A 56,334-nucleotide genomic window follows, 5' to 3' on the forward strand; every position below is an offset into this window, starting at 1 on the left:
CATCACCCAGATCCCGGCCGACGCCGTTTACGAGGCCATCTCCGGGCTGTTGTCGGCAGAGGACGGCCGGGGCGCGTTCTTCGATCAGCCTCCGGAGGGTGTCCAGGGGGCCAGCTCCTCACCGGCCTATCTGCGCAAGCTGTACGAGTCGGACGGCGGTGCGGAGGTGGCCAGTGCGATCCGGGCGACGCGCCACCTCGACGACCGGACGCTGGCTGCCGTGGCCGTCTACCGGGGCGTCTCGACCGCGGATCTGAGGACGAAGGATTACCGGCGGCGTGCGGGCGCGATGATCAAGGGCCTCCGCAAGGCCGTACGATCCCGGCTGCCGTGACCGCGCCAGTGCCGGTCGGCACCCGGTTGTTGCACATCGGGCTGCCCAAGACCGGCACCACCACGCTGCAACGCGGCGCGGCGGTCAATCGCGCGCAGTTGCTCGGGCAGGGTGTCTGCTATCCGGGTACGGCCTTCAATCATCGCGATCCCGTAGCCGCACTGATGCGGCGACCGCTTGGCTGGCGGGACCGCGGAGCGGTGGTCCACCACCGGTCGTTGTGGGACGGGCTGCTGGCCGAACTGCGTGAGAGTCGGGCCGACCGTGCCTTCATCAGCCACGAGTTCATCTGCGAATCCGATGATCGGCAGGCCGAGCGGTTCCGGGGCGAACTCGGTGACCGGCTGCACGTGGCGGTCACCCTGCGGGGTTTCGCGGATCTGCTGGCCTCGAACTGGCAACAGGCGGTCAAAGCAGGACACACCGGCGGATTCGAGCAGTGGCTGCAGTCAGTGCTGAAGCGCCGCAAGGGCCCGACCGTCGGCACCTTCTACCGCCGCAACGACCAGGCGGCGATCATCAAGCGCTGGACCGAACTGGTGGGGCCTGAGAACGTCACTGTCGTGATCGTCGACAAGACGAACCCGGACCTGCTGACCGAATCCTTCGAGGACCTGCTCGGGCTGCGGCGTGGCACGATGGCGACCCGGCCCGTCGGTGGATACGCCGCCAACCGCGGCCTGTCGGCCCCCGAGGTCGAATTGGTCCGCCAGGTCAACATGATCATGCACACCCAGCGCTATGACTGGCACCGCTACACGTCGTTGGTCCGGCACGGGCTGATCGCGCGGATCCAGGAGAACCGCCGACCACTGCCGGGCGAGCCGAGTCCGCAACTGCCTGCATGGGCGGCCCGAGTGGCTTTGCGGCGCGCCCGCGAGTATGCCGAGCAGCTGCAGGCCTCCGGCTGCCGGGTGATCGGCGATCCGGCGGCACTGACCGCGCCCGTGCGCACCGTCGACGCGGTGGTGCAGCCGACCGAGCTACCGCTGGACGCTGTCGTGGAGGGAATCGCCGGCGTGCTGTCGGCGGCCGACGGGCTCGGCCCGTTCTTCGATCACGCGGCCGATGGATTGGAGCGCCGTCAGGCGAGGGACGCGCTTCTGGAAAGGGTGCTCGACCCCGGTACCACCCGGCGGGTGCTGAACGCGTACCGCGCAACCCGGCATCTCCCGCTGCGGGCTCTCGGCGTCGCTGCCGGCGCCAGATTCATCGATCGGGCGGTCCGCACGATCACCCGGAAGTAGACCCGAGGCCGATGGTGCCGCGTCAGCGGCCGCGCATCGCCTGCTTGGCGCCACGGACCTGACGTGAACTGGTCGGCATCGGGCCCTTCGGCACCGGCACCTGCGGCCGGATCTTGTCCAGGGCGGTGAGCCGGGACTTGATCTCGGTGACCTGATTGGGCTCCAGCACCTTGGGCAGTTTGCGGATGTGGTCGGCGAGCTTCTCCAGCGGCACCTGACCCTCCTTGCTGCCCATCATGATCGTGGTGACCTTGACGCCGTAGGCAACCTTCTCGTGCTTGCGGACCTCGCTGGACAAGAGCGCCTTCAGCCGTCCCGGCTCGCCCTCGCCGATCAGCACCAGGCCTCCCGGTCCGAGGGTCCGGTGCACCGCGTCCATCTGCCGGTTGGCCGCGATCGCGGGCGAGGAGATCCACTTCTTCGGCAGCATCGCCAGCGCGACCTCGGCCGAGCCGGCCTGGCCGGCGTATCGCTTGTAGGTGGCGGCCTTGGTCCGCCGGACCAGCAGCAGCATCGCCAGCAGCAGGCCGACCATCACCCCGAGGATGATCAGCGAGACCTGCATGCCGACCAGCAGGCCGGCGACGACGCCGACCACGATCGGCAGCACGAAAGCGCCGGCCAGTAGGAAGGGCAGCGGCTTGTCGTACTCGTGGGTGCGCTGGTAGGCGACGATGATCTGCCGGAACCGGCCCATCTGGGACGGGCCGGTCAGGTCCTTGTCGGACCCGGACTTCTCCGGTTTGGGTGCATTAGCCATGGCTCGGGACTGCTTTCATTCTCTTGCTGACCGCCTCACGATAGAGCCTTCCGGCCCGGTACGACGAACGCACGAGCGGACCGCTCATCACACCGGTGAACCCGATCTCGGTGGCCTCGGCGCCCAGCTCGGTGAATTCCTCCGGCGTCACCCAGCGGTCGATCGGGTGGTGCAGCGCGGAGGGGCGCAGGTACTGGGTGATGGTCAGGATCTCGGTGCCGGCGGCGTACAGGTCGCGCATCGCCTCGGTGATCTCGTCGCGGGTCTCGCCCATGCCGAGGATCAGGTTGGACTTGGTGACCAGACCGGCCTCCCGCGACCATCGCAGCACGTCCAGCGACCGCTCGTAGCGGAAGCCCGGGCGGATCCGCTTGAAGATCCGCGGCACGGTCTCGACGTTGTGGGCGAAGACCTCCGGACGGGTCGCGAAGATCTCTTCGAGGTAGTCGCGGTTGCCGGTGAAGTCGGGGGCCAGCATCTCGACGCCGACGCCCGGGTTGAGCTCGTGGATCTTGCGGATCGTCTCGGCGTAGAGCCAGCTGCCCTCGTCGGGCAGGTCGTCGCGGCAGACGCCGGTGACGGTCGCGTACCGCAGGCCCATGGTCTGCACCGACTCGGCCACGCGGAGCGGCTCGCCGGCGTCGAAGTCGGCGGGCTTCCCGGTGGCGATCTGGCAGAAGTCGCAACGCCGGGTGCACTGCTCGCCGCCGATCAGGAAGGTCGCCTCGCGATCCTCCCAGCACTCGAAGATGTTGGGACAGCCGGCTTCCTGGCAGACGGTGTGCAACTGCTCGTCCTTGACCAGCCGCTTGAGTTCGCGATACTCCGGTCCCATCTTCGCGGTGGTCCTGATCCAGGACGGTTTCTTCTCGATCGGGGTCGCGGAATTGCGGACTTCCAGTCGCAGCAGCTTGCGTCCTTCGGGAGCGATCGTCACCCGCCCAACCCTACTCGGGTCTCGGAGCCGGAACCGATCACCTGGTGGCCGTGGTACACGGGCACCGTCGAGGCCGGATCCGAGATCCGGACGGCTGGGAAATTCGTGTCGAGTCCCATCCGATCACTGTGGCACGCTGCGAGCGCGAGCGACAGCGGCCGGAATCAGCCGATGTCGCGCCGCCGGAAGACCAGCAGCGATGCCGCGACGGCGATCGCCAGGACCACCAGCAGGTAGACCAGGCCGTGGCCGAAGCTGAGATGCCGGGTGACCGTGTCGTAGGTGGTGCCGTCGGCGGTGACCCGGGTGACCTGGTCCTGGTAGCTGATGCCGTGCTCGATGACGGCCTGGGCGTTCTTGTCGGGCAGCCAGGGCTTGATCTTCTGGACCGCGTCGAGGGAGGCCATCACGATGTTCAGCACGAAATCGGCGACCAGATAGCCGACCACCACGCCCAGGGCGGCGATGGTGTGCCGGGAGACCAGGGCGAGTGCGAAGCCGCCCGCGGTCGCGACCACGACGACGATCAGGCCCCGGGCACCGGCGGCGGCGAGATCACCGACGTGGTCGACCGTTCCCGAGTTGATCTTCACCAGAAGCGCGGTGGTGGTCAGCGTCAGGGCCGCGGCCGCGGCGCCGATGACCGCGGCGGCCAGGGCGACCACGGTGATCTTGGAGACGTAGACGCGGTTCCGGTCCGGGATGAAGCTGAGCCAGTTGGCGATCGCGCCGGAGCCGTACTCGGCGCCGATCATGGACGCGCCGATGACCAGGAAGATCAGCGCCGTGAAGACGGTGCTGACGGTCAGCCCGGCATCGGCGGTCGCCGCGAACGTCTCCGGCGTCCGCAGGTAGTCGTTCAGGGTCGGAGGCGGATAGTCGCAGGCATCCGCCTGCCCCGGATTGTCTTCTTCGCACTGCTTCACGTCGGCGTCGTGGTGGGCCGTGTAGTCGGCCTGCGCCTGCTGGAGCTGGTGGCGGGCCGTGGCGATCTCGGACGCGGTCGGCTGCCGGACCACGAAACCGGCGAGCACCTGGAATCCGGCCACTGCCACCAACAGACCGATCAGCCAGATGATCACGATCCGGCGGCTGCGCAGCCGGGTGAACTCGGCGGCCAGCAGATTGATCATGGTCGGTCCTCGGTGATCGCGTGCCGGGCGGCGGTCGTTGTGACCCGGTCGGTCGGTCCGGAACCAGCACCGAGATGCTCGTCGGCGGTGAGGTCCAGGAACACCGACTCCAGGTCGGCCCGGATTGGTGTCAACTCGCTGACATACAATCCCTGGCGGGCGAGCAGCTCGGTGATCCTGCTCGGATCGAGCTGCTGCGAGCGACGGCGCGGGGACACGGTGAGCATGCCGTCCGCGGCGCTGCCGACCTCGAGGCCTGCCGAGGTCAGCAGGGCCTCGGCGCGAGCAGGATCGGCGACCCCGACCCGGACGGCCTGCTGGCCTCCGGCGGCGAGGATCTCGGCGACCGGTCCCTCGGCGATCAGGCGTCCGCGGCCGATGATCGAGACCGTGTCGGCGATCTGGGCGACCTCACTGAGGATGTGGCTGGAGACCAGGACCGTCCGTCCGCGGTCGGCCAGCCCGCGCATGGTCCGGCGGATCTCGTGGATGCCGGCCGGATCGAGTCCGTTGGTCGGCTCGTCGAAGATCAACAGCTCCGGGTCCTTGAGCAGGGTGGCGGCGATCGCCAGTCGCTGTTTCATGCCCAGCGAGTAGGTCCGGAAACGATCATCGGCGCGATCGCCGAGTCCGACCTCGGTGAGCACCTGGTCGATCCGCCCGCGCGGGGCCCCGATGCCCCGGGCGAGCAACTCGAGATTGCGCCGGCCGGTGAAGGCGGGAAAGAGCCGTGGCTGTTCGACGATCGCCCCGACACGGGCGATCACCTGGTCGAGCCGGGCCGGCACCGGCTGGCCGAAGAGCCGCATCGAGCCGGAATCCGCCGCGATCAGCCCGAGAAGCATCCGGATGGTTGTGGTCTTCCCCGAACCGTTGGGACCGAGGAAGCCGTGGACGCCACCGACCGGAACGTTGAGGTCGAGACCGGCAACGGCCGGGCGGCGGCGGCGTCTGCTGCGGTAGGACTTGCGAAGGTCGCTGACCTCGATCGCCGGGGCGCTGACCACCGGGTCAGCCCAATCCTGATCCAGAGGGGCCCGATCCAGAGGGCGCCGGACCGGCGAGTGCCGGCCGTGGGATGTCGGCGCTCCTCTCGTACGGCTGCCAGCCGAGCAGTTCGGCCAGCCGTGGCTGCAGCGCCGCCGAGACCTCCGAGAGTGCCGGGCTGCGCCCGGTCTCGTGTTCGAAAGTGGCCACGCCGGCGTCGGAGATGCCGCAGGGAACAATCTTGTTGAAGCTGTCCAGGCTGTTGGTGATGTTCATCGCGATCCCGTGCATGGTGACGCCGGAGGCGACCCGGATCCCGATCGCGGCGATCTTGCGCTCCGGCCTCTGGTCGTCCAGCGGCAGCCAGACACCGGAGCGGCCGTCGACGCGGCCGGTGCCGGTCAGGCCGAGATCGGCGAAGGTCCTGATCATCGCCTCTTCCAGGCGACGGACGTAGTCGACGACCTTGACCGCGTCGGGCAGCTTGACGATTGGGTACGCGACCAATTGGCCACGACCGTGCCAGGTGATCCGGCCGCCGCGATCGACGTCGATCACCGGCGCGGAGTCGACCGGCCGGTCCTGCGGCTCGGTGCGCTTGCCCGCGGTGAAGACGTCGGCGTGTTCCAGCAGCAGGACGGTGTCCGGCCGGTCGCCGGCGACCACCTCGGCATGGATCGCGCGCTGCAGCTCCCAGGCTTGGAGATAGTCGGTCTGCCGGTTGCCGGGATCGAGATCAAGGAAATCGGGTGTGGCGCCCATGGGGGCGAGCTTAATCGCGCCGCAGTGCCAGCCGCAGGGTGCCGGCGATATCGGGTCCGTCGAAGCTGAATCCCTGCTCCAGCAGCGCGCGGGGGACGACGTATTGATCGGCCACCAGCTGCTCGGCAAGCTCGCCCAGCGCCGTACGCAGGATCAGGCTCGGCGCGGCCAGCCGAGCCTTGCGGCCGAGTGCCGTGGCCAGGGCCTCGGTGAATTCGGCGTTCGTTGCCGGCTGCGGGATGGTCAGGTTGTACGGGCCGGCCGGCACTCCGGACTCCGTCGGCCCCCGTCCGGTCAGACCATGCTCGATCAGACCATGCTCGATCAGACCATGCTCGATCAAGAACAGCACGGCCCGCAGCCAGTCGTGCAGGCTGATCAATGTCATCCGTTGCCGGCCATCGCCGAGCCGGGCACCCAGACCGGCGCCGAAGACAGGCCTGATCAGCTTCAGCGTGCTCCCGGACCGGTCCAGCACCATGCCGCTGCGCAGGAAGCACACCTTGACCCCGGAGTCGGCTGCCTGCTGGGCGGCACCCTCCCAGTCGTGGGCGAGCCGGCCGAGGAAGTCGTCGGAGGCCGGTGCGCTCTCGTCGTACGGCTCGGCCTGCAGCGGGTCGGTGCTTGCGGTCCCGTACCAGCCGGTGGCACTGGCCTGCAGCCACAGCGGTTTGGCGCCGGAGTCGGCGAACTGCTCGACCACGGTCTCGGCCAGCAGCAGCGTCGACTCGATCCGGGCTGTCCGCAGCAGCTCCCGCCGGCTCCTGGTCCAGGGTCGGGTGAACACCGGCGGGCCGGCGAGATTGATGATCACTTCGACGCCGTCGAGTGCGCGGGCATTGATCCGCCCGGAGGCGGGGTCCCAGTGGAATTCGGAGGACGAGAGGGCCCCGCCGCGGACCAACCGCCGGACCTCGTGGCCCTCCTCGGCCAGCCGCACCCGAAGGGCGGTGCCGAGGAAGCCGGAGGAGCCGGCGATCAGGATCCGCATCGTGCTCGTCCCCGGCAGCGACTAGACGCCGAACTCGGAGCCGAAGTCGCCTTCCTCGAGGCGTTCCTTCAGTGTCACCAGGAAGCGGGCCGCATCGGCGCCGTCGACCAGCCGGTGGTCATAGGACAGCGAGAGATACATCATGTCCCGGATCGCGATCGTCTCCCCGAGCACCTTGTCGGTGATCACCACGGGCCGCTTGACCAACGCGCCGGTGCCGAGGATGGCGACCTGCGGGATGTTGACGATCGGGGTGTCGATCAGGGCACCGCGGCTGCCGGTGTTGGTGACCGTGAAGGTGCCGCCAGAGATGTCGTCCGGGGACAATTTGTTGTTGCGGGTCCGATCGGCGAGGTCGGCGACCTTCTTGGCCAGTCCGGCGATGCTCAGATCACCGGCGTTCTTGATCACCGGCACGACCAGGCCCTTGTCGGTGTCGACGGCGATCGACACGTTCTCGGTGGCCGGGTAGTGGATCTCCTCGGCCTCGGTGTCGATGGTGGCGTTGAGCTTCGGGTGCACCTTCAGCGCGTCAACGGTGGCCTTGATCAGGAACGGCAGGTAGGAGAGCTTGACGCCCTCGCGGCGGGCGAAATCGTCCTTGACCTTGGCCCGCAGCCGCGACACCAGCGTCAGGTCGACCTCGACGACGGTGGTCAGCTGGGCCGAGGTCTGCAGCGATTCGACCATCCGGGAGGCGATGATCTTGCGCAGCCGGGTCATCTTCTCGGTGGTGCCGCGCAGGGCACTCGGCTCGACCGACGATGCTGTCGCCGCCGCGGGCGCGGGGGACTCAGCGGCGGGCTGGTCGGCCGGAGCGGCGGCTGCCGCCTTGGCGGCTTCGGCCGCCGCGAGCACGTCCTGCTTGCGGATCCGGCCGCCGACGCCGGTGCCCTGCAGGCTGCCCAGATCGACGTTGTGCTCGGCGGCCAGCTTGCGGACCAGCGGGGTGACATAGCCGGGTCCGTCACTATCGGAGGAGGGTGCGGGTGCGGTCGGCCGGGCGGCCTCGACCGCAGGTGCCGGGGTGGGGGCGACCAGCGGTGCCGGATTCTGTTCCGCGGCCGGAGCCGGAGTGGGCGCCGGAGTCGGCTCGGGTGCTGCCTGTGCAGGCGCCGGTGCCTCCGGAGCGGGTGCCGGAGCGGCGTTGGCATCGCCGATCACGGCCAGGACAGCCCCGACCTGTACGGTCTCGTCCTCCTTGGCGCGGATCTCGAGCAGGGTGCCGGCGGCGGGGGACGGGATCTCGGTGTCGACCTTGTCGGTGGAGATCTCCAGCAGCGGCTCGTCGGTGGCGACGGTGTCGCCGACCTGCTTGAGCCACCGGCTGACCGTGCCCTCGGTGACGCTCTCACCGAGCTCGGGCAGGGTGACCTCAGTGCCGGCGCTGTCGGACGAGCCGGCGGTGGACTCCGCCGACGGAGCCGGAGTCTCGGCCTGCGGAGTCTCTGCGACCGGCGCCTGTTCCTGGGTCGGCTCCGGCTCGGGTGCTTCCTGCGGGGCCGGTGCCTGCTCGGCTTCCTGGGCGGGTGCTTCCTGGGTCGGGGCTTCCTGGGTCGGGGCCGGCTCGGACGGCGCGCCGCCACCCTGGGCCTCGGACTCCTCACCGATCACCGCGAGGATCGCGCCGACTTCGACAGTGTCGTCCTCATTGGCGCGGATCTCGAGCAGGGTGCCGGCGGCGGGGGACGGGATCTCGGTGTCGACCTTGTCGGTGGAGATCTCCAGCAGCGGCTCGTCGGTGGCGACGGTGTCGCCGACCTGCTTGAGCCACCGGCTGACCGTGCCCTCGGTGACGCTTTCGCCCAGTTCCGGAAGGGTGACCTCGACTGCCATGTTCTGCTTCGACTCCTCTATCGGCCCGGCCACGGCTTCTGTGGCCCGGCATATCCGCACCGTCGTCCGTCAGCCTATCTTCAAGCTAACCATGCACATGTAAGGGCTTCCCGGCCAGAGCCAGGTGCGCCTCTCCGAGTGCTTCACTCTGCGTCGGATGGGCGTGGATCAGCCCGGCCACCTCCTGCGGGTAGGCCTCCCAGTTGGTGATCAACTGTGCCTCGCCGACCAGCTCGCCGACCCGGGCACCGATCAGGTGGATACCCAGCACCGGGCCGTTTGCACGGCGGACCACCTTGACGAAGCCCTGGGTGCCGAGGATCTGCGAGCGACCGTTGCCGGCCAGTTCGTAGGTGAAGGTCTCGATGTCTCCGTACCGTTCCCTGGCTGCCGCCTCGCCGAGTCCGACCGCGGCGATCTCCGGGTCGCTGTAGGTGACGCGAGGGATCGACTGGTCGAGGACCGGGGTGGGGGAAGGTGTGCCGTCCCTCAGGCTCGCGATCTCCTCGGCCACGAAGATGCCGTGCGCGAAGCCGCGGTGGGCCAGCTGGAGCCCAGGGACCAGATCGCCGACCGCGTACACGCCCTCGATCTCGGTCTGCAGTCGCTCGTCGACGCGTACGGTCCGGTCGGGTGCTCGACCGACGGCGACCAGCAGGATGTCGGCGCTGACCTCCGTACCACCCGAGACGCTGACGGTGACCGACTCGTCGACCCGTACGGACTCCATCGGCTTGCCGATCAGGGTTTTGATCCCGCGTCGGCGGAATGCTCGCTGCAGCGCCTGGGAGATCTCCGGCTCCTCGTTGGGCACCAGTCGGGGCAGTGCCTCGACGACGGTTACCTCGACTCCGAAGGACCGCCAGGCCGATGCGAACTCCACACCGATCACGCCGCCGCCGAGGACGATCGCCGAGGTCGGCAGCTCGGTCAGCCGGAGGGCGTGATCGCTGGTCAGCACCCGGGTGCCGTCGATCTCCAGCCCCGGCAGGGACCGCGGCGAGGAACCCGTCGCGAGCACCACGTACGGCGCCTGCAGGATCTGCTCGCCGACCCGGACCCTGCGCATCGGCGGGCGGGTCGGCTGTCCTTCGACCGCGTCGGGTCCGGTCTCGAGTGCGCCGCGGCCGCGGACGACCTCGATCGAGCGGGACTTGATCAGTCCGGTCAATCCCTTGTGCAGTCGGCCGACGACGGAGTCGGCGTAGTTGCGAACCTCCCCGAGGTCGACCCTTTCGAGCGTGGCGTGCACGCCGAAGCGGGTGCTGTCCCGGGCCGCGTCGGCGATCTCGGCGGCGTGCAGGACGGCCTTGGTCGGGATGCAGCCGCGGTGCAGGCACGTGCCGCCGACCAGGTCCTCCTCGACCAGCACCGGCCGGAGCCCGAGTTCGGCGGCTCGCAACGCACAGGCGTAGCCCCCGCTGCCGGCTCCGACGATGATCAGGTCGTGTTGGCTCATGGCGGCCATCAAACCAGGCATTTCACCGGGTCAGGAATACTTGTCGTATGGGATGGTTCCGCAACCGCACGGCGCGGCGTGGTCGTACGCCCCGTGCCGGGCGGCCGTATCCCATCGACGAGCAGGCGGTCGCCCATCTGACCGAGTTCGTCCAGACCCACCGCGGCGTCGAGGCCTACATCGAGCAGCCGACGATGTTCATCCAGCCGACCCTGCTGCTGGTCGCCTACGACGGGCAGTGGACCCGGCGCCGGGTGCCGTCGCCGGACTGGGCGCGGTCCTTCGCCAAGCACATGGAGATCCCCGGCTACGACGCCGCGGTCGTCGGCTATCCGCAGCGGATGCGCGACTACAACCACCGGCAGAAGCTGCTCGCCCAGCGAAAGCTCGCCGACGAGAGCTGACCTCGCGCTTCAGCCGGCAAGGGATTCGGCCACGGCGACCAGGGTGCGGACCGCAGCGCCGGTACCGCCTGAGGGCACGTAGCCGTACGCGCTGCCGCTGTTGAACGCCGGGCCGGCGATGTCCAGATGCGCCCACGGCGTATCGCCGACGAATTCCCGCAGGAATGCCGCTGCCGTGATCGCGCCGCCGGCACCGCCACCGGCGCGCCCGGACCTGATGTCGGCGACCTCGGAGTCCAGATGACCGCGCGCCTCGTCGACGATCGGCAGCTGCCAGAATCGCTCGCCTGCCGTCGCCGCGGCGGTGATTACCTGCTCGGCGACCTCGTCCGAGCTGGCGAACACCGCAGCCGTCCGCTCTCCCAGCGCTGTCACCGCCGCACCGGTCAGGGTGGCGACGTCGATGATCAGATCCGGCTTGTCCTCGGCACTCGACCTCGCCAATGCGTCGGCCATCACGATCCGGCCCTCGGCATCGCTGTTGACATTCTCCACGGTCTTGCCGCCGTAGATCGTCAGGACGTCCGACGGGCGCCAGGCCGACCCGCTCGGCATGTTCTCGGCCAGCGAGCCGTAGGCGGTGACTTTGATCTTGAGTCCGAGATCGGCGATCGCCCGGATCGCGGCGAACACCGCACCGGCGCCGGACATGTCGCATTTCATCGTGTACATGCCCGCGGGAGACTTGATGTCCAGCCCACCGGAGTCGAAGGTGATGCCCTTGCCCACCAACCCCAGATGGGTGTTGGCGCCGCGAGGCGAGTAGCTGAGCCGGACCAGGCGCGGCGGTTTCGCCGATCCGCCGCCGACCGCGAGGAGGCCGCCGTAGCCGCCGCGGGTGAGTGCCCGCTCGTCTAGGATCTCGACGTTGATCTTGCTCTTGGCGGCGGCCGCGTAGTCGCGGACGTCGTCGGCGAAGCTCTCCGGGTAGAGCAGGTTGGCCGGCTGGTTGATCCATTCCCGGTCGGCGATCACGGCGGCGGCGACGATCTCGGCCGCCTCGACCGCGGCAACCTGCTGTTTGCCGGTCGATCGGGAGATCACGGTGATCGTGGCGATCTTCGGCGTCGGCACCGCAGCCGAGGTCAGGGCACCGAAGGTGTACGACCCGAGCAGGGCGCCCTCCATCGTCGCTCGGAGCGCCCCCGGCTCGCTGCTGCCGAAACTGACCGCGACCGATGCTTCGGAGAGCTCCAGGCCACTTGCGGCCCGCACACCGGCACCGGCCGCGGCCCGCAGCTCCTCCTCGCTGAGATCGTCGCTGGCCTTGTCCCCGAGTCCGACCAGCACCAGGCTGGTGCCACCGACGCGCGGCAGCACCGTGGTCGCCAGCGGCTTGGCGGAAGCGCCCATCGATTCGGCCAACTCGCCGACCGCGGTCCCGAGCTTCTTGCGGTAGCTGGTCCCGACCTGGTCGGGGACGCCGACGACACCGTGGGCGTTCAGGCCGGCGATGACAACGGCCGTGGAACGAGAGACGGATCGGGCGAGGGCTGCCGACGGCAGCAGCGGGGCTGGCACGACGTCAGGTTAACCGAAGCCGCACGGCCGCCGTGAGATAGGTTCGCCTTCCATGAGCGCCGAGAAGAACCCCGAGCTGAACGCTGGTTTGAAGCTGTCACCCTTGAATGATCGTCATCGGGCGCTGGGTGCCAAGTTTGCGGAGTTCGGGGGCTGGTCGATGCCGCTGGAGTACACCGGCGCCGGTGTCATCGCCGAGCACACGGCAGTCCGCAACGGGGTCGGGATCTTCGATGTCAGCCATCTCGGCAAGGCCACCGTCGCCGGCCCGGGCGCAGCCGGCTTCGTGAATCGCTGCCTGACCAACGACCTGGCCAAGATCAACCCCGGCAAGGCGCAGTACACGTTGATCTGCACCGAGTCCGGCGGTGTCGTGGACGACCTGATCGCCTATCTGAAGAGCGACGACGAGGTCTTCCTGATCCCCAACGCCGCCAACACCGCGACCGTCGTCGGCCTGCTCGCCGCCGCGGCGCCCGAAGGAATCACGGTCACCAACGAGCACGACGATTTCGTCGTGCTGGCGGTCCAGGGTCCCAGGTCCGACGACGTGCTACGGGCCGCCGGGCTGCCGGTCGGGCACGAGTACATGTCCTTCGAGCTCGCCGAGCTCGACGGCGTCCCGCTCACCGTCTGCCGGACCGGCTATACCGGCGAGCGGGGCTACGAGCTCGTCGCGCCCAGTGCCTCCGCCGGCCTGGTCTGGGACAAGATCATCGGCGCCGGCCAGGCGTACGCGATCCAGCCCGCCGGACTCGGCGCCCGGGACACCCTGCGGACCGAGATGGCCTATCCGTTGCACGGCCAGGACATCAGCACCGAGATCAGTCCGGTGCAGGCCCGGCTCGGCTGGGCGGTCGGCTGGGACAAGGAGACCTTCTTCGGCGCCGGGGCGCTGAAGGCAGAACGAGCGGCCGGCCCGAGCCGTACGCTGCGAGGGCTGAAGGCCGTCGGGCGCGGTATCCCGCGGCCGCACATGCAGGTGGTCGACAACGCCGGGACGGTGCTCGGCGAGGTCACGTCCGGCACCTTCTCGCCCACCCTGAAGACCGGCATCGCGCTGGCGCTGGTCGACCCGAAACTCAAGCTCAACAGCACCGTGCTGATCGACATCCGCGGCCGCGCCAGCGAATTCGTGATCACCAAACCTCCGTTCGTCCATCAGGCGACGAAGTAGGGCACGCCCTCCAGTGGCAGCGCCCGGGTGATCATCTCCCGGCCACCTTCTGCGAGGTCGTCCGGCAGGTGATCGAGCGGGTACCAGCCGACGTCGATCGATTCGTCGTCGGCGACGTGTGCCTGGCCGGACAGATAGTGCCCGCGGAAGGTGCAGTTGAGGAATTGGACCTGATCCCCGTTCGCGTACGCCGTGGCGGGCTGGGTGACCAGGCTGACCAGGCGGTCGATCGCGATCTCGACGCCGGTCTCCTCCAGCACCTCGCGGACCAGGGCCTGGGCAGGCTGTTCGTCGGGCTCCATGATGCCGGCGGGGAGATGCCAGCGGCCGTTGTCGGCCCGCCGGCCGAGCAGCACCGATGTGGGGTCCTGCCGGTCGTCGAAGACGACCGACTGCACTCCCGGCAGCAGCAGCGGTGCGGTCCCGATCTTCTCGCGGAGGTCGAGGATGTATTGCGGCGTCGGCACCCTTCGAGCCTAACCGCGTGAGCGCGGCGTCCGGTCGGGTACCTGCCGGACATGGCCGAAGCGTCAACCACGATCCGTACGAACATCCCTGCCCGCCTGGACCGCCTGGCCTGGTCGAAGTTCCACCGCCGGGTCTTGATCGGCCTGGGAACGGTCTGGATCCTGGACGGTCTCGAGGTCACGATGGTCGGCTCGGTCGCCTCCCGGTTGACCGAATCCGGCAGCGGCCTCGGCCTGCAGGCCGGCCAGATCGGGATCGCCGCCGCCGTCTACATCGTCGGCGCCTGTGTCGGCGCGCTCGTCTTCGGACAGCTGACCGACCGGTTCGGCCGCAAGAAACTCTTCCTGATCACGCTCGGCCTCTACATCGTCGCCACGGTTGCGACCGCCTTCTCCTTCGCCCCCTGGTACTTCTACCTGGCCCGATTCTTCACGGGTGCAGGGATCGGCGGCGAGTATTCGGCGATCAACTCCGCGATCGACGAGCTGATCCCGGCGCGGTTGCGCGGCCGGATCGACTTGATCATCAACGGCACCTACTGGCTCGGTGCAGCAGTCGGCTCGGCGCTGGTCGTCTTCCTGCTCTCGTCGGTGTTCCCGTCCGACATCGGCTGGCGGTTCGCCTTCGGGATCGGCGCCGTCCTGGGTCTGGTGATCTTGGTCGTCCGCCGCCACGTCCCGGAGAGCCCGCGCTGGCTCTTCATCCACGGCCGCGACGAGGAGGCCGAGCGGATCGTCGCCGGGATCGAACGGGAGGTGGCCGAGGAGACCGGACAGGAGCTCGACGATCCGGAGGAGACCATCGAGATCCGGCAGCGGCAGCGGATCCCGTTCCGCGAGATCGCCCGGACCGCCTTCAAGCGCTATCCCCGGCGCGCGGTGCTGGGGTTGGCCCTCTTCGTCGGGCAGGCCTTCATCTACAACGGCATCACCTTCAACCTCGGCACGCTGCTGAGCGGCTTCTTCGGCACTGCCTCGGGCACGGTGCCGATCTTCCTGGTGATCTATGCGGTCGGGAATCTGCTCGGTCCACTGCTGCTGGGCCGGTTGTTCGACACCGTCGGCCGCAAGCCGATGATCACGATCGCCTACCTCGGCTCCGCGGTACTGACGCTGCCGCTGACCTGGATCTTCTACCGGCAGTGGGGCGGCGAGGCGGCCTTCATCGTCGCGGTGTCGTTGACCTTCTTCCTGGCCTCGTCCGGGGCCAGCGCTGCCTACCTGACCGTCAGCGAGATCTTCCCGATGGAGACCCGGGCGTTGGCGATCGCCTTCTTCTACGCCGTCGGCACCGGGCTCGGTGGCATCGTCGGTCCGCTGATGTTCGGTTCGCTGATCGGGAGCGGGCATCGTGGCCCGGTGGCGATCGGCTTCCTGGTCGCGGCCGGGGTGATGGCGCTCGGTGGTGTCGCGGAGTTGATCTTCGGAGTCAAGGCCGAGAACGAATCGCTGGAGGACATCGCCGAGCCGTTGAGTGCCACCGATGGCGCGTCGGACAGCTGACGGGTATCGATCCGCTCAGACGATCGCGAGCCGGTTGATCACCGCCTCCGCATAGGCGTCGGTGTCGTCGACGGCGCCGACCAGGTGCCCGAAGAGCTCCAGTGAGATGCTGCCGAGCAAACCGCCCCAGGCCATCATGCCCCGGACCAGTAGGTCGTCGCTGATCCCTTCGCCGAATTCGCGCATTCCGGTTATCGACGTGTGAAGGGCCCGGGGGACCGGCAGCGGTTCGGGTGCCGCGTCGTGGTCCTGGATGTCCCGCAGCAGCTCTGTCAGCACCCGGAGGACCTGGATGGCCGGTTCGACGGTCGTCCGCGGTGCTGCATAGCCGGGGACCGGCGAACCGTAGATCAACGCGTACTCGTGCGGATGATCGAGGGCCCAGCGTCGGACTGCGCGGGCGAACGCCTGCCAGCGCCCACGAAAGTCGGTACGCCGTCGTACGGACTGGTCGGCGTCCCCGGCGGTGTGGCGGAGCTCGGTGTAGCCGACGATGATCAGATTCGTCAGCAGTTCGTCACGGCTCGCGACATAGCGGTAGACCGCCGACGAGGCCATACCGAGCTCGCGGGCGACCGCCCGCACCGACAGCGCGGCCGGCCCGACCTCGGCGAGTTGTGTGCGGGCTGCATCGGTGATCGCGCTGGTGAGCTCCTGCCGGGCCAGTGCCCGGGCGGTGCGGGGTGCAGATGTCGGACTCATGCTATCAATTGTGAGCAGTGCTCTTGATTTCCGCAACCATGCGTGCGATGCTCTCGTTTGAGAGCAGTGCTCTCGTATTACCGAACTGAAGGAGAACGATCATGAGCAAGCACGTCGTCGTCGGGGCCGGCCCGGTCGGCACCGAGGCCGCCCGGTTGCTGGTGGCAGCAGGGCACCAGGTGATCACCGTCACCCGCAGTGGCAGCGGGCCACGGCTCGACGGTGTCGAGCGGATCGCCGCCGACGCGTCGGACCCGGACCGGCTCACCGAGATCGCCACCGGGGCCGCGGCGCTCTACAACTGCGCCAATCCCAGTCACTACGGCAGCTGGGAGAAGGTCTGGCCCCAGCTGTGGTCCAGCCTGCTCCGCACGGCGGAGGCCACGGGAGCGGCGCTGGTCAGTGCGTCGAGCCTGTACGCGTACGGCCCGGTCAACCAGGTGATGACCGAGGACCTTCCGGATGTCGCGACCGAGAAGAACGGCCGGATCCGCGCCGGCATGTGGGCCGAGGCCAAGCGGCTCCATGATCAGGGCCGGATCAGGGCCGTCGAGGTGCGAGCCTCCGACTACGCCGGGGCAGGCGTCGGGGCCAACGGGCACCTGACCCGCAATGTGCCGGCTGCCCTGCAGGGTAAGGCCGTGTGGTTCCTCGGCGATCCTGACCAGCCCCATTCCTGGACCGACGTGCTGGATGTCGGCCGGGCGCTGGTCGCGGTCGCTGACCGGCCGGAGGCGTACGGGAAGGTCTGGCTGGCACCGACGAATCCGCCGCGGTCGGCACGGGAGGCGATGACCGACGTGCTCGCCGCTGCCCGCAGGCCGATGGTCGCGATGCACCGGCTTCCCGGACTGGTGGTGCGGGCCGGCGGGCTGGTCAACGCCGATCTGCGTCAGTTCGGCGTGATGAGCTACATCATGAGGCGCCCGTACGTGATCGACTCGAGTGCGATCGAGAAGGAATTCGGACTGGCACCGACGCCGTGGTCCGGGGTGTGCCGGCGCACGGCTGACCTCTGAGTGCGGTATTCCTATCGGGTGAACAACGCTCCCGGTGCGGCGGCTTTGATGACCCTACGGATGATCGTCGGCGCATTCATGGCGGCCCCGATCTTCATCGCGTTCGCCATGTTCTTCGTGTTCATCACGCCGGACAGTACCGTCCGGTTCGGACCGCCACTCCTGGTTCCCGTGGTGCTGGGCGTGGTGGCGTTCTTGCTGCAGAACCTGGCCGGATTCCGGGCCGCGGCCATTCCCGTCGGTACACCGCGCCGCAGCTATGTGGCCGACTTCCAGTCCAAGCTGTTCCTACGGCTGGCACTGGCCGAAGCGGTGATGATCGTCTGCATGGCACTGGCCTTCGTCTTCCTCGATACCGGCTTCGGGGTGTTCGTGCTCGGTGCGCTGATCACAGAGATCCTGCTGGTCGTCAACGGCTGGCCGTCGGAACGGGTGATCGAGAAGTATCGACGGGCCCTGGAGCGGGACGGCGGTCAGTCCTGGCTCCGCGAGGATCTCGGGCTGTCGACCTCAGGGCTGCCGGGGTCGTTCTGACCGCCTCCCGGTCGATCACGGCGGCCAGCAGGAAGAGGTAGCCGATCATGATCACGAATCCGGCTCGTTCCAGGAATCCGAAGGCCGCGATGCCTGAACCGGCGAAGGCCAGTGGCAGATGGATGGACAGGAAGATGCCGACCAGCGCCGCCAGACCGTAGGCCGACTGCCGGAGCCGGCGTGGCAGCCGGGTCCGCGGCTCGGTGATCGATCTCGACACCATCAGGCCGACGACCGGCAGGACGGCGAATGCGGTCCCGGCACAGATCCGGTGGATCGTGGAGCCGATCGTTGTCGCCGTGTCGGGCCGGCCCGTCCGGCACAGACCGACCATGATCAGCGCAAGGCTGAAGATCGCCATCGCGATGGCCGGCCAGGGGCCTCGTGCCAGACCGCCCCGATACATCCGGATCGTGATCAACGCCCCGAGCAGCGCCAGCAGCGATCCACCCGCCATGATCATCGCAGCGCCGCCGGGCACGAAGGCGTACCAGCTGATCGGGTCGGTCAGCGGGTTCACCACCCGGGCGCCGATCACATGCGCGATGATCATCGGGATCAGTGCGGCGGAGGACAACAGGCCGACCAGCCGGATGCAGCGACCGGGACGGACGGGGATCGGGAGCGGCAGCTCGACGGCTGGTTCGGCAGCCGTCGTACGGTGATCAACAAGGAGTGCGAACACGACAATCAGCGTGCCGGTGCGGGCCGGTCCGGCGACATGAAGCTGTCGCGCCGATTGCTGCTGGGGACAGCCCCAGCAACGGGCTGGGACCAGCCCGAGGGAATAGGCCGGGTGCCGGCTCGGTTGCCACGGGTTGTGAGATTGTCCGTACTCGACCTGATCCCGGTGCGCACCGGGCAAACCACGAGCCAGGCACTGCAGGCATCGGTCGCGCTTGCGCGCACCGCCGAAGCAGCCGGCTACCACCGCTACTGGGTGGCCGAGCACCACAACATGCCGGCCGTCGCGTCGACGAATCCGCCGGTGTTGATCGCTCTGCTGGCCTCGGCGACCGAGCGGATCCGGGTCGGGTCCGGCGGTGTGATGCTGCCCAACCATGCACCTTTGGTCGTCGCGGAGCAGTTCAGCCTGCTGGAGTCGGCCTTCCCGAGCCGAATCGACCTGGGGATCGGGCGAGCTCCCGGCTCGGACCCGGTGACCAACTGGGCACTGCGTCACGGTGGTGGCGGCACGGAAGGGATCGTCGAGGAGTTCCCGACCCATGTCGCCAACCTGATCATGATGATGAGCCCGGAGGGTGTCGGCCTGGCGCTGCAGGATCGGACCTACGACCTGCACGCGACGCCGAAGGCGACCAGTATCCCCACCCTCTGGCTGCTGGGATCCTCCGACTACTCCGCCCGGCTGGCCGCCGAGCAAGGACTGCCGTACGTCTTCGCCCACCACTTCGCCGGCGAAGGCACCGCGCAGATGCTGCAGCTCTACCGCGACAACTTCAAGCCGTCCGAGCTGCTGGATGCGCCCCGGACCTTCCTGACCGCCAACGCGTCGGTGGCCGAGACCACCGAGGAGGCCGAGCGGCTGGCGCTTCCGCAACTGGTGCAGATGGCCGGGCTGCGGACCGGACGCCCGCTCAGCCCGCAGCTGACGGTCGAGGCCGCGGAGACCGACGACTACCTGCGCACGCAGGCTCTGCTGATCGAGCAGATGCGAGGCAAGTGGGTGATCGGCGATCCGGGGATCGCGGCCAAGAAGTTGATCGCGCTGGCCGAAGAGTTCGGTGTCGACGAGGTGATGGTGAATCCGGTGGCCGGAGCATACGAAGACACTCCGGCCGATGCCGCCCCAGCCCGCGAACAGACGCTGCGGCTGCTGGCCGAAGCCGTCGACTGACGCCCATCGATCAGCCTTCCGGCTCCAAACTCATCGGGCCGTAGACCAGGCGCTCGTCCTCGTACAAGGTGACGGAGTCCACCCCGGCCTGCATCAGGTCGGGGTAGACCTCGCCGAGCCAGCTCTCGGCATCGCCCTGGCTGGGGAACTGTTGATCAAGCCCCAGCTCGGCGGTGTCGATGGCGCCCGCGCCGGGACGGGCGGAGGGCTGCCAGTGCCAGCTCATCGTCGGTACTCCTGATCAGACCAGCCGGGTCTTCGGCGAGGTCTCGTAGGTACGCTGCGGGTCGCGCTCGACGGCGTCACCCAGCGCCTCGTCGATCCGGGCCAGCGTTTCCGCCGACAGCTTCTTGCCTGCTGCCGCGGCGTTGTCCTTGACCTGCTCCGGCTTGGAACCGCCGGTGATCGCGGTCGCGACGTTGTCGTTCTGCAGCACCCAGGCAACCGCCAGCTGGGCGGGGGACAGGCCCTCGTCGGCAGCGATCGGCAGCAGGTTCTGGATCCGCTCCAGCAGATCGTCGGCCAGCAGCCGCTGGATGAAATTCGAGCCACCGTTGGGATCGGTGGCCCGGGATCCGGCGGGCGGCGGCTCGCCCGGCTTGTACTTGCCGGTCAGCACACCCTGGCCGATCGGGGAGAACACCACCTGGCTGATGCCGAGCTCCTTGGAGGTCGGCACGACCTCGCCCTCGATCACCCGGTAGATCATCGAGTACTGCGGCTGGTTGCTGATCAGCTGGAATCCCAGCTCGGTGGCCAGCTTGTGGCCGGCACGGAGCTGGTCGGCGGTCCACTCGCTGACGCCGATGTAGAGCGCCTTGCCCTGCCGGACGATGTCGGCGAAGGCCTGCATCGTCTCCTCCAGCGGCGTCTCGTAATCGTACCGGTGGCACTGGTAGAGATCGACGTAGTCGGTCTTGAGCCGCTTCAGCGAGCCGTTGATCGACTCGGTGATGTGCTTGCGGGACAGGCCGGTGTCGTTCGGGCCCTTCGGGCCGGTCGGGAAGTAGACCTTGGTGAAGATCTCCAGGCTCTCCCGGCGCTGACCCTCCAGCGCGTCGCCGAGGATGACCTCGGCCGCTGTGTTGGCGTAGGTGTCGGCGGTGTCGAAGGTGGTGATGCCGGCGTCCAGCGCGGCGTTCACGCACAGCTTGGCCGCATCGGCCTCGACCTGCGACCCGTGGGTCACCCAGTTGCCGTAGCTGACCTCGGAGATCTTCAGACCGCTGTTGCCGAGATAACGAAACTCCATCGGATTCCTTGTCTTGATTGCGACGGTGGGCCGGGCTCGCCACCCACCCTATCCGAGCCGCTACGGCACTGATCGGGGCGGCCGGGCAGGGTTCTTTGCGGTTCGGCTGCGGAGGCAGGTCCGGTCTGTCACATCGACGCCGCAGGTCGCTACCTGGCCATCCGGGCTATCGATGTACAGATCGCGTACTTCGACTCGCCGCCGGTGCTGCTCACCATGCGCGCGGATCTGGAGTCCTGGACAGGAGGGTGACTCCGGGACTTAGGGATATCGTGCTCAGAAAGTTCAGAGCCCGAGGTAGGACATGAAGGATTCGGTATCGCCGGTGCCACGCAGCCGGAGGGGGAGGTCCTTCGCGGAGACTCGGGGCGCGATTCTCGATCTGATCCGTTCCAGCGGAGAGATCTCGCGTGGGGAGCTGGCTCGGCGGTCCGCGCTCACCGAGGCGACGATTTCCAAGGCCGTGAAGGTGCTGCTCGCCGAGAAGGTCATCGTTGAGGCCGGGTACGCCGAGTCGACCGGCGGCAAGCGGCCGACTCTGCTGAGACTCGTGAATTCCGGACGCTGGGCCGTGGGCGTCATCCTCGATCACTTCCGCATCGTCGCGACCCTGTGCGGCATCGATGGGAGCCAGGTGGCTTCCATCGAGATCCCGGGGGCCGGCGAGGACGATGCCGAGACAGTCCTGCTGAGGGTGACTGACGAGGTGCTTCGACTGCTGTCCCGCAACGACGTTGCGAAGGATGCGGTGATCGGCCTCGGGATCGCCGTATCGGGTCGACGCATCGAGCACTTCGAATCCGGAACTGCGCCGCTCGAAGCGTGGTGGCAGCAGCCCTTCGTCGCCGGAAGGCTGGAGCAACTCACCGGGCTGGAGGTCCTGCAGGAGAACGACGCGAACTGCGCCGCGCTCGGAGAGTTCTGGTCCGGACGGGTGCCGGACGATCGGGACTTCGCGTTGGTCTACCTGGCTGACGGCGTCGGCGTCGGATTGATCATCAACGGAGACGCCTACCGAGGCCGGTCCGGTCACTTCGGGGAGATCGGGCACAGCTTCGTGGACCCGGCCGCCCGGCCCTGTTGGTGCGGATCCTTCGGCTGCTTGAACACCGTGGGGACTCCGCAGGCGATCGCCCAGGCCGTGCTGGACTCCCCGGGCAGGCGTACCGAATGGGGTCTCGCGGACGATGAATCCCCGGCGGTCACCTATTCGAAGGTGGCGTCCCTGGCTCGAGCGGGTGAGCCGGTGGCCAAGCAGGCGGTCGAAGAGGCGGCGGGATTCCTCGCCACGGCGGTGGTCAGCCTGGTGAACATCGTGGATCTCGACCGCATCATCCTCGCCGGGCCCGGCCTTTCGGTCGGCGCCGACGAGTATTTCGCAGCGGTTCAGGAACGAGTCAGGTCGACGTACATGAGCTCGATCCATCCGGTCGAAGTGGAGTTGCGGGAGGCGAGCGCAGACATCGCGGCGCTCGGAGCGGCCGCGTTGGTGCTGCATCGACGCCTCACCCCGCAGCTCAACACGCAGTAGCCCAACGGCGGTTGGCACCGCGCACCGTCACACCCAACTAACTTTCTTGACTATCTATTGCTAAGTCCGCGGGATCTCGCTTAATCTGCCGTCAGTTCCAGTGTCGGAACGCCGGGCCAGCCGGCATCTCACAAGGGAGAACCAACGATGTTTCCTCGCTTGAAGCACATCCGGGCCGTGCTCGCAGGCACCACCGTCCTTGCCGTGACTGCGATGACCTTCGCCGGGTGTGGGCCGTCCAAGAGCACCTCCGACGGAGGTTCAGCCACCAGCGGCACCCTCAACTGGTGGAGCTGGACCCCGGACAATGACCTTGCCGAGCGCGAGATCGCGGCGTTCAACAAGGTCTATCCGAACATCAAGGTGACGTACAAGAAGATCAACAGCGATCAGCTGGCGGCGGTCCTGCGGCCGGCGCTCGCCTCGAACGACGGACCTGACGTGTTCACCGTCAATGCCAGCGGATCGCACTCGGCCCAGGCTTTCGCCCCGTACGCCTACGACCTCACACCGGCCATGAAGAAGCTGCTGGGCGACGACTGGAAGTCCAAAGTCTTTGCACCCGGAGCCAACGCCTTCACCGTCAAGGGCCGACTTGTCGCTGCGGAGTGGGCCAAGGTCGGCGCGGGCATGATGTGGATCAACCAGGATATGTTCGACAAGTACGGCCTGAAGCCGCCGACGAACCTGGCGGAGTGGAAGACCCTGTGCGCCACCTTCCGGTCCAAGGGCCTCGGCTGCTTCCAGGAGGGCCTGGCGTCGACGTCGAGTTTCGGCACCGACACCCTGCATTCGCTGGTCAACAACGTCGACCCGAACGCCTGGCCGAATGCGCTGTCCGGTAAGGGAAAGTGGAATTCGCCCGCTTTCGTCACGGCGCTGCAGGAGCTCAGGACGTTGCAGGACGAGGGGATTCTGGACAAGGGTGCGGTGGGCGTACAGCAGTACCCCGATGTGAACAACGCCTTCCTGTCCGGGAAGGTCCCGATGGTCCAGATGGGCACCTGGTACTCGCAGTACGCCACCAACGACAGCCTCGACGCCGCCTTGGAAGGGGCGGGTGTGCCGGCCGGTTCGAAGAAGGTCACCATCATGCCGGTTCCGTTCCCGGACGTCAGCGGGAAAGGCATCCCGATGACGGTCTACTCCGACCCGGATGCCGGACAGGCCGTGAATCTGAAGTCCAAGCACCTGAACGCAGCCGTCACCTTTGCACTGTGGCTCGGCAACACGCCTGAGGGTGCCCACGTCGTGGCGAACAACCTTGACGAGTTCCCGACTCTGAAAGGCAAGGACGTCGGCCCGCAGTGGGACAAGGTCAGCCTGGTGAATCCGAAGGCCCAGCTGTCCGTGCTCCAGGCACAGGAGAAGCAACTCGAGGAGTCGACGGCGCCGCGCAACATCGGTATGTCAGCAGAGGTGAGCCAGGCGCTGATCGATGCAGAACAAGCCATGGTCAACAGCTCGAAGAGTGCGAAGCAGGTTGCTGACACGATCCAGGCGGCGGCGGATTCCGGTCAGGTCCACTAGGCGCCGGAGATCCGTGACATGACTGCTCGTACGCCCGGCTCCACCGGGCGGCGGCTGAAGTCGCCGCCCGGCTGGCCGTGGATCCTCCCCGCGCTGATCTTCTCGGTGGGAACCCTGTACTACTGCATCGGCTACACCGGCTACATCTCCACCCTCGACTGGGACGGCACCAGCCCGTTGCAGCAGTCGGTCGGCGTCGAGAACTTCGTGCACCTGTTCCACGACCCGATCTTCTGGCGATCGATCATCCACACCGTGATCTTCGCCGTGTCGACCTTCGTGATGCAGGTGGTGCTCGGCCTGGTTTTCGCTTGCCTGCTGCATTCCAAGCTCTACCTGCGCACCTTCTACAAGGTGTTGATCTTCATCCCGGTCGTGTTGGCGACGGCCACGGTGGCGCCGGTGTTCCGCCAGATCTTCGCCGCCGACGGTGTGCTGAACGACATCCTGCAGGCGGTCGGGCTCGACAGCCTTGCCCGGCCGTGGATGGCCAACGGAGCCTTCGCTCTGATCATCGTGATCATGGTCCATGTCTGGCAGTCCACGGGCGTGACCTTCGTGTTGTACTACGCAGCGGTCGGCCAGGTCGATCCGGAGACGATCGAAGCCGCTCGCATCGACGGGGCGGGGAATCTGCGGATCATCGGCTCCATCATCTGGCCGAGTGTCAGGGGCACGACGATTGCGATCGCCATTCTCACGGCGATCGGGTCACTCAAGACCTTCGACATCCCGTTCCTGGTCACCGGTGGCGGACCGAGCTATGCCACCGAATTCCTCGGAACCTTGATCTACCGGGTCAGCGTCTCGTACGCGCAAGTCGGCTACGGCGCCGCAATCTCGATCGTCCTGCTCGTGCTGGCCATCGTCGCGGCGATCATCATCAACACGGGTGGACGAAGAGGGGAGCGGGCCGATGTTTGAGATCCGCCGCACATCCACCCGGGTCTGGCTGCAGATCCTGCTCTCGGTCCTGGTGATCCCGTTCGTATTCCCTCTGGTGGCGATGGTGCAGGGATCGCTCGCGGGCCAGGGGTGGGGCAACTACGCCACCGTGCTCTCCCTTCCCCTGCTGCCGGGCTTCTTCGTGAACAGCGCGATCATCGCCGCCGCGGTGATCGTTCTCGTGCTGATCTGCACCATGACTGCATCGTTCGGGTTCTCGAAGTTGCGCATTCCCGGCAAGGAAATCTTCTTCTGGGCCCTGCTCGCCTGCCTCACGTTGCCGGGCGTCGTCCTGCTGGCCCCGCTGTTCGCCACAGTGACCCGGCTCGGCGCCTACAACACCCTGTGGGCGGTGATCGTCCCTGTTGCCGCGCTGCAGGTGCCGTTCACCGTGTTGCTGGCACGCAACTTCGTCGACGGCATTCCTGATCAGCTGATCGAGGCGGCACGTGTTGACGGAGCGAACGTCCTGAAGATCTTCTGGCACGTCATGCTGCCGCTCACGAGGCCGATCATCGCTGCCGTCGGCGTATTGGTCTTCATCAACTCCTGGAACGAATATCTGTTCCCACTTCTCTTCCTGCAGAGCCCGGAGCAGCAGACCGTCACCCTGGTGCCGTCGTACTTCATCGGCCAGTACAACAACGATCAGACGAAGGTCCTGGCGTCGGCGGTCGTCGTCGGCTTGCCCATCGTGATTGCGTACATCTTTTTGCAGAGGTTCTTCGAACGAGGACTCGCCGCCGGCGCACTCAAGTAGCACCACCCATTCACCATCACCTGCCGATCCCACAGGAGGGACGACCCTTGCCTCACGCACGCATCGATCTGCACAAGGTCCACCAGCCCCGGCTCAAGGAGTTCAGCGACGCCATCCTGGAGGGGATGGTGACCGGGCTCGGCATGCCCAGGGACGACCTTTTCCAGATCTTCCGACTGCACGAGCCGGGCGAGCTCGTGTTCTCGCCGACCCATCCCTACCACCAGCGCGACGACATCATCTTCATCGAGCTGCTGGCGCAGGTCGGCTACAGTGACGAACTCAAGCAGGCGGCGATGGGCGCGATCGCCGATGAACTCGCCAAGCTCGGCATCAAACGCGACAACGTGCTGCTGATGGTCGTCGAGGTTCACGGAGCGGCCTGGCTGGCCGCCGGCCCCGACGCCGCGGCATAAGGGAGGGCTGTCGTCATGGCTTATCGCTCGCTCCGGCGTGGCCAGCTCACCCGGGTGCAGGTGCACGACGCGCGTACCGGGACCGACATCGTGATCTTGGAGAGTGCCGAGATCCTGCTGGAAGCTCCTAACTGGTCGCTGGACGGTGAGACCCTGCTGCTCAACGGCAACGGTGTCCTGTGGTCCCTTGCGCCACGGGAAGGCGCGTCACCGGAACCGGTTGCTCATGATGGTCTGCCGGAGATCAACAATGATCACGTGCTCGCCCCCGACGGGGAGTCGATCTACCTGTCCGCGGCAGACGGCCACATCTATCGGGCGGCGCCGAGCGGCGGTCCGGTCGAGAAGATCACTCCCGAGGACGGACTCCGGCACTTCCTGCACGGGGTATCGCCGGACGGGCAGCGCCTGGCCTATGTGCAGCTGTCCGGCCCCGGCGCACCGGGGGTGCTGATGGTTCTTGCCGCGACCGGCGGAGAGCCGACGCTCGTCGACACAGGCGTCGGTCATATCGACGGCCCGGAGTGGTCGCCGGACGGGGAGTGGATCTACCTCAACAGCGAGCACTGGGCCACCGAGCCCGGGCATGCCCAGATCTGCCGCATCCGGGAGGACGGCAGCGACCTGGAGCGTCTGGTCGAGAGCGGCACCGTCGACTGGTTCCCGCACCTGTCGCCCGACGGGTCGAAGGCGGTCTACATCGAGTTCCCGCCCGGGACCCAGGGGCACCCCGCGGACCTGCCGGTGAATCTGGTCCTGGTGGACACGAAGGACTGGACGACGCCGCTGGCGCGGATCCCGGTCCCGGGAGGCCAGGGCACCATCAACGTCAACAGCTGGTCACCTGACTCGACCCGGTTCGGCTACGTCTCCTATCCGATCGGTGATGCATGAGCGCCGCGGTGACGCCGTCCTCACCCGAATGGATCCGCCCGTTCGGGCGTACCGGGTTGTCCGTGTCCGCCATCACGGCCGGTGGCGGGCCGATCGGCGGCATGCCGAAGCTCTTCGGTTATGACGTGCCCGACCACCAGGGGATCGATCTGGTGCGCAAACTCCTGCACAGTCCGATCCGGGCGGTCGACACCTCCAACGGGTATTCCGGCGGTAAGAGCGAGCGGCGGATCGGCGTCGGAATTCGCGAGGAGGGCGGGCTGCCCGCAGACTTCCTGGTCGCCACGAAAGTCGACGCCTGCGACGGCGACTATTCGGGTCGACGCATCCGCGACTCCGTCAAGGAGAGCCAGGACCGCCTCGGCCTGGACATCCTCCCGCTGGTTCAGCTGCACGATCCGGAATTCCACCCGGTCGAGCAGTTCGGCCTGCCGGGCGGAGCGGTCGAGGCGCTCGTCGCGTTGCGGGACGAGGGGACCATCGGTCACCTCGGCGTTGCGGGCGGGCATACGCCGACACTGCACCGGATGCTTGACCTCGGCGTCTTCGAGGTGCTCCTGACTCACTCCCGATTGACTTTCCTCGACCGCGGTGCGGACGAGCTGATCGACCGCGCCACGGAAGCAGGCATGGGCGTGGCGAATGCGGCGGTGCTCGGCGGTGGGCTGCTCGCCAACCGCAACGCCAAGCCGCTCTACGGGTTCAGGCCCGCGCGTCCGGAGATCCTCGCGGCGGCGGCACAGCTGCACGATCTCGCCGACGAGCTCGGAGTGTCCCTTCCGGATGCTGCCGTGCAGTTGTCGCTCCGCGATCCGCGGATCGACACCACCGTGGTGGGCTTCTCGAAGCCGGAGCGCATCGGCAAGCTGCTGTCGTCGCTGGAGCAGGACATCCGGGAGGAGTTCTGGAGCCGGGCTGCGGAGCTGATGCCGGACCGTGGTCTCTGGCTGGACGCGGAGACTCTCAGGCCGGATCCGGGATCCGCCCATCGACCGGCAGCGTCGAGACGTCGACCGGGATAGTCTCCGGATACTTCAGCCCGGCGCCGGTGTTGAGCACAGCGACCTCGTCGGATCCGGACAGCCAGCCGGATTCCCGCAGTTGCTTCACGGCTGCCATGCAGGCCGCGCCTTCGGGGCAGATGAAGGCGCCGTCGGCCGAGGCCAATGCCCGCTGCTCGGCCAGCAGGTCGGCGTCGGAGACGGCGATTGCGGTGCCGTCGGTGCGGCGTACTGCGTCCAGGACCAGGAAATCGCCGAGCGCCTTCGGGACCGTGATGCCGAAGGCGACCGTATGCGCGTTCGGGAAGGGTTCGCTGACCTCGGCACCGGACTCGTACGCCTCGACGATCGGCGCACAGCCCTCGGCCTGGACTGCGACCAGCTTCGGCAGTTTGTCGCCGATCCAGCCCAGCTCCTGCAGCTCCCGGATCGCCTTGTCGATGCCGATCAGGCCGACGCCGCCGCCGGTCGGGTAGACGATCACGTCGGGCATCCGCCAGCCGAGTTGTTCGGCGATCTCGTAGCCCATCGTCTTCTTGCCCTCGAGCCGGTACGGCTCCTTGAGGGTGGACACCTCCTGGTAGCCGGACCGGGATCCGACCGCGGCATTGACCAGCTTGCCGGCATCGCCGATCAGGCCGTCGACCAGGTACAGCTCGGCGCCGGAGGCGACGCACTCGGTCCGGGTGATCGATGGCGCGTCGACCGGCATCGCGATCAGGCAGTCCAGCCCCGCACGGGCCGCATAGGTCGCCCAGGCGGCGCCGGCGTTGCCGTTGGTCGGCATCGCCACGCCCGTGACACCGAGTTCGTACGCCCGGGAGACTCCGACTGCAGCACCCCGGGCCTTGAACGAGCCGGTCGGGATCAGCCCCTCGTCCTTCATCAGCAGCCGGGGCAGCCCGATCGCCGCGCCGTAACGAGGTAGGGCGGTGAGCGGGGTCATGCCCTCGCCGAGACTGACGACGTTGGCCCGATCCCGGACCGGCAGCACCTCGTGGTAGCGCCACAGCGTCGGCGGTCGGGAGGCGATCTCCTCCCGGGTCACCGACCGGGCGACCTGCTCGAGGTCGTAGCGGGCCAGCAACGGCACCCCGGCCGCGCTGACCCCCTGGACCTGGTCGGCGTCGTACCGCTCGCAGGTGCGGGAACAGTCGAGATGGCTGAGTGCACTGAACATGGTGCTGCGCACCTTACCCAGGCAGGAATCAGAAGGGCTCGCCGCGCTTGATCCGCGGAGCGGGCATCCGGAACCGGCGGAACTGGATCGAGCGGTTGATCACGTACATCATCAGTCCGCGGGTGCTCGACCTCGGCAGCCGCTCGGCCAGCAGCTTCTTGAAGCCCCGCCACAGCAGATAGGAGCTGACGATCATGGCCGCGATGAACACGTACATGAAGATCGTCGCGAACATCGAGATCGCCGGCGCGATCGAGTAGCCCAGAGTGGCCGCCAGGATGATGATCATGCCGGGCAGCAGGAATTCGCCCATGTTGCGGCGGGAGTCGACGTAGTCGCGGGCCAGCGCCTTCTCCGGCGTGTTGTCCCGGGCCGCCATCGCCTTCTGGCGCTCGGACCGCTGCTGGCGGGCGACGTCCTTCTTGTCGACCGGCTTGGTCAGCCGCTCGCGGCGCGCGGCCTCGGCCTGCTTGCGGGTCGGCGTCGCGGTGCCCTTCTTGCGGGCGCCGGACAGCGACTCGACGGTCACCTGCTCCGGCTCCTCCGGTACGGAGGATTCGTTCTTGCGGCGGAAGAATGCCACGACCCAGCGCTCCTTGTCCTACGGCCGGTCAACCCCGGGATTGTGTCAGGGTGACAACCCATTTACGAAACTACCCGGTGCGCGGAGATGTCGTGCTCCTGCGGCGGGCATAAGCTGGACGCTAATCGTGTCAGGCCAATCGAGTCAGAAACGTAACGATCAGCGGAGAGCAGATGAGCGGAATATTCCAGCGGATGTCGATGATCTTCCGCGCCAAGGCGGACAAGGCCCTCGATCGGGCCGAAGACCCCCGGGAGACCCTCGACTACTCCTACCAACGTCAGCTCGAGTTGCTGCAGAAGGTACGTCGCGGGGTGGCCGACGTCGCCACCAGCCGCAAGCGGGTCGAGCTCCAGGCCAACGGTCTGAACAACCAGATCGACAAGCTCAACGAACAGGCCAAGAAGGCCCTCGAGGTCAATCGCGAGGATCTCGCCCGCGAGGCGCTGACCCGCAAGTCCGGCCTGCAGCAGCAGCTCGGCGACCTGCAGACCCAGCACGCCCAGCTGCAGGGCGAGGAGGAGAAGCTCGTCCGCGCCTCGCAGCGGCTGCAGGCCAAGGTCGACTCGTTCCGGACCCGCAAGGAGACGATCAAGGCGACGTATTCGGCGGCCGAGGCCCAGACCCGGATCAACGAGGCCTTCACCGGCATCGGCGAGGAGATGGGCGATGTCGGCCTGGCGATCCAGCGGGCCGAGGACAAGACCGCCGAGATGCAGGCCCGCGCCGGTGCGGTGGACGAGCTGATCGCCAGCGGCGTGCTCAACGATCCGACCGGCAGCACCAAGGACGACATCACCATGGAGCTGGAGCGGATGGCCTCCACCTCCGACGTCGAGAACGAACTGGCGGCGATGAAGGCCGAGCTGACCGGCGGCCCGGCCGCTGCTGCTCCGGCGATCGAGGGTCAGGCGGACCAGCCGGCCGCCGCACCTACCCAGCAGGAGCAGACCAGCGAGCAGATCCAGGCCGGTCAACCCACTCCGAGCCAGCCCAGTCCGGGAGAGGTCCGATGATCATCCGGATCCTGGGCGAAGGTCAGTTCAGGATCGATGACGCAGCGGTCGCCGAGCTCAACTCGACCGATGACACGATCGAGAAGGCTGTCGCGGCCGGCGACCAGGAGGCGCTGACCGCAGCGCTCACCGAACTGCACGCCAGGGTCCTGGCCGAGGGCGAACCGGTGGCCGACGACGCGCTGGAGGATTCCGATCTGATCCTGCCTGCCGCAGACGCCTCGGTCGCCGAGGTGCGCCAGTTGCTGGAGGAGTCCCAGGAAGGTCTGCTCCCCGGCTGATGGTGGCCCTTGTGCTGATGTCGCGGAGCACTGATGTTGCGCAGTGACCACTGGTACGCCGCCGAGGGCAAGGACGGTTACATCCATCGTGCCTGGATGCGGCGCGGACTGCCGCCGGACGCGTTCGACGGTCGGCCGCAGATCGCGATCGCGAACACCGGATCGGATCTGACGCCCTGCAACAGCCATTTCGACCAGATTGCCCGTTCGGTCGAGCGGGGCGTGTACGAGGCCGGCGGCATCCCGCTCAACCTGCCGGTGGTCTCCCTCGGCGAGACCCTGGTCCGGCCGACCGCGATGTTGTGGCGCAACCTCGCCGCGATGGCGATGGAGGAGATGTTCCGCGCCAACCCGATCGACGGGCTGGTGCTGCTCGGCGGCTGCGACAAGACCATCCCGGCGCTGCTGATGGCAGCGGCGTCGGTGGATCTGCCCGCCGTCGTCGTGCCCGGTGGCCCGATGCTGAACGGCAGTTTCCGCGGCCGTCCGATCAGCTGCGGAACCGATGTCTGGAAGCTCAGCGAGGAGGTCCGGGCCGGCGGTATGGACGCGGCGGAGTTCCGGCGCTCCGAGTCGTCCATGATCAGAAGCCGCGGCCACTGCAACACCATGGGCACCGCCTCGACGATGGCTGTGGTGGCTGAGGCACTCGGCATGACGCTGCCGGGGGTCGCCGGCACGCCGGCGCCGGACAGCCGGCTGCTGGAGGCCTCGCACGCCACCGGACGGCTGGCTGTTGATCTTGTCCGGACCGGGCGGCGGCCCAGCGATGTGATCACCAAGGCGTCCTTCCACAACGCGATCGTCGCCCTGGCGGCGGTCGGCGGTTCGACCAACGCGGTGGTGCATCTGCTCGCACTGGCCGGACGGCTTGGGATCGATCTGTCGCTGGAGGACTTCGACCGGATCGGCATGGACGTGCCGCTGCTGGCCAATCTCGAACCGTCCGGCAAGTATCTGATGGAGGACCTGTTCCGGGCCGGTGGTCCGCTGGCGGTGCTGCAGCAGGTCCGTGATCTCCTGGATCCGACCGCGATCACCGTCACCGGTGAACCGCTGGTCGATTACCTGGCCGACAACGAGATCTACGACACCGACGTGATCGCTGAACGCGATCAACCGGTCCAGGAACGGGCTGGGATCGCTGTACTGCGAGGGAATCTCGCACCGGCCGGTGCAATCATCAAGCCTGCGGCCGCCTCGCCGCAGTTGCTGCAGCACCGCGGCCGGGCCGTGGTCTTCGACTCGATCGAGGACGTCCGGGCCCGGCTGGACGATCCTGATCTTGATGTGGACGCCGATTCGGTGCTGGTGCTACGCGGTTGCGGTCCCAAGGGCTACCCGGGCATGCCCGAGGTGGCGAACCTGCCCATCCCCAAGAAGCTGCTCGAGCAGGGCGTTCGCGACATGGTCCGGGTCTGCGACGGCCGGATGAGCGGGACGGCGTACGGGACGGTCGTGCTGCACGTGGCGCCGGAGGCCGCCGCCGGCGGCCCGCTGGCGCTGGTGCGGACCGGCGACATCATCAGTCTCGACGTCCGGGCCCGGACGATCACCCTCGAGGTGACCGACGACGAGTTGGCTTCGCGTACGCCGCCGGCCGCCTTCGCCGACGGACTCGCGAGTCCGGCCCGCGGCTGGGAGCGGCTGTACGTCGATCACGTGCAGCAGGCCGATACCGGGGTCGATCTTGATTTCCTGGTCGGAAGGACCGGCCCTGTGGTCGGCCGCGAATCCCACTAGCCCTCACTCCTGCCGCACGGCTCGGTCGGGCCACCCGAGGGCGGCGAACCGCTCGCCGATCAACCGGTGGGTCTCGGCATCGGGGTGCAGGTTGTCGGGCAGCGGGTGATCGACGAGGTCCGCCTCGTCGTAAAGACTGAGGCCGTCCAGGTAACCCAGCTGGTGATCACCTGCCGAACGCTGCGCGACGATCGCGGCCAGCTGCTCCCTGATCACGGCCAGGGTGAGCTGCCCGGCAGCGACCCCGGCGGGGTCGCCGGCAGCCAGGAACCGCAGCTCGCCTCGCGCGTAGGCCTCCGGATCAGGCATCGACGGCCCCGGCGTCTGCTCGTGGATCGAGCAATGGATGGGGGAGATGATCAACAGCGGCGTGTCGGGATGACCGTCGCGGATGGTGTCCAGGAAGCCGTGCACGGCCGGCACGAATGCTCGCAGCCGCATCAGGTCGGCATTGACCAGATTGATGCCGATCTTGATGCTGATCCGGTCGGCCGGCAGGTCCCGGATCGTACGGGCGACGAACGGATCGAGCAGCGCGCTGCCGCCCAGTCCGAGATTGATCAACTCCAGATCGAGCGCTCGCGAGGCCACGGCCGGCCAGGTGCTGCTGGGGCCGGCGGCGTTGGAGCCGTGGCTGATCGAACTGCCGTGATGCAGCCACACCGGCCTGCTGGTGTCCGTGATCCGCTCGACCGGCGCATCGGTGCGGAGAGTGATCAACTCCGTGGTCTCGTCCCAGGGCAGCCAGATCGCGATGATCTTGTCCCGGGCATCCAGTCCGCCGAAATGCGCGACGGAGCTCCGGCCGGCGTGGAATTCGGGTGCCGTCGTGAAGCTCATGATCATGGTGTTGCCACCGGAGATCGACGTGCTGGCGACGAATTCGTCGTCGACGTACAGGTCGTATCGGCCGTCGGGACGGGCCGGCAGGCCAGGATAGTCGCGCTTGGTCGGCCGCGTCTCCAGCTCGACCACGGTCGCCGCGGTGCGGAAGACCACCCGTACACCGGACGGCTGGGACTCGACCATCGAAAGCTGCGGATCGGAGTACTGTGCGCGGGCCCAGACGGGAAGTCGATGCGGCAGCACACCGTCTGCGGTCTGCTCCACGTCGATGGCGCCGCGTAGCAGTTCGGCGGTGATGGGGGTGCTGATCATGATGGTGGCCAATTCCTGAGTAGGTGGTCGAGGGCGCCGAGAGCTCGGGTCCAGCTCTCCTCGGACGACGGTTGGCTGTGGGCGAAGCCGCCGCCCAGTTCGAGTGCGGTGTAGCCGGCAACCAGGCTGCCCAGGAGGCGGACGGCGTGGGTCTGGTCGCGCTCGGGCAGGCGATAACCGCGGAGCACCGCTCGGGCCAACGCACTGTGCCGGGGTCCGGCGCTGGCCGCCGCGACGGCCGGATCCAACGGGAATCGCATCGCCGCGAACCGGCCGGGGTGGGCCTGCGCATACTCGCGGTAGGCGTTGGCGTAGCCGATCAGGGCGTCTTTGCCGGCTCGCCCGGCCACTGCTTCCGACGTCCGGTCGGCCAGTTCGTCCAACGCCAGCAGCGCGATCCGGGTCCTGAGGTCGGCCGAGCCCTGCAGGTGGGCGTAGAGGCTGGCGACTTTCACATCGAACCTGCGGGCGAGTGCGGACAACGTGACGGCGTCGAACCCGATCTCATCGGCCAGTTCGGCTCCGGCTGTCGTGAGCCGGTCGCCCGTGAGTCCTGCACGCGCCATGTCTCCTCCAGTTTCCCGAAGGAGATTATGCATTTACCTAAGGTGTTTAGGCAAACTCCAGCAGGCGAAGCAACTAGCCGGCGAACGCGTACACCGGAGCACCGGTGACGCCGACGTCGGCGCGGAAGACCGCGCCGGCGTGCGGCTCGTCGAGGACGTCAAGGCTGGCAGTGGTCACGTACAGGGTGGCCTTGTCCGGGCCGCCGAAGGTCGGGCAGGTGACCTTGGAGGCCGGAAACCCGATCACCTCGGTGAGCTTGCCGTCAGCGTCATAGCGGTGCACCGCAGATCCGCCCCAGAGTGCCACCCACAGACCGTCCTCGGCGTCGATCGCCATCCCGTCCGGGGCGCCGACACCCTCCGGCAGGACGACGAAGTCGCGCTGATCATGGAAGCTGCCGTCGGTGCCGTCGAAATCGAAGACCGCGATCCGGCCCGTCGCGGTGTCGTTGTAGAAGACCCGGCTGCCGTCGGCGCTCCACTGGACGCCGTTGGAGACCGTCACTGAGCCGAGCACGGTGCCGATCGCGTGATCATGGTCGAAGCGATACAATGTCCCGGCACCGGCTGCTTCGGCATAGGCCATCGAGCCGACGTAGAGCCGACCCTGCGGATCGCAGCCGCCGTCGTTCATCCGGATGCCATCAGTGTCGAAGGCCGACAGCACGTCACCCAGCGGTTCAAGATCATCATCGAGGAACCGGACGCCGCGCTCGACGCCGACCACGAAGCCGCCGGCCGTCCGCCGACGCAGCACGCTGGCGATCGTGTCCACGTGGGTACGGGACGCCTCGCCGTTCTCGTCGAGGGTCAGGATGTCGCCGCGGAGCAGATCGACCATCATGAACCGGCTGGTCCGGTCGTTCCAGAAGGCGCCTTCGCCCAGGCCGGCTACCGGAGGGCTGAACTGCTCGGCGGCGACCATCAGCTCACCACCAGCCGCCGTCGACGACCCACAGATGGCCGGTGCAGGACCGCGAGTCGTCGGCGCCCAGCCACAACACCATCCGCGCGATGTCGTCGGAGTAGAGCTTGTGCGGCAGCCGCTGGTCCTGGGTCAGCAGCTTGTCCAGTGCCTCCGGGGTGGCATGGTCGGCCAGCTGCTTCTCGGTCAGGATCCATCCGGGGATGATGCAGTTCACCCGGATCTCATCCTTGCCGTATTCGGTCGCCTGCGCCCGGGTCATGCCCTCGATGCCGGCCTTCGCCGCGATGTAGCCGGTCAGATTGGGGACCCGTACATGTGCGGTGATCGAGCCGAAGTTGATGATCGAGCCGCCACCGGCGTCACGCATCATCGGGACCACCGTCTGGGCCGCAAAGAAGTGGTGCTTGATGTTGACGTTGATGTCCCGGTCCCACTGGTCGGGGGTCACCTGGTCGAACGGCGTCCGGGCGTCGTTCGCGGCATTGTTGACCAGGATCCTGATCGGGCCCAGCTCATCGGCGAAATCGCGCAGCGTCTGCTGGTAGGCAGCCGTGTCGGTGATGTCGCAGGTCCGGTAGGAGACTTCGGCACCGCTCCCGCGCAGGTCCGCCGCCAGCTTCTCGCCGCGCTCGCCGTCGATGTCGACGAAACTCACCTTCGCCTTCTGGGCGGCCAGCTGGCTGACCAGTTCCGCACCGATGCCCGAGGCGCCCCCGCTGACGAAGGCGTGCCTGCCGGCCAGGCTGGGATAGGTGGCGTACTGGTACTGCTGCGTCTGTGGCATGGGGCCAAACTACTCAGCGGTGCTCCGGCCGTCACCCCGGGAGCGCCCCCGCGCTGCTGCCGCGACCGTGGGCCCAGAGGTCGCGCAATCCCGAGATCATCGCGCCGTGGTGGATCACCTCACGGTGGATGTGCAGCACCAGACCGATCATCGGATCCTGCTCGAATCCCGGTTCCCCGCACGGAGCGGCGAGATCGTCGTCCGACAGCCCGCGGACTCCGGTGATCCAGGTCCGATAGCCGGAGTCGAGATCGGCCAGCGCCGCGGCGGCCGTCGGCGGATAGGCGAAGGTCTCGTAGTCGACCGGCGGCCCACCGAAATGCCGGGCATTACGATCCCCGAGGACCCCGACCAACAGGTGCCCGAGCTGCCAGGCGATCGTCGTGACGGGCGCCGGCTCGGGCGGGGGATAGGCGTAGTCGAGGGTGAATCCGGCACTGCTCGGCCGAAGATTCCACGAGCCCGGCACCGGTTCCCACAGATACTCGTCGTCACTCAGCCCGTCCAGTCGCGGTCGGAGCTGGGCCTCCCAATGCCACGACAGCTGTTTGGACAATTCATCGGCCAGACCGAATGTCATGAGCTGACTCTGGCACCTGCCACCGACACTGCCCGTCGAATCGGTTTGATGCGCTGCGATCATGGATCTCATGCGGGTGATCATCGCGACCGACGGCATCGGTCCGCTCAGCTCGGCCGAGGCGGGGCGGATCCTCGCCGGCGGCTGGCAGACGACCGATGTTCAGGTGGTGCCGATGGGGGAGGCCGGGAGCGGATTCACCCAGGCCGTCGCCGACAGTGTTGGCGCCGAGTCGTCGGCCGGCGTCTCTCGGGGCGGTCTGACCACGATCGTGGACACCCCCGAGCGGCTGGTGATCGGCTTCGAGCCCGACACCTCCGGTCCCCAGCTCAGCATCGACCGGGACGCGTCGTCGGCGGGATTCGGCGCCGCTCTGGCGGAGGCGATGTCAGCCAGCCCCTACCGGGCAGCCGAGATCGTACTCGACGTCTCCGCCAACCGCGCCCACGACGGCGGCGCCGGTCTGCTGGGTGCCCTCGGCGCCACCGCGGACGTACCACTCGACGCCGGTGTCGCCGGGCTGCATGGGGTTTCCCGCGTCGACCTCAAGCCCGTACGACGCCTGCTGGCCGGCCGCCGGCTCACCCTGGTCGTCCCACCGGGGCAGCGCGCACTCCCGTTGCTGGGACTGCGCGGCATCACCTCCCGGTTCGGCCGCGACCAGGGCTGGCATCCGGAACTACTGCTGGCCACCGATGCCAGCCTGCAGTCGTTCACCCTGGCCGCCGCCCCGGGCATGCCGGAGGGACCGGACTGGGGCGCCTGCGGCGGCCTCGGTTTCGTGGCCGACCTGTTCGGCGGCCGGGTGACCACCGGTTCCGAATACTGCGCCGAGATCGGTGCGCTGCGCCGCCGCGTCCGCGGCAGCGATCTGCTCGTCACAGGCTGCACCAGTTTCGACTTCGCCGAGCGCGGCGGCGGCGTGGTCGCCTGGGTCGCCGATCAGGGTGCGCGCAGCAATGTGCCGGTCATCCTGGTCGCCGGCGAGGTCGTGATCGGATCCCGGGAGATGCGCTCGATGGGTGTCGAATCCGCGTACGGGGTGCACGAACCGCAGATCGACCAGCCTGCCGGTCAACTGAACGCCGAGCAGCTGGCGGCGACCGTCGCCAGGGTCGCCCGCAGCTGGACCTGGTGAGCCATCCGGGATGTAGAGGCCATTCTCGATCCGGCCTGTTCTCGATCCCAGCTGTCCATTCGGCGGGTACTGGTTGGCGACCGGGCGAGTGCTGCTTACACTGGAGAACAACATTCGCGCGTTATCTGGTTTAGCGAGGACGATATGACGGACACCATCCAGATCCAGGCCCCGGTCAGCGACGGCATCCTTCTCACCGACGAAGCGGCCGCCAAGGTCAAGGCACTCCTGGACGGCGAGGGTCGCGACGACCTGGCGCTGCGGGTCGCGGTGCAGCCGGGCGGCTGCTCGGGCCTGCGTTACCAGCTGTTCTTCGACGAGCGTTCTCTCGAGGGCGATGTGGTCAAGACCTACGGCGGCGTGAACGTGGTCACCGACCGGATGAGCGCGCCGTACCTGCTCGGCGCCACCATCGACTTCGTCGACACCATCGAGAAGCAGGGCTTCACCATCGACAACCCGAACGCGACTTCTTCGTGCGCCTGCGGCGACTCGTTCAATTGATATAGAGCGGGGGACGACCCCCTCGACCCCCGGGTCGGTCTGGTCCACAGGTCGGCTTCGGGGTGCCTGCTCCGCAGGCTCCACAGACACGAACCGCCTCCGGGATGATCCCGGAGGCGGTTTTGTTGTCCGCGGATAAGATTCGGCAGGACCGTCGGTGCGTCTGCCTCGTACGATTCCCCCGTTGATCGACGGGCCGACGAGCAGCTGGCGATCCTGCCGAAACTCATTGTGAGTGTCTCGCGACAATCCCTAGGAGGATTGTCCATCACGAGAGAACCTGGTGGCAGAGTCCAAGGTCCCGACTGATTCCGGCGTCAGCGGGGCGGGTTGCTCAACGATGCGCCGTAGACGGCGACCTGGGTGCGGCGCTGCATGCCGAGCTTGGTCAGCAGCGTTGACACGTAGTTCTTGATCGTCTTCTCGGCCAGGAACATCCGCTCGCCGATCTGCCGGTTGGTCAGGCCCTGCGCGATCAGGTCGAGGATCTCCCGCTCGCGCTCGGTGAGGTTGGACAACCGCGGGTCGGCCTCCGGAACCGGCTGTTGCAACCTGGTCATCAGCTTCTTGGTCACCGCCGGATCGATCAACGACGTGCCGCGGGCAGTCTCGCGGATCGCGTCGGTCAGCGACGAGCCGCCGATCTGCTTGAGCAGATAGCCCGACGCTCCCGCCATCACCGCGGCGAACAGCGCCTCGTCGTCGTCGTAGGAGGTCAGGATCAGGCAGCGCAGATCCGGCAGTGCCGACCGCATGTCCCGGCAGACGTCGATTCCCGAGCCGTCGGACAGCCGACCGTCCAGCAGCGCGACATCGGGCATCGTCGCCGGGATCCGCTGCCGCGCCTCGGCCGCCGTGGCCGCCTCGCCGACGACATGAAGATCATCTGTGGTGTTCAGCAGATCGACCAGACCGCGTCGTACCAACTCATGATCATCGAGGATGAAGACATTGATCACGGTGCCTCCAGGGGGATGGTCCAGGACAGATTCGTGCCGAGACCGGGCGAGGATGTGACGTTCAGGGCCCCACCGTACTCCTCGGCGCGGCGCCGCAGATTGTCCAGTCCGCTGCGTCTTCCGGTGTCGCCGATGCCCATGCCGTCGTCGTTGATGTAAACCTCGAGTTCGCCCGGGGTCGCCTCGACACGGACGCCGGCGTGCCGGGCGTGGGCATGGCGGGCGATGTTGGTCAGCCCCTCGCGGACGACGGCACCGACGTCGGAGATCACGCCCGGATCGGCCATCGTGTCCAAGGGTCCGACGAAGATCACCTCGGGCCGCTCGGGCAGCGCCGGGCCGACATCGGAGACCACCGACATGACCGCACTGCGCAGGCTGTGTTCGGCGCCCGGATCGCGGAGGGCGAAGATCGCGGTCCGGATCTCGCGGATCGTCTCGTCAAGATCACCGACGATGTCGATCAGTCGGGCCGCTGGGTCCGAGTTCGGCAGGCTGGCAGCGATGCTCTGCACGCTGAGCCCGACGGCGAACAGCCGCTGGATCACGTGATCATGAAGATCACGGGCGATCCGGTCGCGGTCCTGCAGCAGCGCCAGCCGTTCCTGGTTGGTCCGGGCCTCCGCCAACTCCATCGCCAGCGCGGCCTGCTCGGCGAAGCTGCCCGCCATCTCGAGATCGGATTCGGAGAACCGCCGGCTGTTGCGCGTACGCCCGACCACGACCGCACCTGCCATGCCCTGCTCGGTCGCCAGTGGCAACGCCATCACCGCGCCGAGCCCGTCGGCGTAGACGGGGCACAAGGTGGTCTCGACATAGGACTCGGCGCTGTCGACGATCACTCCGGAGCCCTGGTCCATCGCGGCACCGGCGAGTGAGCCGGGACGCAGATACCGGGCACCGGCAAGATCACTCGAGCCGAGACCGATCGCAGCCACCACCCGGACCAGCTCGCTGTCCGGCTCCGGCAGCACGACCGAGACCAGATCGGCCGCCGCCAGCCGCAGGATGCTCTCGGCGATTCGCTGCAGATTGACGGTCTGATCGTCGGTGGTGAGATTGCGGCCTACCTCGGCCCTGGCTCGCAACCATTCCTGCCGCTGCCGGGATTCCTCGTACAGCCGGGCGTTCTCGATCGCGATGCCGGCGGTGGCGGCCAGGCCGAGCACCAGTTCTTCGTCCTCGGCAGTGAAAGCACCGCCCCGGCTCTCGGCCAGGTAGAGGTTGCCGAAGACCGCGCCGGGCACCTGGATCGGGACGCCGAGGAAGGATTCGATCGGCGGGTGGTTGGCCGGCAATCCGAAGGAGCGTGGGTCGTCGGCGATCCGCCGTAGCCGGATCGGCCGCGGGTCGTCGATCAGGGCGCCGAGCAGGCCGCGGCCCTTCGGCAATTCGCCGATGGCACGGATCGTCTCGTCGTCCATGCCGACGGTGATGAACTGCTCCAGCAGCCCGTCCGGGCCGATCACGCCCAGGGCGGCGTACCGGGCAGCGGCGACGTCGCGGGCGGCCTCGACGATCCGACGCAGTACGCCGGGCAGCGAGAGCTCGCTGACGATGGACCGGTTGGCGTTGAGCAGGCTGCGCAGTCGCTCCTGGCTGCCGATCAGATCGGAGGCACGCTCGGACACCAGGCGCATCAACTGGTCGATGGACAGTTGCATGCCGAACTGCGAGGCAGGAGAGGACGGCGAGTGCTGCTCGGCTCCCGTTCCGGGGGGATCCTCGGCCATGATCAGAGATTACCCAAGATCACCGTCATGCGACGGGCCGGAAGCTGCACTGACCATCCTGCCGGTGATCAGCGTCGGGCTGATCTGGATGAACAGGTTCCGGGTCCCCGAGGCCCACGGGACCGGATCGTCCAGGCGCCACAACCGGCTGAGCTCCTCGGGCTCGGCCGTCGCGCGGGCCCGGCCACGGACCACGACACTCCAGCCGGACCGGCCGTGCTCGTCGATGTCGTCGACCTCGAAGGCGACATCCGCCTCGCGGACGAGCTCGGAGAGCAGTCCGTAGGCAGACGTACGGAAGACGATCGTCTCGTCGTACCAGATGAAGGTCACCGGCAGGATCTGGATGCTGTCGGCCGCCCGCCAGGCGATCCGTCCGATCCGCCGGCTGGTGAGCAGTTCCAGGCACAGCTCCCGGTCAAGGCCGCCTGTAGCCGAGGTCATCAGCCCGCCGCTCCTCACTCCCGCTGCGAACGCGGCTCGTCGGACCGCGGCTCCCGTCGGCCCGGCCTAGGTCGATCATCGGGCAGATCGGCGCGTGGGGTGGCGAAAGTCGTAAGAACAGTGCAACTCCTGAGACGGGGCCTGCAGGACCTTGGAATACCGGGCCGACCGGGGGCGGTCCCTCGGGGTCTGCTGCGTTAGGGTGCTGATAGGTTTGACACGCTGTAGTAGTACGTCTTTCGAAAGGGTCGACGTGGCACCAGACTCCCGCCCGCGGTTGCCGGTCCGACGGTCTGCAACAAGGCTGTTGCTGGCAGGTCTCGGTGTTGGCGCGCTGGCGCTTGCCGGCTGTGCGGACACCGGGCCCGGACTCCCGAGCCGACTCGGCCTGCCGCCCGCCGCGAGCGACCGTACGCCGTACACCCACCATCTGTGGATCGGCGCCTGGATCGCCGCCTTTGGCGTCGGTGCGGCCGTCTGGGGCATGATCGTCTGGTGCGTGGTGCGCTACCGCCGCCGCAAGCCGGGCATCCCGCGGCAGAACCGCTACAACCTGCCGATCGAGATCTTCTACACCGTGACCCCGTTCATCCTGATCGGTGTGCTGTTCTACTTCACGGTGCTGACACAGGACAAGGTCCAGGCCAAGGTCGCCCATCCCGACCACACGATCACCGTGGTGGCGCAGAAGTGGAACTGGTCGTTCAACTACCAGGAGCAGAACAACCCCGACATCGGCCAAGCGGTCTGGGAGTCGGGAACCATCGAGCATCCGGCCGATCTCTACCTGCCGGTCGGCCAGAGCGTCCGCTTCAACCTCCGGTCGGTCGACGTGATCCACTCGTTCTGGGTCCCGGCCTTCTACGAGAAGCTGGACGTGGTGCCGGGCCGGGACAACAGTCTCGATCTGACGCCCACCAAGGAGGGTGTCTTCGCAGGCAAGTGCGCCGAGCTATGCGGCACGTACCACTCCGCGATGTTGTTCAACGTCCACATCGTCTCCCAGAGTGAGTACGAGGCCCACCTCAAGTCACTGATCGCCAAGGGCCAGACGGGCCAGTTGCAGACGCTGCAGAATCCGGTCGCCGTACCGCAACGGCCGGCCGGGCAGGAAGGACACTGACGTGACGACCTTCGAGGGAACCGCCGAGCGGACTGCCGCGGCTCCGGCACGCGAGGTCAGCAGACCGCGGCCGATGGGCCAGTTGGCCTGGAAATGGCTGACTACCACCGATCACAAGATGATCGGCAACCTGTACTTCATCACCAGCTTCATCTTCTTCCTGTTCGGCGGCATCCTGGCGCTGGGCATCCGGGCGGAGCTGGCGTTCCCGGGGCTGCAGTTCCTGTCGTACGAGACGTACAACCAGTTCTTCACGATGCACGGCACGATCATGTTGCTGATGTTCGCGACGCCGCTCTTCTCGGCGTTCGCGAATGCGATCATGCCGCTGCAGATCGGTGCGCCCGACGTCGCGTTCCCGCGGCTGAACATGTTGTCCTACTGGTTCTTCCTCTTCGGGGGCCTGATCGTCGTCTCGGGTTTCCTGTCGCCGGAAGGCGCGGCCTCGTTCGGCTGGTTCGCGTACTCGCCGCTGAGCAATGCGGTCAACAGCCCCGGTGTCGGCGGTGACCTGTGGATCGTCGGGCTCTACCTGGTCGGCCTGTCCTCGATCCTCGGCTCGGTCAACTTCATCACCACGATCCTGACCATGCGGGCACCCGGCATGACCATGTTCCGGATGCCGATCTTCACCTGGAACACGCTGATCACCTCGCTGCTGGTGCTGATCGCCTTCCCGATCCTGGCGGCCGCACTGCTGATGCTCGAGGCGGACCGGAAGTTCGGCGCCCACATCTTCGATTCCGCCAACGGCGGCGCGATCCTGTGGCAGCACCTGTTCTGGTTCTTCGGGCACCCCGAGGTCTACATCATCGCGTTGCCATTCTTCGGCATCATCACCGAGATCCTGCCCGTCTTCAGCCGTAAGCCGCTGTTCGGCTATATGACCCTGGTCGGCGCGACGCTGTCGATCGCGGCCCTGTCGGTCGCGGTGTGGGCCCACCACATGTACGTGACCGGTGCGGTGAACCTGCCGTTCTTCTCCTTCATGACCTTCCTGATCGCGGTACCGACCGGAGTGAAATTCTTCGACTGGATCGGCACCATGTGGGGTGGTTCGATCACCTTCGATACGCCGATGCTGTGGTGCATCGGCTTCCTCACCACCTTCCTCTTCGGTGGCCTGACCGGCATCATCCTGGCCAGCCCGCCGCTGGACTTCCAGCTGTCGGACTCCTACTTCGTGGTCGCGCACTTCCACTACGTGGTCTTCGGCACGGTGGTGTTCGCGATGTTCGCCGGCTTCTATTTCTGGTGGCCGAAATTCACCGGGCGGATGCTGGACGAGAAGTGGGGCAAGGTGCACTTCTGGTTGCTCTTCATCGGCTTCCACACGACATTCCTGGTCCAGCACTGGCTGGGTGTCGAGGGCATGCCGCGGCGCTATGCGGACTACCTGCCCAATGAGGGCTTCACGCTGCTGAACCAGATCTCCTCGGCCGGCGCATTCCTGCTCGGCGCCTCGATGCTGCCGTTCATCTACAACGTGTGGAAGAGCCGCAAGAACCCCAAGGTGAACGTCGACGATCCGTGGGGCTGGGGCCGTTCGCTGGAGTGGGCGACCTCGTGCCCGCCGCCGCGGCACAACTTCGATTCGCTGCCGCGGATCCGTTCCGAGTCCCCGGCCTTCGACCTGCACCATCCCGAGATCGCGCTCGAGGAGTACGCGTCCAACATGGCGGGTGAGGGCGAATTCATCGATTCCGGTGAGCACACCGGTCGGGTGGATGCGCTGATCGGCAATGCCGAACACAACAGCGGAGAGGGTGACGAACGATGAGGATGGAAGCCTGGATCTTCGCGATCCTGACGGTCTTTTTCCTGATCGTCACTCCGGCCTACTGGTTCGTCACGCACGAGACCACCGGTACGGCGGCGCTGACGCTGACCTTCTTCCTGTCGCTGATGATCGCGGGCTACCTGTCGCTCATCGCGCGGCGTATTGATGCGCGCCCGGAGGACAAGCGCGAGGGCGAGATCGTCGAGGGCGCCGGCGAGGTCGGATTCTTCTCCCCGAGCAGTGTCTGGCCGCTCTTCTGCGGGCTGAGCCTGGCGTTGGTGATGGTCGGCCTGGTGATCGGCTGGTGGCTGGTGATCATCGCCGGTGCGCTCGGGGTCGTCGCGCTGACGGGCCTGATCTACCAGTACTACCGGGGCGAATTCCAGCACTGACCTTCTTCGTCCGTCTGGGTGACGCTGCCGCGATCTTGGTCTGGCGACTTGCGTTCCGGGGGGCGACCCCCGTGCCCTCGGATCGGTAACGTCCCAAGATCATCTTGCGGGGCGGTTGCTCCGCACGCTCCGCAACCACGTTCCTCGGCTGCGTCCTCGGTCGGGCTTGGGGGCGTACGGCTGCCGAATGAGGTCGCACAAAAGCCGAGCGTGTGGATCTTCGTGGGGGTCTGAAAGTCCATACGCTCGACTTCTGGGACGTCGCCCGTAGTTCTGCGCCCGTGAGACGCCAAGACCGGTTGACTTGGAATGGCCCACGTCGTATATTCCAGATGGAATAATTCGTACGGAGCTTGGGGTGTGATGAAGCTGACGCCGTTGGCGGTGAGTGTGTTGTCGCTGCTGGGTCAGCGACCGATGCATCCGTACGAGATGTATTCGGTGATGCTGGAGCGCCACGAAGACGCCTTGGTCAAGGTTCGTCCGGGGTCGCTCTACCACGCGGTCGAGCGACTCGAGCGGGACGGACTGGTCAAGTCCCTGGGCACCGATCGCCCGACCGGACGCCCGGAGCGTACGGTCTACGAAGCGACGCTCGAGGGTCACGAAGCCCTGCTCGACTGGGTGCGTTCGGGTCTGCGGCAGTGGCAGCCCGAGTTTCCACAATTCCCACTTGCGTTGGCGCTGGCCAACAATCTGCCGGCCGACACCGTCGTCGGGTTGCTCGAGGAGTACCTGCACTCCCTCGACCTGGAGGTGGCCGAGATGGAAGAGGCCGTCGCCGAGGTCAAGCGGCGCGAACTCCCCGAAGCCTTCTGGATCGAGAACGACTATCTGCTCGCGGTACGACAGGCCGAGCGCGCCTGGATCGCCGCCACCATTGAAAGACTCACGACGGGGGAGCTCCCATGGCACAAGAAACATCAATTCTGACCACGGCTGCGCCGCCGGGACGCAGTCCCTGGCCGGCGCTCTGGGCGCTGGTCATCGGCTTCTTCATGATCCTGGTCGACGCGACGATCGTGTCCGTCGGCGTGCCGGCGATCATGCGCGGCCTCGACACCGGCGTCAACTCGGTCATCTGGGTGACCAGCGCCTACCTGCTGTCCTATGCCGTGCCGTTGTTGATCACCGGCCGGCTCGGTGACCGGATCGGTCCCAAGTGGGTCTACCTGATCGGGTTGGCCGTCTTCACGCTCTCCTCGCTGTGGTGCGGCCTGGCACCCAGCATCACGATCCTGATCGTCGCCCGGGTGTTCCAGGGACTCGGTGCGTCGATGATGACCCCGCAGACGATGACCGTGATCACCCGGACGTTCCCGCCGCACCAGCGCGGTCGGGCGATGGCGCTGTGGGGTGCGGTCGCCGGGATCGCCGGCATCGTCGGGCCGATCGCCGGCGGTCTGCTGATCGACGGCCCGGGCTGGCAGTGGATCTTCTTCATCAACGTACCGGTCGGCGCCATCGCATTCGTGCTCGCGATGCGGCTGGTGCCACGCCTGGAGACCCACGCGCACCGCTTCGACATCCTCGGCGTCCTGCTCAGTGCGGCCGGCATGTTCACGATCGTCTTCGGCATCCAGGAGGGGGAGTCGTACGACTGGGCCGGCTGGATCTGGGGCCTGATCGGCATCGGCGTGCTGCTGATGATCGCGTTCGTGATCTGGCAGCGCTTCAACAAGGCCGAGCCGCTGGTGCCGCTCGGACTCTTCCGGGACCGGAACTTCTCGCTCTCCAACGTCGCGATCATGGCCGTCGGGTTCATGATCATCGCGATGCAGCTGCCCTTCATGCTGTACGCCCAGACGGTCCGCGGCTTCACCCCGACCCAGGCGGCCTTGCTGATGCTGCCGAACGCGATCGTCGGCATCGCCCTGGCACCGATCGTCGGACGGCTGGTCGATCTCTACCACCCGCGCTACCTCGCCGGTTTCGGTCTGCTCACCGATGCGGTCGCGCTGTTCTGGGCCAGTCGGGTCCTGCAGCCCGACACCCCGGTCTGGCACCTGCTGCTGCCGCTGACCCTGCTCGGCGTCGGTACGGCCTTCACCTTCGGACCGATCAGCGTCTCGGCGAACCGCAACCTGCCGATGCACCAGGCGGGCGCCGGCTCCGGTGTCTTCAACGCGATGCGCCAGGTCGGCTCGGTGCTCGGCAGTGCCGCGATCGCCGCACTGATGGAGTCCCGGCTGGCCGCGAATCTGCCGGCTGTGCCCGGCGGCGCGTCGGTCTCGGACGCCGAGTTCGGTACGCTCCCGGCCCAGTTGAAGGACGGTTTCGCCACCGCGATGAGCCAGTCGTTGCTGATGCCGGCCGGAGTGATCCTGATCGGGTTCCTGGTGGCGATCTTCCTGGTCGCGCCGAAGCATCTGGCCCAGGGCCGTCCGGGTGGGGGACACTGAAGTCATGTGTCGCAACATCCGCCAGCTGCACAACTTCGACCCGCCGGCCACCAGCCAGGAGGTCCACGATGCAGCCCTGCAGTACGTGCGCAAGATCGCCGGAACGACGAAGCCGTCGAAGGCCAACGAGGAGGCGTTCGATCGTGCAGTCGCTGAGATCGCGCATCTGACGCAGCATCTGCTCGACGATCTGGTGACCGCAGCACCGCCCAAGAACCGCGAGGAGGAGGCTGCCAAGCGTCGCGCACGGTCGGCCCAGCGGTACGCGACCGCCTGACCCTTCGGCAGGCTCAGAAACCGTTTCTCAACCGATGGGTTGACAAAGCTTCCGTACCGTGGTGAGCTTTACTCAACCAATCGGTTGAGGAAAGGTGAGCACGTGGCTCAGGACGCATTGTCGAAGGTCTTCGCGGCTCTGGCGGAGCCGACCCGGCGGGACATGGTGGCGCGACTCACGCTGGCCGATGCCACCGTGGGGGAGTTGGCGGAGCCGTACGACATGTCCATGCAGGCAGTCTCCAAGCACATCAGGGTGCTGGAGGACTCCGGACTGGTCAGCCGATCGCGCGACGCGCAACGGCGGCCCGTCCACCTGCAGGCCGAGGTGTTCGATCTGATGACCACCTGGATCCGCCGCTACCAGCGGCAGGCCGAAGAGCGCTACCGCCGCCTGGATGCCGTCCTCGCCGAACAGCCTGGAGGAGACGCAGGATGAGCACCAACACCAACAACACCAAAGCCGCGGCGATCATCGCCGACCCCGACCTGCCCAAGGTCACGATCACCCGTGAGTTCGACGCGCCGGCGGACCAGGTCTTCCGGGCCCATGTCGATCCGGAGCTCTTCGCCCGCTGGATCGGGCCGAGCCAGTACGAGGTCACGGTCGACCGCTGGGAGCCAACCACCGGCGGAAACTACCGGTACGCCACCGGAGAGCACTGGTTCTTCGGGTCGTTCCACGAGGTGCTGCACGATCAGCACAAGATCGTCCAGACCTGGGGCTACGAGGGTATTCCGGGGGGCCGTGAGCCTGGAGACCCTGACGATCACCGACCTGCCCGACGGCCGCTGCCGGTTGACCACGGTCTCGCTCGTCGACTCGATGGAAGCCCAGGCGATGATGCTGGCCAGCGGCATGGACAGCGGCGTCAACGAGGGTTACGCCAAGCTCGACGCATTGCTGAAGTCCTGACGGCTACGATCTGCGATGTGCTGCCACTGATCCCCGCTCCGACCGCCGCCGCCGAGACCGGACCCGGGTTCACCCTCGAGACCGGAATGGCGGTCGGGGTGGAATCGGCCCTGGCGGGCGTCGTACGCCCGTTCGTCGAAGCCGTTGCAGGCGACCATGGTCTGCAACTCGAGGTGGTCGACGGGCCGGCAGCGATCACCCTGGAGCTGGTCACCGACGATGAGGAGCTCGCCGCGCTGCCGGCCACCGAGGGCGTACGGGCCGATGACCATGCGGCCGACTCCGAGCACTATGGTCTGACGATCACGACCGAGGGTGTCCGAATCCGCGCCAAGCAGCCGATCGGATTGCATCGGGGCCTGACTACCCTGCGGCAGTTGTTGATCAACGGCCCGGGCCTGCCGGGCGTACGGATCCTGGACGCGCCCCGCTACGCCTGGCGCGGGCTCAACTTCGATGTCGTCCGGACCTTCTTCTCCCCGGAGATCGTCCGTCGGGTCATCGATCTTCTCGACACCTACAAGCTCAACGTCCTGCACCTGCACCTGACTGACGACCAGGGCTGGCGGTTGGAGATCGACGGCTGGCCGGAGCTGACCGGCATCGGTGCCCAGGGCGCTTACGGTGATCGGCCGGGCGGTCATTTCACCATCGAGGACTACAACGATCTTGTCGCCTATGCCGCCGAGCGCTTCATCACAGTGGTGCCGGAATTCGATCTCCCCGGGCACAGCACGGCGTTGATCAACTCCTACCCGGAATTCGGCAAGACCGAGGACGCCGGCGGCATCCCGATGAGCAAGCTGGATGCCGACAACCCGCGTTTGTGGGAGTTGATCACCGACGTCCTCGGTCAGTACGCGGCACTGTCGCCAGGCCGGTTCCTGCATCTGGGCGGTGATGAGGGATTCGGGCTGACCGACGAATTCCACCGCGACTTCCTCGACCGGGCGATCGGCATCGTGCACAGCCTGGGCAAACAGGTGATCGGCTGGCAGGAGGCTGCCCGGGCCGGACTGGGGGAGGGGGACATCGCCCAGTACTGGATCGACTTCACCGATCGGCTGGATCAGATGTTCGCAGCCCTGAGTGACGGCAGCGATCCGGCCCGCAGCGACCTCGCCCTCGAAGAACGTGGCCGGCAGCTGGTCGAGCTCTTCCGCAAGGCCGACGATGATCTTGGTCTGGCGGTCCGCAACGGGGCTGGGATCCTGTTCTCCCCGGTCAGTTACTGCTACCTGGACCGGCCGTACGCCGACGAGCCCGACGAAGATCAACGAGAGCAGTGGCAGCGACTCGGGCTGCGCCAGGCGTATGGCCAGATCAGTATCGAGGACGCGTACGACTTCGATCCCGGTCAGGCATTGCAGGAGGTCGCCGAGGGTGCCGTGATCAGTGGTGTCGAAGCCACCATCTGGTGCGAGACGATCACCGACGAATCCGACCTGCAGTTCCTGCTGTTGCCCCGACTGGCCGGCATCGCCGAGCGCGCCTGGTCGCCGGCGGGCCGGACCTGGGACGAATACCGCCCCCGGCTGGTCGCCCAGCGCAGCTTGTGGACCGGGCGCGGCTACACCTGGTTCGACCCGCCGGCGCTGGCCGGCAGCTGATCACCAGCTGACCGGCAGCGGGCGGCCTTCCTCGTAACCCGAGCTCGACTGCACGCCGACTCGAGCCCGCTCGGCGAACTCGGCCAGGTTGGTCGCCCCGGCGTAGGTGCAGCTGCTGCGGACGCCGGAGATGATCTGGTCGATCAGGTCCTCGACGCTGGGTCGTTCCGGATCCAGGTACATCCGCGAGGACGAGATGCCCTCCTCGAAGAGTCCCGCCCGGGCCCGTTCGAAACCGCTGGCGTCCCGGGTCCGCATCTTCACCGCGCGCGCCGAGGCCATCCCGAAGGATTCCTTGTAGGCGCGGCCCTCGGCATCGGCCATCAGGTTGCCGGTGCTCTCGTACGTCCCGGCGAACCAGGAGCCGACCATCACGCTGCCGGCGCCGGCGGCAAGAGCCAGGGCGACGTCTCGCGGATAGCGGACGCCGCCGTCGGCCCAGGTCGACACCCCGACCTCGCGGGCGGCCTGCGCGCACTCCAGCACGGCGCTGAACTGCGGGCGTCCCACGCCGGTCATCATCCGGGTGGTGCACATCGCGCCCGGGCCGACACCGACCTTGATCACATCGGCACCGGCCTCGGCCAGTTCACGGACACCGTCGGCGGAGACCACGTTGCCGGCAGCCACCGGCACCTGGCGGCCGGTCCGGTCGGTGAACCGGTCGCGTACCTCGGTCACCGACCTCAGTGCGGTGAGCATCCGGTCCTGGTGGCCGTGCGCGGTGTCGACGACGAGGACGTCGATCCCGGCGGCCAGCAGCGCCTCGGCCCGGCCGGCGACGTCGCCGTTGATCCCGACCGCGGCACCGATCATCAGGTGTCCGTCCGGATCGACGGCCGGCTGGTAGAGCGTCGAGCGCAGCGCATGCTTGCGGGTCATCACGCCCAGCAGTCGGTCACCGTCGCAGACCAGTGCCAGACTCAGGTGCTGGCCGGTCAGGATCTCGAAGATCTTCTCCGGTGGCGTGTCCGCGGCGACGATGACCAGGTCGTCGGTCATCACCTCGTGCACCTGCGCGAAGCGGTCGACTCCGGCTGTTTCGACATCGCCGACCAGGCCGACGGGACGGCCCTCGTCGACGACCACCACCGCTCCGTGGGCGCGTTTGGTCAGCAGCGAGACCGCGGAGCCGACCGTGTCGTGCGGGGCGACCGAGATCGGTGTGTCGAAGACGGTGTGGCTTGCCTTGACCTTGGCCACCGTCCCCGCGACGACATCGGTGGGAATGTCCTGCGGGATGATTGCGACGCCGCCCCGTCGGGCGACCGTCTCGGCCATTCGGCGCCCTGAGACCGCGGTCATGTTGGCCACGACCAGCGGGATCGTGGTGCCGATCCCGTCCGTGCTCGTGAGGTCGACGTCGAGCCGCGAGGTGACCGCGGACCTGCTGGGCACCATGAACACATCGGAGTAGGTCAGGTCGTAACCGGGCGGATCGCTGAGGAATCTCACCTGCCCATTCTGCCCGGCCGGACAAACCCCGACCGGCACGGCACCGGCCCCGGCGCCGCCGGGAATCCGTCCGGCGGGAAACCGGCCGCCAGGGAATCAGCTGCCGGAACCGGCCGACGATTCGGCGGTGATCTGTTCGATCGCCCACTGCGCCCACTCGATGGTCGCCTGGTACATCCTGATGCCGTACTGCGCCGCCAGCGCTCCCTGTCGGGCCGCTCCGCCGCCGGCCAGGTGCTCCTGATACTCGGCGTCGATCGCCTCCCGCTGCCGGGTCGAGTATTCGATCGTGCGGGTGAGTATCTGGCGCGCCTCGTCCTGGTCCAGCGCCGACAGCAGGAAGAGCCGCAGGACGTACTCGTTCCGTACGCCGCCGGCCACGGTCGGCGGTCTCAGCAGCCAGCCGCGCAGCTCCTCCTGACCCTGGCCGGTGATCGCATAGGTCTTGCGACCGCGAGCGCCCTCTTCGGCGATCTCGATCAGTCCGTCCTCGGTGAGCTTCCTCAACTCGGGATAGATCTGGCTGTGTTTGGCGTCCCAGGCGTACGCGCCGATCCCCTCGCTGAAGCGTCGGGTCAGGTCGTAGCCGCTGGACGGATGTTCGTTGAGCAGGCCGAGCAGGGCGAAGCGCAGGGACATGAGGCGATCGTACATGAAACTATTGACATGTCGAATACGACATGTCAGTCTCGACCTATGAGTTTCTACCTCGACGGAGTTTTCGCCCCGGTGCCCGACGAGATCGATGCCTACGATCTCGAGGTCGCCGGCACGCTTCCGCCCGAGCTCGACGGGCGCTACATCCGTAACGGGCCCAACCCGAAGCTCGGCGCCCAGGCGTCGACCGGGAAGGGGCGCCACTGGTTCGGAGGCGCCGGCATGCTGCACGGCGTCCGACTCTCCGGCGGACGGGCCGAGTGGTACCGCAACCGCTGGATCGACACGTCGGTCCCCGACGGGGAGCCGGTGACCGACGTCGACGGCCGCGATTTGCGGCGTACGGTCGCCAACACCCACCTGATCGAGCACGGCGGTTCGCTGCTTGCCCTCTGCGAGGCGGGTCTACCGTACGAGGTCAGCGGCGATCTGGAGACCAAGGGCGCCTACGACTTCGGTGGTCGGCTGCGGACCGCGATGACGGCGCATCCCAAGACCGACCCGATGACCGGGGAGCTGTTCTTCTTCGGCATCTCGATGGCCCCGCCGTACCTGACTTTCCACGTCGCCGACGCGAGGGGAAACCTGACCAACTCGATGCCGGTCGACGTACCGGCGCCGACGATGATGCACGACTTCGCGATCACCGAGCACTACGTGATCTGGATGGACCTTCCGGTGGTCTTCGACCGCGCTCTGCTCGGCCGGTCGATCCCGTTCAGCTGGAACGAGCAGTACGGCGCCCGGCTCGGCCTGATGGCGCGGACCGGCGGTCCGGTGCAATGGATCGAGATCGACCCGTGTTACGTCTTCCACGTCGGCAACGCCCGGGAGGACGGCCACGGCAAGGTGCAGCTGGATGCGATCCGCTACAGTCCCGGCGAATTCGGCCGATTCTGGCAGGCCGACAGCCTGCCGGCCGCCAGCATGCTGTATCGCTGGAGCATCGATCCGGCCCGCGGCGCGATCACCGAGCAGCAACTCGATGATCGCAACGTCGAATTCCCCAGCCTCAACGATCACCACGTCGGTCGGGCCAACCGCTATCTCTACGCGGTCGAGGCGACGGGCAACGGTGGCGTGATCAAATATGACAGTGAGTCGGGCACCGCGGTCTCCCACCGGCTGCCGACCGCCCATCACGTCGGCGAGGCCGTGTTCGTGCCGGCCGCCGATCGGATCGGCGCAACCGGGGCAGCGGAGGATGCCGGCTGGTTGATCACGATCGTCACTCCACAGGACGGCGGCGCGTCATCGCTGGTGGTCCTGGACGCGACCGATCCCGCGGCCGGACCGACCGCGACCGTACGCCTCCCACGCCGGGTCCCGGCCGGCTTTCACGGCTCCTGGATCCCGGAGCCGCAGCGATGACCGAGATGAGGACTGGGATGAGGACCGACACGATGACTGACACGATGACCGACACGATGACCGGCACGAGGGGCGACGAGATGGGCGACGAGGCGGGCGACCGGAAGACCGGCGCGATGATCGGCCGGATCATCTGGTCGCTGTTCCTGGACGCCGGGCTGGCTGTCGCCGGTTACCTGACCGCCGTGCATCTCGGCGCAAGCCTGTTCGTCGCCCTCCTGGTGGGCACCGGTGTGGCATTCGTGCGGGCGGCGTACGTGATCATCCGGCGCCGCGAACTGGACGCGTTCGCGATCTTCATGATCATCACCTTCGGTATCGGCCTGCTGTTGACGCTGTTCACCGGCAGCCCGAGATTCCTGCTGGCCAAGGACTCGATCTCGACCGGAGTCTCGGGAATCGTCTTCGGTGTGACGCTGGTGGTCGGCAAGCCGATGATGTATTACTTCGCCCAGCGGTTCGGTGCGACCAGTGATGCCGAACGCGAGGAGTGGGCGCAGCTGTATCCGACCCATGCGGGCTTCCGATCGTTCTTCCGCGGCCTGACCCTGGCCTGGGCCGTCGCCTTCCTGGTCGAGGCAGCCCTGAAGCTGGTCCTGGTCCTGATGCTCCCCGTGACGACGATGGCACCCGTGGTTCCGTTCTTCACCCCGGTGCTGATCAGCGCCATGGTGGTCTGGACCGTACGGCGCAGCGTCGCTGCCCGACGACGGCTGAGTGTTGCGCGATAACCCGCCGCGCTGCGGGGTAGCGTCTGGGTATGGTCGATGATCAGCGCAGCGAGGTGACCGGCGAGCACGAGCCGGAGATCACCTACGACGAGCAGTTCTATCCTGCCCGCCCGCGTCGGCTGCGCCCGCGCGCCCGGCTGCGGGGGATCTTCCCACTACGGCCGAGGACCTCGCACTCCGGCAAGTCGGTCGGGTCCAACCCCGACTATGTGGAATGGCTGATCGGGGAGTCGATGCTCTCCGACGCGACGGACATGGCCCGGCAGTTCGAGGGCCTGCCGAGCATGTTCCAGAATCCGTACGCCAATCCCGATCCGCGGGCGGCGATCGAGAAGGCGTCGGTCTGGTTCACCGCGTACCCGATCTCCATGATCACGCCGAAGGGCACCTCGTTCCTTGGCATGCTCGGCGATCCCGATCTCTGGGAGACCTTCCACCGGATCGGTATCGATGCCATCCACACCGGCCCGGTCAAACTGGCCGGTGGCCTCAACGGCTGGGACCGGACGCCCAGTGTCGACGGGCATTTCGACCGGATCAGCACCAAGATCGACGACATCTTCGGCACCGAGGACGAGTTCCGGCAGCTGTGCGAGGTGGCTGCCAACTTCGACGGCACCGTGATCGACGACATCGTGCCCGGCCACACCGGCAAGGGCGCGGACTTCCGGCTCGCGGAGATGAAGGTCGGGGACTACCCGGGCATCTACCACATGGTCGAGATCCCGCCGGACGACTGGCACATGCTGCCGAAGGTGCCCCGTGGCAAGGACTCGGTCAACCTGGACGCGGAGGCCGAGTCCCGGTTGCAGAAGGCCGGCTACATCATCGGCCGGATGCAGCGCGTGATCTTCGCTGATCCCGGCGTCAAGGACACCAACTGGAGCGCCACCGCGCCGGTCGTCGGACCGGACGGCGTCGAACGCCGCTGGGTCTACCTGCATTACTTCAAGGAGGGCCAGCCGACGCTCAACTGGCTGGATCCGACCTTCGCCGGAATGCGGTTGGTGATCGGCGACGCGCTGCATTCGCTGGGCGATCTGGGCACCGGGGCGCTGCGACTGGACGCCAACGGCTTCCTCGGCGTGGAGAAGACGGCCGAGGACGTACCGGCCTGGTCCGAGGGGCACCCGCTGTCCGAGGCGGCCAACCAGCTGATCGCCTCGATGGTCCGCAAGGTCGGGGGCTTCACCTTCCAGGAGCTCAATCTCTCCATCGACGACATCCGCAACTCTTCGGCCCGCGGCGCTGATCTGTCGTACGACTTCGTCAACCGGCCCGCCTATCACCACGCCCTGGCGACCGGCGACACCGAGTTTCTCCGGATGACGTTGAACCTGGCGATGCGCCACGGCGTCGAGGCGGTCTCGCTGGTGCACGCGCTGCAGAACCACGACGAGATGACCTACGAGCTGGTGCACTTCGCCACTGTGCACGCTGGTGAGCTCTTCCATTTCCGCGGCGGCGAATACACCGGCGAGGCGCTGGCGGTCCAGATCAGATCCGATCTGATCGACAAGCTGACCGGCGACAACGCCCCCTACAACCTGACCTTCACCACCAACGGGATCGCCTCGACCACGGCAACCATCATCGCTGCCTCGCTGGGATACACCCAGATCGATGATCTCGAGGAGGAACAGGTCGACACGATCCGTCGGGCGCACCTGCTGCTGGCGATGTTCAACGCCATGCAGCCGGGGGTTTTCGCCTTGTCCGGTTGGGATCTGATCGGTATGCTCACCTTGGACCGCAAGCAGGTCGAGCCGTTGCTCAGCACCGGTGACACCCGCTGGATCCACCGTGCCGCGTACGACCTGATGGACTACCAGCCCGAGGCGGTCCAGTCGGCATCGCTGATGCCGCGCGGGATCAGCCTGTACGGGTCGCTGCCCGAGCAGCTGGAGAACCCGGACTCGTTCGCCCGGCAGCTGGCTGACATCCTCCGGATCCGCAAGGCGTACAAGATCGCCACCAGCACCCAGATCGATGTCCCGCAGACGTCCAACAAGGCGATGCTGGTGATGGTGCACCAGTTGGAGGATCCCGAGGAGCGCCAGGTCA

56 protein-coding genes (2 of these 56 running past the window's edge) are annotated in these 56,334 nt (G+C 67.4%); 30 read left to right on the forward strand and 26 right to left on the reverse strand.

What is annotated here, in order from left to right:
• Positions 1–334, forward strand: partial view of a hypothetical protein gene (locus tag IEY07_RS01160; protein WP_188893341.1) — the end only. It extends 1,010 nt beyond the left edge of the window; only the last 334 of its 1,344 coding nucleotides appear in the window; its start codon lies beyond the left edge, outside the window; the stop codon is at positions 332–334.
• Positions 331–1,581 (forward strand): hypothetical protein, encoded by a 1,251-nt coding sequence (locus tag IEY07_RS01165; RefSeq protein WP_188893342.1) that lies wholly within the window; start codon positions 331–333, stop codon positions 1,579–1,581. Before IEY07_RS01160 ends, IEY07_RS01165 begins: the two co-directional genes overlap by 4 nt.
• 22 nt (positions 1,582–1,603) lie before the next feature.
• On the opposite strand, the gene IEY07_RS01170 is transcribed toward IEY07_RS01165, so the two are convergent.
• From IEY07_RS01170 to IEY07_RS01205, 8 genes are all read right to left on the reverse strand, one after another.
• Positions 1,604–2,341, reverse strand: coding sequence for a DUF4191 domain-containing protein (locus tag IEY07_RS01170; protein WP_188893343.1), 738 nt, complete (start codon positions 2,339–2,341; stop codon positions 1,604–1,606).
• Positions 2,334–3,278, reverse strand: a complete 945-nt coding sequence (gene lipA, locus IEY07_RS01175; RefSeq protein ID WP_188893344.1) for a lipoyl synthase — start codon at positions 3,276–3,278, stop codon at positions 2,334–2,336. The genes IEY07_RS01170 and lipA overlap by 8 nt, the downstream gene beginning before the upstream one ends.
• Positions 3,279–3,442: 164 nt before the next feature.
• Positions 3,443–4,411 (reverse strand): ABC transporter permease, encoded by a 969-nt coding sequence (locus tag IEY07_RS01180; protein WP_188893345.1) that lies wholly within the window; start codon positions 4,409–4,411, stop codon positions 3,443–3,445.
• Positions 4,408–5,418 (reverse strand): ABC transporter ATP-binding protein, encoded by a 1,011-nt coding sequence (locus IEY07_RS01185; RefSeq protein WP_188893346.1) that lies wholly within the window; start codon positions 5,416–5,418, stop codon positions 4,408–4,410. Before IEY07_RS01185 ends, IEY07_RS01180 begins: the two co-directional genes overlap by 4 nt.
• A 4-nt stretch (positions 5,419–5,422) precedes the next feature.
• Positions 5,423–6,160 carry a lipoyl(octanoyl) transferase LipB gene (lipB, locus tag IEY07_RS01190; RefSeq protein ID WP_188893347.1) on the reverse strand — a complete coding sequence of 246 codons (738 nt, stop codon included), beginning with the start codon at positions 6,158–6,160 and terminating at the stop codon, positions 5,423–5,425.
• Between the two features lie 10 nt (positions 6,161–6,170).
• Entirely contained in the window at positions 6,171–7,151 is a 981-nt protein-coding gene (locus tag IEY07_RS01195; RefSeq protein WP_188893348.1) for an epimerase, read from the reverse strand.
• A gap of 21 nt (positions 7,152–7,172) precedes the next feature.
• Positions 7,173–8,987 (reverse strand): 2-oxoglutarate dehydrogenase, E2 component, dihydrolipoamide succinyltransferase, encoded by a 1,815-nt coding sequence (sucB, locus tag IEY07_RS01200; protein WP_188893349.1) that lies wholly within the window; start codon positions 8,985–8,987, stop codon positions 7,173–7,175.
• Between the two features lie 85 nt (positions 8,988–9,072).
• Entirely contained in the window at positions 9,073–10,446 is a 1,374-nt protein-coding gene (locus tag IEY07_RS01205; RefSeq protein WP_229669590.1) for a dihydrolipoyl dehydrogenase, read from the reverse strand.
• A gap of 47 nt (positions 10,447–10,493) precedes the next feature.
• Here IEY07_RS01205 and IEY07_RS01210 point away from each other — a divergent pair, with 47 nt between their 5' ends.
• Positions 10,494–10,850, forward strand: coding sequence for a hypothetical protein (locus tag IEY07_RS01210; RefSeq protein ID WP_188893351.1), 357 nt, complete (start codon positions 10,494–10,496; stop codon positions 10,848–10,850).
• 9 nt (positions 10,851–10,859) lie between these two features.
• On the opposite strand, the gene IEY07_RS01215 is transcribed toward IEY07_RS01210, so the two are convergent.
• The gene (locus IEY07_RS01215) at positions 10,860–12,371 is read right to left on the reverse strand and encodes a leucyl aminopeptidase (protein ID WP_188893352.1); all 1,512 of its coding nucleotides are present in this window, start codon (positions 12,369–12,371) and stop codon (positions 10,860–10,862) included.
• Positions 12,372–12,423: 52 nt separating this feature from the next.
• Here IEY07_RS01215 and gcvT point away from each other — a divergent pair, with 52 nt between their 5' ends.
• Positions 12,424–13,548 carry a glycine cleavage system aminomethyltransferase GcvT gene (gene gcvT / locus IEY07_RS01220; RefSeq protein ID WP_188893353.1) on the forward strand — a complete coding sequence of 375 codons (1,125 nt, stop codon included), beginning with the start codon at positions 12,424–12,426 and terminating at the stop codon, positions 13,546–13,548.
• Here the strand turns inward: gcvT and IEY07_RS01225 are convergent.
• The gene (locus IEY07_RS01225) at positions 13,533–14,015 is read right to left on the reverse strand and encodes an NUDIX hydrolase (RefSeq protein WP_188893354.1); all 483 of its coding nucleotides are present in this window, start codon (positions 14,013–14,015) and stop codon (positions 13,533–13,535) included. The genes gcvT and IEY07_RS01225 overlap by 16 nt on opposite strands.
• Positions 14,016–14,066: 51 nt before the next feature.
• On the opposite strand from IEY07_RS01225, the gene IEY07_RS01230 reads away from it, so the two are divergent.
• On the forward strand, positions 14,067–15,518 hold the full coding sequence (locus IEY07_RS01230) for an MFS transporter (protein WP_188893355.1): 1,452 nt from the start codon (positions 14,067–14,069) through the stop codon (positions 15,516–15,518).
• A 15-nt stretch (positions 15,519–15,533) separates the two neighbouring features.
• Here IEY07_RS01230 and IEY07_RS01235 read toward each other — a convergent pair whose 3' ends face one another.
• The gene (locus IEY07_RS01235) at positions 15,534–16,220 is read right to left on the reverse strand and encodes a TetR/AcrR family transcriptional regulator (protein WP_188893356.1); all 687 of its coding nucleotides are present in this window, start codon (positions 16,218–16,220) and stop codon (positions 15,534–15,536) included.
• Positions 16,221–16,321: 101 nt separating this feature from the next.
• On the opposite strand from IEY07_RS01235, the gene IEY07_RS01240 reads away from it, so the two are divergent.
• Complete coding sequence (locus IEY07_RS01240) at positions 16,322–17,239, forward strand: NAD-dependent epimerase/dehydratase family protein (RefSeq protein WP_229669591.1); 918 nt, start codon at positions 16,322–16,324, stop codon at positions 17,237–17,239.
• 409 nt (positions 17,240–17,648) lie between these two features.
• Here the strand turns inward: IEY07_RS01240 and IEY07_RS01245 are convergent, their stop codons facing one another.
• On the reverse strand, positions 17,649–18,458 hold the full coding sequence (locus IEY07_RS01245; protein WP_188893357.1) for a DUF998 domain-containing protein: 810 nt from the start codon (positions 18,456–18,458) through the stop codon (positions 17,649–17,651).
• A gap of 135 nt (positions 18,459–18,593) precedes the next feature.
• Here IEY07_RS01245 and IEY07_RS01250 point away from each other — a divergent pair, with 135 nt between their 5' ends.
• Positions 18,594–19,631, forward strand: a complete 1,038-nt coding sequence (locus IEY07_RS01250) for an LLM class flavin-dependent oxidoreductase (protein WP_188893358.1) — start codon at positions 18,594–18,596, stop codon at positions 19,629–19,631.
• Between the two features lie 10 nt (positions 19,632–19,641).
• On the opposite strand, the gene IEY07_RS01255 is transcribed toward IEY07_RS01250, so the two are convergent.
• Both IEY07_RS01255 and IEY07_RS01260 read right to left on the reverse strand, forming a co-directional pair.
• Entirely contained in the window at positions 19,642–19,857 is a 216-nt protein-coding gene (locus IEY07_RS01255) for a hypothetical protein (RefSeq protein WP_188893359.1), read from the reverse strand.
• Between the two features lie 15 nt (positions 19,858–19,872).
• A complete protein-coding gene (locus IEY07_RS01260; RefSeq protein WP_188893360.1) occupies positions 19,873–20,883 on the reverse strand; it encodes an aldo/keto reductase family protein in 1,011 nt (336 codons plus the stop codon).
• Positions 20,884–21,208: 325 nt separating this feature from the next.
• On the opposite strand from IEY07_RS01260, the gene IEY07_RS01265 reads away from it, so the two are divergent.
• From IEY07_RS01265 to IEY07_RS01295, 7 genes are all read left to right on the forward strand, one after another.
• On the forward strand, positions 21,209–22,414 hold the full coding sequence (locus IEY07_RS01265) for an ROK family transcriptional regulator (RefSeq protein ID WP_188893361.1): 1,206 nt from the start codon (positions 21,209–21,211) through the stop codon (positions 22,412–22,414).
• Positions 22,415–22,561: 147 nt separating this feature from the next.
• Positions 22,562–23,944, forward strand: coding sequence for an ABC transporter substrate-binding protein (locus tag IEY07_RS01270; protein WP_188893362.1), 1,383 nt, complete (start codon positions 22,562–22,564; stop codon positions 23,942–23,944).
• Between the two features lie 18 nt (positions 23,945–23,962).
• Positions 23,963–24,868, forward strand: a complete 906-nt coding sequence (locus IEY07_RS01275; protein WP_188893363.1) for a carbohydrate ABC transporter permease — start codon at positions 23,963–23,965, stop codon at positions 24,866–24,868.
• On the forward strand, positions 24,861–25,649 hold the full coding sequence (locus IEY07_RS01280; protein WP_188893364.1) for a carbohydrate ABC transporter permease: 789 nt from the start codon (positions 24,861–24,863) through the stop codon (positions 25,647–25,649). The genes IEY07_RS01275 and IEY07_RS01280 overlap by 8 nt, the downstream gene beginning before the upstream one ends.
• A 47-nt stretch (positions 25,650–25,696) precedes the next feature.
• Positions 25,697–26,065, forward strand: coding sequence for a tautomerase family protein (locus tag IEY07_RS01285; protein WP_188893365.1), 369 nt, complete (start codon positions 25,697–25,699; stop codon positions 26,063–26,065).
• A gap of 15 nt (positions 26,066–26,080) precedes the next feature.
• Complete coding sequence (locus tag IEY07_RS01290) at positions 26,081–26,959, forward strand: TolB family protein (protein ID WP_188893366.1); 879 nt, start codon at positions 26,081–26,083, stop codon at positions 26,957–26,959.
• Positions 26,956–27,981 carry an aldo/keto reductase gene (locus IEY07_RS01295; RefSeq protein WP_188893367.1) on the forward strand — a complete coding sequence of 342 codons (1,026 nt, stop codon included), beginning with the start codon at positions 26,956–26,958 and terminating at the stop codon, positions 27,979–27,981. Before IEY07_RS01290 ends, IEY07_RS01295 begins: the two co-directional genes overlap by 4 nt.
• Here the strand turns inward: IEY07_RS01295 and IEY07_RS01300 are convergent.
• Together IEY07_RS01300 and IEY07_RS01305 are read right to left on the reverse strand one after the other, a co-directional pair.
• On the reverse strand, positions 27,923–29,140 hold the full coding sequence (locus IEY07_RS01300) for a threonine synthase (protein ID WP_188893368.1): 1,218 nt from the start codon (positions 29,138–29,140) through the stop codon (positions 27,923–27,925). The genes IEY07_RS01295 and IEY07_RS01300 overlap by 59 nt on opposite strands.
• Before the next feature lie 28 nt (positions 29,141–29,168).
• Positions 29,169–29,723: a DUF3043 domain-containing protein gene (locus IEY07_RS01305; RefSeq protein ID WP_188893369.1), complete on the reverse strand. Its 555-nt coding sequence runs from the start codon at positions 29,721–29,723 to the stop codon at positions 29,169–29,171.
• Between the two features lie 173 nt (positions 29,724–29,896).
• Here IEY07_RS01305 and IEY07_RS01310 point away from each other — a divergent pair, with 173 nt between their 5' ends.
• Genes IEY07_RS01310 through IEY07_RS01320 form a run of 3 tightly spaced genes read left to right on the forward strand, consistent with a single transcriptional unit; the run spans position 29,897 to position 32,763 of the window.
• Positions 29,897–30,739, forward strand: a complete 843-nt coding sequence (locus IEY07_RS01310; protein ID WP_188893370.1) for a PspA/IM30 family protein — start codon at positions 29,897–29,899, stop codon at positions 30,737–30,739.
• A complete protein-coding gene (gene pspAA, locus IEY07_RS01315; protein WP_188893371.1) occupies positions 30,736–31,020 on the forward strand; it encodes a PspA-associated protein PspAA in 285 nt (94 codons plus the stop codon). The genes IEY07_RS01310 and pspAA overlap by 4 nt, the downstream gene beginning before the upstream one ends.
• A gap of 33 nt (positions 31,021–31,053) precedes the next feature.
• Positions 31,054–32,763, forward strand: coding sequence for a dihydroxy-acid dehydratase (locus IEY07_RS01320; protein ID WP_229669592.1), 1,710 nt, complete (start codon positions 31,054–31,056; stop codon positions 32,761–32,763).
• A gap of 3 nt (positions 32,764–32,766) precedes the next feature.
• On the opposite strand, the gene IEY07_RS01325 is transcribed toward IEY07_RS01320, so the two are convergent.
• The 5 genes from IEY07_RS01325 to IEY07_RS01345 form a co-directional block, all read right to left on the reverse strand.
• Positions 32,767–33,921 (reverse strand): SGNH/GDSL hydrolase family protein, encoded by a 1,155-nt coding sequence (locus tag IEY07_RS01325; protein ID WP_188893372.1) that lies wholly within the window; start codon positions 33,919–33,921, stop codon positions 32,767–32,769.
• A complete protein-coding gene (locus IEY07_RS01330) occupies positions 33,918–34,487 on the reverse strand; it encodes a TetR/AcrR family transcriptional regulator (RefSeq protein WP_188893373.1) in 570 nt (189 codons plus the stop codon). The genes IEY07_RS01325 and IEY07_RS01330 overlap by 4 nt, the downstream gene beginning before the upstream one ends.
• A 73-nt stretch (positions 34,488–34,560) precedes the next feature.
• Complete coding sequence (locus IEY07_RS01335; protein ID WP_229669593.1) at positions 34,561–35,412, reverse strand: SMP-30/gluconolactonase/LRE family protein; 852 nt, start codon at positions 35,410–35,412, stop codon at positions 34,561–34,563.
• Between the two features lie 4 nt (positions 35,413–35,416).
• Positions 35,417–36,199, reverse strand: a complete 783-nt coding sequence (locus tag IEY07_RS01340; protein WP_188893374.1) for an SDR family NAD(P)-dependent oxidoreductase — start codon at positions 36,197–36,199, stop codon at positions 35,417–35,419.
• Between the two features lie 31 nt (positions 36,200–36,230).
• Positions 36,231–36,779 (reverse strand): DinB family protein, encoded by a 549-nt coding sequence (locus tag IEY07_RS01345; RefSeq protein ID WP_188893375.1) that lies wholly within the window; start codon positions 36,777–36,779, stop codon positions 36,231–36,233.
• A 61-nt stretch (positions 36,780–36,840) separates the two neighbouring features.
• On the opposite strand from IEY07_RS01345, the gene IEY07_RS01350 reads away from it, so the two are divergent.
• On the forward strand, positions 36,841–37,917 hold the full coding sequence (locus IEY07_RS01350; protein WP_188893376.1) for a glycerate kinase: 1,077 nt from the start codon (positions 36,841–36,843) through the stop codon (positions 37,915–37,917).
• A 144-nt stretch (positions 37,918–38,061) separates the two neighbouring features.
• The gene (locus tag IEY07_RS01355; RefSeq protein ID WP_188893377.1) at positions 38,062–38,421 is read left to right on the forward strand and encodes a HesB/IscA family protein; all 360 of its coding nucleotides are present in this window, start codon (positions 38,062–38,064) and stop codon (positions 38,419–38,421) included.
• 317 nt (positions 38,422–38,738) lie between these two features.
• On the opposite strand, the gene IEY07_RS01360 is transcribed toward IEY07_RS01355, so the two are convergent.
• From IEY07_RS01360 to IEY07_RS01370, 3 genes are read right to left on the reverse strand one after another with little or no spacing between them, the layout of a single operon-like run.
• Positions 38,739–39,380 carry a response regulator gene (locus IEY07_RS01360; RefSeq protein WP_188893378.1) on the reverse strand — a complete coding sequence of 214 codons (642 nt, stop codon included), beginning with the start codon at positions 39,378–39,380 and terminating at the stop codon, positions 38,739–38,741.
• Positions 39,377–41,113 (reverse strand): sensor histidine kinase, encoded by a 1,737-nt coding sequence (locus IEY07_RS01365; RefSeq protein WP_188893379.1) that lies wholly within the window; start codon positions 41,111–41,113, stop codon positions 39,377–39,379. The genes IEY07_RS01360 and IEY07_RS01365 overlap by 4 nt, the downstream gene beginning before the upstream one ends.
• Before the next feature lie 9 nt (positions 41,114–41,122).
• Positions 41,123–41,557, reverse strand: coding sequence for a pyridoxamine 5'-phosphate oxidase family protein (locus IEY07_RS01370; RefSeq protein WP_188893380.1), 435 nt, complete (start codon positions 41,555–41,557; stop codon positions 41,123–41,125).
• 253 nt (positions 41,558–41,810) lie between these two features.
• Between IEY07_RS01370 and ctaC the strand changes: the two genes are divergently transcribed.
• The 8 genes from ctaC (at position 41,811) to IEY07_RS01415 (ending at position 50,056) form a co-directional block, all read left to right on the forward strand.
• The gene (gene ctaC / locus IEY07_RS01375) at positions 41,811–42,680 is read left to right on the forward strand and encodes an aa3-type cytochrome oxidase subunit II (protein WP_268239176.1); all 870 of its coding nucleotides are present in this window, start codon (positions 41,811–41,813) and stop codon (positions 42,678–42,680) included.
• A 73-nt stretch (positions 42,681–42,753) separates the two neighbouring features.
• Positions 42,754–44,460, forward strand: a complete 1,707-nt coding sequence (ctaD, locus tag IEY07_RS01380) for an aa3-type cytochrome oxidase subunit I (RefSeq protein ID WP_188893798.1) — start codon at positions 42,754–42,756, stop codon at positions 44,458–44,460.
• The gene (locus tag IEY07_RS01385) at positions 44,457–44,852 is read left to right on the forward strand and encodes a cytochrome c oxidase subunit 4 (RefSeq protein ID WP_188893381.1); all 396 of its coding nucleotides are present in this window, start codon (positions 44,457–44,459) and stop codon (positions 44,850–44,852) included. Before ctaD ends, IEY07_RS01385 begins: the two co-directional genes overlap by 4 nt.
• Before the next feature lie 363 nt (positions 44,853–45,215).
• Positions 45,216–45,785, forward strand: a complete 570-nt coding sequence (locus IEY07_RS01390) for a PadR family transcriptional regulator (RefSeq protein ID WP_229669668.1) — start codon at positions 45,216–45,218, stop codon at positions 45,783–45,785.
• Positions 45,761–47,254 (forward strand): DHA2 family efflux MFS transporter permease subunit, encoded by a 1,494-nt coding sequence (locus tag IEY07_RS01395; protein ID WP_188893383.1) that lies wholly within the window; start codon positions 45,761–45,763, stop codon positions 47,252–47,254. The genes IEY07_RS01390 and IEY07_RS01395 overlap by 25 nt, the downstream gene beginning before the upstream one ends.
• 4 nt (positions 47,255–47,258) lie before the next feature.
• Positions 47,259–47,531, forward strand: a complete 273-nt coding sequence (locus IEY07_RS01400) for a DUF2277 domain-containing protein (RefSeq protein WP_188893384.1) — start codon at positions 47,259–47,261, stop codon at positions 47,529–47,531.
• Between the two features lie 102 nt (positions 47,532–47,633).
• Positions 47,634–47,969, forward strand: a complete 336-nt coding sequence (locus IEY07_RS01405; RefSeq protein ID WP_188893385.1) for an ArsR/SmtB family transcription factor — start codon at positions 47,634–47,636, stop codon at positions 47,967–47,969.
• Entirely contained in the window at positions 47,966–50,056 is a 2,091-nt protein-coding gene (locus tag IEY07_RS01415) for a family 20 glycosylhydrolase (RefSeq protein ID WP_229669594.1), read from the forward strand. Before IEY07_RS01405 ends, IEY07_RS01415 begins: the two co-directional genes overlap by 4 nt.
• Here IEY07_RS01415 and IEY07_RS01420 read toward each other — a convergent pair whose 3' ends face one another.
• Complete coding sequence (locus IEY07_RS01420) at positions 50,057–51,511, reverse strand: GuaB1 family IMP dehydrogenase-related protein (RefSeq protein ID WP_188893387.1); 1,455 nt, start codon at positions 51,509–51,511, stop codon at positions 50,057–50,059.
• Positions 51,512–51,607: 96 nt separating this feature from the next.
• Positions 51,608–52,150 (reverse strand): PadR family transcriptional regulator, encoded by a 543-nt coding sequence (locus IEY07_RS01425; RefSeq protein ID WP_188893388.1) that lies wholly within the window; start codon positions 52,148–52,150, stop codon positions 51,608–51,610.
• A gap of 57 nt (positions 52,151–52,207) precedes the next feature.
• Here IEY07_RS01425 and IEY07_RS01430 point away from each other — a divergent pair, with 57 nt between their 5' ends.
• The 3 genes in view from IEY07_RS01430 to treS are tightly spaced (at most 32 nt apart) and all read left to right on the forward strand, a layout consistent with a single transcriptional unit that may run on beyond the window.
• Positions 52,208–53,539, forward strand: coding sequence for a carotenoid oxygenase family protein (locus IEY07_RS01430; RefSeq protein ID WP_229669595.1), 1,332 nt, complete (start codon positions 52,208–52,210; stop codon positions 53,537–53,539).
• A 32-nt stretch (positions 53,540–53,571) separates the two neighbouring features.
• Positions 53,572–54,270, forward strand: a complete 699-nt coding sequence (locus IEY07_RS01435; RefSeq protein ID WP_188893390.1) for a VC0807 family protein — start codon at positions 53,572–53,574, stop codon at positions 54,268–54,270.
• A 29-nt stretch (positions 54,271–54,299) separates the two neighbouring features.
• Positions 54,300–56,334, forward strand: partial view of a maltose alpha-D-glucosyltransferase gene (gene treS, locus IEY07_RS01440; RefSeq protein WP_188893391.1) — the 5' portion only. It continues 239 nt past the right edge of the window; the window shows 2,035 of its 2,274 coding nt (coding positions 1–2,035); its start codon is at positions 54,300–54,302; its stop codon lies off the right edge, out of view.

Source organism: Microlunatus endophyticus, assembly GCF_014646195.1.
GTDB lineage: Bacteria > Actinomycetota > Actinomycetes > Propionibacteriales > Propionibacteriaceae > Microlunatus > Microlunatus endophyticus.

Coding starts and splice junctions, on each gene's coding strand:
- IEY07_RS01255 (WP_188893359.1), bottom strand. CDS start 19,857: ATGAGCTGGCACTGGCAGCCCTCCGCCCGTCCCGGCGCGGGCGCCATC.
- IEY07_RS01330 (WP_188893373.1), bottom strand. CDS start 34,487: ATGGCGCGTGCAGGACTCACGGGCGACCGGCTCACGACAGCCGGAGCC.
- IEY07_RS01260 (WP_188893360.1), bottom strand. CDS start 20,883: ATGGAGTTTCGTTATCTCGGCAACAGCGGTCTGAAGATCTCCGAGGTC.
- IEY07_RS01195 (WP_188893348.1), bottom strand. CDS start 7,151: ATGCGGATCCTGATCGCCGGCTCCTCCGGCTTCCTCGGCACCGCCCTT.
- IEY07_RS01385 (WP_188893381.1), top strand. CDS start 44,457: ATGAGGATGGAAGCCTGGATCTTCGCGATCCTGACGGTCTTTTTCCTG.
- IEY07_RS01350 (WP_188893376.1), top strand. CDS start 36,841: ATGGATCTCATGCGGGTGATCATCGCGACCGACGGCATCGGTCCGCTC.
- sucB (WP_188893349.1), bottom strand. CDS start 8,987: ATGGCAGTCGAGGTCACCCTTCCGGAACTGGGCGAAAGCGTCACCGAG.
- ctaD (WP_188893798.1), top strand. CDS start 42,754: ATGGGCCAGTTGGCCTGGAAATGGCTGACTACCACCGATCACAAGATG.
- IEY07_RS01415 (WP_229669594.1), top strand. CDS start 47,966: ATGAGCACCAACACCAACAACACCAAAGCCGCGGCGATCATCGCCGAC.
- IEY07_RS01390 (WP_229669668.1), top strand. CDS start 45,216: ATGAAGCTGACGCCGTTGGCGGTGAGTGTGTTGTCGCTGCTGGGTCAG.
- IEY07_RS01435 (WP_188893390.1), top strand. CDS start 53,572: ATGACTGACACGATGACCGACACGATGACCGGCACGAGGGGCGACGAG.
- IEY07_RS01295 (WP_188893367.1), top strand. CDS start 26,956: ATGAGCGCCGCGGTGACGCCGTCCTCACCCGAATGGATCCGCCCGTTC.
- IEY07_RS01235 (WP_188893356.1), bottom strand. CDS start 16,220: ATGAGTCCGACATCTGCACCCCGCACCGCCCGGGCACTGGCCCGGCAG.
- IEY07_RS01430 (WP_229669595.1), top strand. CDS start 52,208: ATGAGTTTCTACCTCGACGGAGTTTTCGCCCCGGTGCCCGACGAGATC.
- IEY07_RS01355 (WP_188893377.1), top strand. CDS start 38,062: ATGACGGACACCATCCAGATCCAGGCCCCGGTCAGCGACGGCATCCTT.
- IEY07_RS01230 (WP_188893355.1), top strand. CDS start 14,067: ATGGCCGAAGCGTCAACCACGATCCGTACGAACATCCCTGCCCGCCTG.
- IEY07_RS01170 (WP_188893343.1), bottom strand. CDS start 2,341: ATGGCTAATGCACCCAAACCGGAGAAGTCCGGGTCCGACAAGGACCTG.
- IEY07_RS01340 (WP_188893374.1), bottom strand. CDS start 36,199: ATGCCACAGACGCAGCAGTACCAGTACGCCACCTATCCCAGCCTGGCC.
- IEY07_RS01300 (WP_188893368.1), bottom strand. CDS start 29,140: ATGTTCAGTGCACTCAGCCATCTCGACTGTTCCCGCACCTGCGAGCGG.
- IEY07_RS01425 (WP_188893388.1), bottom strand. CDS start 52,150: ATGTCCCTGCGCTTCGCCCTGCTCGGCCTGCTCAACGAACATCCGTCC.
- IEY07_RS01400 (WP_188893384.1), top strand. CDS start 47,259: ATGTGTCGCAACATCCGCCAGCTGCACAACTTCGACCCGCCGGCCACC.
- gcvT (WP_188893353.1), top strand. CDS start 12,424: ATGAGCGCCGAGAAGAACCCCGAGCTGAACGCTGGTTTGAAGCTGTCA.
- IEY07_RS01345 (WP_188893375.1), bottom strand. CDS start 36,779: ATGACATTCGGTCTGGCCGATGAATTGTCCAAACAGCTGTCGTGGCAT.
- IEY07_RS01335 (WP_229669593.1), bottom strand. CDS start 35,412: ATGGTCGCCGCCGAGCAGTTCAGCCCTCCGGTAGCCGGCCTGGGCGAA.
- IEY07_RS01270 (WP_188893362.1), top strand. CDS start 22,562: ATGTTTCCTCGCTTGAAGCACATCCGGGCCGTGCTCGCAGGCACCACC.
- IEY07_RS01180 (WP_188893345.1), bottom strand. CDS start 4,411: ATGATCAATCTGCTGGCCGCCGAGTTCACCCGGCTGCGCAGCCGCCGG.
- pspAA (WP_188893371.1), top strand. CDS start 30,736: ATGATCATCCGGATCCTGGGCGAAGGTCAGTTCAGGATCGATGACGCA.
- IEY07_RS01290 (WP_188893366.1), top strand. CDS start 26,081: ATGGCTTATCGCTCGCTCCGGCGTGGCCAGCTCACCCGGGTGCAGGTG.
- IEY07_RS01275 (WP_188893363.1), top strand. CDS start 23,963: ATGACTGCTCGTACGCCCGGCTCCACCGGGCGGCGGCTGAAGTCGCCG.
- lipB (WP_188893347.1), bottom strand. CDS start 6,160: ATGGGCGCCACACCCGATTTCCTTGATCTCGATCCCGGCAACCGGCAG.
- IEY07_RS01310 (WP_188893370.1), top strand. CDS start 29,897: ATGAGCGGAATATTCCAGCGGATGTCGATGATCTTCCGCGCCAAGGCG.
- IEY07_RS01205 (WP_229669590.1), bottom strand. CDS start 10,446: ATGAGCCAACACGACCTGATCATCGTCGGAGCCGGCAGCGGGGGCTAC.
- IEY07_RS01395 (WP_188893383.1), top strand. CDS start 45,761: ATGGCACAAGAAACATCAATTCTGACCACGGCTGCGCCGCCGGGACGC.
- IEY07_RS01240 (WP_229669591.1), top strand. CDS start 16,322: ATGAGCAAGCACGTCGTCGTCGGGGCCGGCCCGGTCGGCACCGAGGCC.
- IEY07_RS01365 (WP_188893379.1), bottom strand. CDS start 41,113: ATGGCCGAGGATCCCCCCGGAACGGGAGCCGAGCAGCACTCGCCGTCC.
- IEY07_RS01210 (WP_188893351.1), top strand. CDS start 10,494: ATGGGATGGTTCCGCAACCGCACGGCGCGGCGTGGTCGTACGCCCCGT.
- IEY07_RS01280 (WP_188893364.1), top strand. CDS start 24,861: ATGTTTGAGATCCGCCGCACATCCACCCGGGTCTGGCTGCAGATCCTG.
- IEY07_RS01320 (WP_229669592.1), top strand. CDS start 31,054: ATGTTGCGCAGTGACCACTGGTACGCCGCCGAGGGCAAGGACGGTTAC.
- IEY07_RS01325 (WP_188893372.1), bottom strand. CDS start 33,921: ATGATCAGCACCCCCATCACCGCCGAACTGCTACGCGGCGCCATCGAC.
- IEY07_RS01370 (WP_188893380.1), bottom strand. CDS start 41,557: ATGACCTCGGCTACAGGCGGCCTTGACCGGGAGCTGTGCCTGGAACTG.